This window comes from Collimonas sp. OK412, from assembly GCF_900112135.1.
Classification (GTDB): Bacteria; Pseudomonadota; Gammaproteobacteria; order Burkholderiales; family Burkholderiaceae_D; genus Collimonas; species Collimonas rhizosphaerae.
Genome location: NZ_FOLC01000017.1, coordinates 57672 through 111056, shown reverse-complemented (window position 1 = coordinate 111056; position 53385 = coordinate 57672). Strand labels below are relative to the sequence as shown.

General features: G+C 57.3%; 47 protein-coding genes. 33 read left to right on the top strand and 14 right to left on the bottom strand.

Annotated features, from left to right (window positions below; all coding sequences use genetic code 11):
- Positions 1-169: 169 nt before the first annotated feature.
- The 10 genes from BM062_RS25210 to sctU form a co-directional block, all read right to left on the bottom strand.
- Positions 170-478 carry a hypothetical protein gene (locus BM062_RS25210; protein ID WP_139220093.1) on the bottom strand — a complete coding sequence of 103 codons (309 nt, stop codon included), beginning with the start codon at positions 476-478 and terminating at the stop codon, positions 170-172.
- On the bottom strand, positions 478-723 hold the full coding sequence (locus BM062_RS17620) for a hypothetical protein (protein ID WP_092399200.1): 246 nt from the start codon (positions 721-723) through the stop codon (positions 478-480). Before BM062_RS17620 ends, BM062_RS25210 begins: the two co-directional genes overlap by 1 nt.
- 10 nt (positions 724-733) lie before the next feature.
- Complete coding sequence (hrpD5, locus tag BM062_RS17615; RefSeq protein ID WP_092399198.1) at positions 734-1747, bottom strand: HrpD5 family protein; 1014 nt, start codon at positions 1745-1747, stop codon at positions 734-736.
- Between the two features lie 164 nt (positions 1748-1911).
- Entirely contained in the window at positions 1912-2814 is a 903-nt protein-coding gene (locus BM062_RS17610; protein WP_092399196.1) for a hypothetical protein, read from the bottom strand.
- Complete coding sequence (gene sctS, locus BM062_RS17605; protein ID WP_092351180.1) at positions 2811-3071, bottom strand: type III secretion system export apparatus subunit SctS; 261 nt, start codon at positions 3069-3071, stop codon at positions 2811-2813. Before sctS ends, BM062_RS17610 begins: the two co-directional genes overlap by 4 nt.
- Positions 3072-3075: 4 nt before the next feature.
- Positions 3076-3723 carry a type III secretion system export apparatus subunit SctR gene (gene sctR, locus BM062_RS17600; protein WP_092351181.1) on the bottom strand — a complete coding sequence of 216 codons (648 nt, stop codon included), beginning with the start codon at positions 3721-3723 and terminating at the stop codon, positions 3076-3078.
- Positions 3707-4816: a type III secretion system cytoplasmic ring protein SctQ gene (sctQ, locus tag BM062_RS17595; protein ID WP_092399194.1), complete on the bottom strand. Its 1110-nt coding sequence runs from the start codon at positions 4814-4816 to the stop codon at positions 3707-3709. Before sctQ ends, sctR begins: the two co-directional genes overlap by 17 nt.
- A gap of 26 nt (positions 4817-4842) precedes the next feature.
- Positions 4843-5463, bottom strand: coding sequence for a type III secretion system protein SctP (gene sctP, locus BM062_RS17590; protein ID WP_092399192.1), 621 nt, complete (start codon positions 5461-5463; stop codon positions 4843-4845).
- Between the two features lie 2 nt (positions 5464-5465).
- Positions 5466-7388 (bottom strand): FHIPEP family type III secretion protein, encoded by a 1923-nt coding sequence (locus BM062_RS17585; RefSeq protein ID WP_092399190.1) that lies wholly within the window; start codon positions 7386-7388, stop codon positions 5466-5468.
- An 11-nt stretch (positions 7389-7399) separates the two neighbouring features.
- Positions 7400-8467, bottom strand: coding sequence for a type III secretion system export apparatus subunit SctU (sctU, locus tag BM062_RS17580; RefSeq protein ID WP_092399188.1), 1068 nt, complete (start codon positions 8465-8467; stop codon positions 7400-7402).
- A gap of 279 nt (positions 8468-8746) precedes the next feature.
- Here sctU and BM062_RS17575 point away from each other — a divergent pair, with 279 nt between their 5' ends.
- The 10 genes from BM062_RS17575 (at position 8747) to sctC (ending at position 18174) form a co-directional block, all read left to right on the top strand.
- Positions 8747-9211: an HrpB1 family type III secretion system apparatus protein gene (locus BM062_RS17575; RefSeq protein ID WP_175501061.1), complete on the top strand. Its 465-nt coding sequence runs from the start codon at positions 8747-8749 to the stop codon at positions 9209-9211.
- 16 nt (positions 9212-9227) lie between these two features.
- A complete protein-coding gene (locus BM062_RS17570; protein WP_175501060.1) occupies positions 9228-9641 on the top strand; it encodes a hypothetical protein in 414 nt (137 codons plus the stop codon).
- Between the two features lie 9 nt (positions 9642-9650).
- A complete protein-coding gene (gene sctJ / locus BM062_RS17565; protein ID WP_092399182.1) occupies positions 9651-10430 on the top strand; it encodes a type III secretion system inner membrane ring lipoprotein SctJ in 780 nt (259 codons plus the stop codon).
- The gene (locus BM062_RS17560; protein WP_092399180.1) at positions 10427-11149 is read left to right on the top strand and encodes a type III secretion protein HrpB4; all 723 of its coding nucleotides are present in this window, start codon (positions 10427-10429) and stop codon (positions 11147-11149) included. Before sctJ ends, BM062_RS17560 begins: the two co-directional genes overlap by 4 nt.
- Positions 11134-11910: a type III secretion system stator protein SctL gene (sctL, locus tag BM062_RS17555; RefSeq protein ID WP_092399178.1), complete on the top strand. Its 777-nt coding sequence runs from the start codon at positions 11134-11136 to the stop codon at positions 11908-11910. The genes BM062_RS17560 and sctL overlap by 16 nt, the downstream gene beginning before the upstream one ends.
- On the top strand, positions 11907-13229 hold the full coding sequence (sctN, locus tag BM062_RS17550) for a type III secretion system ATPase SctN (protein WP_092399176.1): 1323 nt from the start codon (positions 11907-11909) through the stop codon (positions 13227-13229). The genes sctL and sctN overlap by 4 nt, the downstream gene beginning before the upstream one ends.
- Positions 13230-13238: 9 nt before the next feature.
- Complete coding sequence (locus BM062_RS17545; protein WP_092399174.1) at positions 13239-13724, top strand: hypothetical protein; 486 nt, start codon at positions 13239-13241, stop codon at positions 13722-13724.
- Positions 13725-13787: 63 nt separating this feature from the next.
- The gene (gene sctT / locus BM062_RS17540; RefSeq protein WP_092399172.1) at positions 13788-14645 is read left to right on the top strand and encodes a type III secretion system export apparatus subunit SctT; all 858 of its coding nucleotides are present in this window, start codon (positions 13788-13790) and stop codon (positions 14643-14645) included.
- Between the two features lie 143 nt (positions 14646-14788).
- Positions 14789-16249 carry a helix-turn-helix transcriptional regulator gene (locus tag BM062_RS17535; RefSeq protein WP_092399170.1) on the top strand — a complete coding sequence of 487 codons (1461 nt, stop codon included), beginning with the start codon at positions 14789-14791 and terminating at the stop codon, positions 16247-16249.
- A gap of 47 nt (positions 16250-16296) precedes the next feature.
- Positions 16297-18174, top strand: coding sequence for a type III secretion system outer membrane ring subunit SctC (gene sctC, locus BM062_RS17530; RefSeq protein ID WP_254785127.1), 1878 nt, complete (start codon positions 16297-16299; stop codon positions 18172-18174).
- A gap of 367 nt (positions 18175-18541) precedes the next feature.
- On the opposite strand, the gene BM062_RS17525 is transcribed toward sctC, so the two are convergent.
- Entirely contained in the window at positions 18542-19384 is an 843-nt protein-coding gene (locus BM062_RS17525; RefSeq protein ID WP_092399168.1) for a hypothetical protein, read from the bottom strand.
- 550 nt (positions 19385-19934) lie between these two features.
- On the opposite strand from BM062_RS17525, the gene BM062_RS17520 reads away from it, so the two are divergent.
- The gene (locus BM062_RS17520; protein ID WP_139220092.1) at positions 19935-20759 is read left to right on the top strand and encodes a hypothetical protein; all 825 of its coding nucleotides are present in this window, start codon (positions 19935-19937) and stop codon (positions 20757-20759) included.
- A gap of 179 nt (positions 20760-20938) precedes the next feature.
- Here the strand turns inward: BM062_RS17520 and BM062_RS17515 are convergent, their stop codons facing one another.
- Complete coding sequence (locus tag BM062_RS17515; protein ID WP_092399210.1) at positions 20939-21688, bottom strand: GntR family transcriptional regulator; 750 nt, start codon at positions 21686-21688, stop codon at positions 20939-20941.
- A 100-nt stretch (positions 21689-21788) separates the two neighbouring features.
- On the opposite strand from BM062_RS17515, the gene BM062_RS17510 reads away from it, so the two are divergent.
- From BM062_RS17510 to BM062_RS25640, 12 genes are all read left to right on the top strand, one after another.
- Positions 21789-22970 carry an esterase-like activity of phytase family protein gene (locus tag BM062_RS17510; protein ID WP_092399164.1) on the top strand — a complete coding sequence of 394 codons (1182 nt, stop codon included), beginning with the start codon at positions 21789-21791 and terminating at the stop codon, positions 22968-22970.
- Positions 22971-23393: 423 nt separating this feature from the next.
- Positions 23394-24557, top strand: a complete 1164-nt coding sequence (locus BM062_RS17505) for a nucleoside hydrolase (RefSeq protein WP_254785126.1) — start codon at positions 23394-23396, stop codon at positions 24555-24557.
- Positions 24554-25507, top strand: coding sequence for a carbohydrate kinase family protein (locus BM062_RS17500; RefSeq protein ID WP_092399162.1), 954 nt, complete (start codon positions 24554-24556; stop codon positions 25505-25507). The genes BM062_RS17505 and BM062_RS17500 overlap by 4 nt, the downstream gene beginning before the upstream one ends.
- Before the next feature lie 102 nt (positions 25508-25609).
- Positions 25610-26266, top strand: a complete 657-nt coding sequence (locus tag BM062_RS17495; RefSeq protein ID WP_092399160.1) for a hypothetical protein — start codon at positions 25610-25612, stop codon at positions 26264-26266.
- A gap of 139 nt (positions 26267-26405) precedes the next feature.
- The gene (locus BM062_RS17490; protein WP_092399158.1) at positions 26406-27680 is read left to right on the top strand and encodes an NCS2 family permease; all 1275 of its coding nucleotides are present in this window, start codon (positions 26406-26408) and stop codon (positions 27678-27680) included.
- Between the two features lie 22 nt (positions 27681-27702).
- A complete protein-coding gene (locus BM062_RS17485) occupies positions 27703-28116 on the top strand; it encodes an ExbD/TolR family protein (protein ID WP_092399156.1) in 414 nt (137 codons plus the stop codon).
- Between the two features lie 3 nt (positions 28117-28119).
- Positions 28120-28827: an energy transducer TonB gene (locus tag BM062_RS26185; protein WP_092399154.1), complete on the top strand. Its 708-nt coding sequence runs from the start codon at positions 28120-28122 to the stop codon at positions 28825-28827.
- An 80-nt stretch (positions 28828-28907) separates the two neighbouring features.
- Positions 28908-31412, top strand: coding sequence for a TonB-dependent receptor (locus tag BM062_RS17475; protein WP_092399152.1), 2505 nt, complete (start codon positions 28908-28910; stop codon positions 31410-31412).
- A 71-nt stretch (positions 31413-31483) separates the two neighbouring features.
- The gene (locus BM062_RS17470) at positions 31484-32080 is read left to right on the top strand and encodes a MotA/TolQ/ExbB proton channel family protein (protein WP_092399150.1); all 597 of its coding nucleotides are present in this window, start codon (positions 31484-31486) and stop codon (positions 32078-32080) included.
- Positions 32081-32116: 36 nt separating this feature from the next.
- Positions 32117-32350 (top strand): hypothetical protein, encoded by a 234-nt coding sequence (locus BM062_RS17465; RefSeq protein WP_092399148.1) that lies wholly within the window; start codon positions 32117-32119, stop codon positions 32348-32350.
- Positions 32351-32434: 84 nt separating this feature from the next.
- Positions 32435-33025 carry an RNA polymerase sigma factor gene (locus BM062_RS17460; protein ID WP_092399206.1) on the top strand — a complete coding sequence of 197 codons (591 nt, stop codon included), beginning with the start codon at positions 32435-32437 and terminating at the stop codon, positions 33023-33025.
- Entirely contained in the window at positions 33022-33300 is a 279-nt protein-coding gene (locus BM062_RS25640) for an anti-sigma factor family protein (protein ID WP_175501059.1), read from the top strand. Before BM062_RS17460 ends, BM062_RS25640 begins: the two co-directional genes overlap by 4 nt.
- A 105-nt stretch (positions 33301-33405) precedes the next feature.
- On the opposite strand, the gene BM062_RS17450 is transcribed toward BM062_RS25640, so the two are convergent.
- Positions 33406-33657, bottom strand: a complete 252-nt coding sequence (locus tag BM062_RS17450; RefSeq protein WP_092399144.1) for a hypothetical protein — start codon at positions 33655-33657, stop codon at positions 33406-33408.
- 557 nt (positions 33658-34214) lie between these two features.
- Between BM062_RS17450 and BM062_RS17445 the strand changes: the two genes are divergently transcribed.
- The 7 genes from BM062_RS17445 to BM062_RS25200 all read left to right on the top strand — a co-directional run bounded on the left by BM062_RS17445 (position 34215) and on the right by BM062_RS25200 (position 47473).
- Positions 34215-38612 carry a coiled-coil domain-containing protein gene (locus BM062_RS17445; protein WP_139220090.1) on the top strand — a complete coding sequence of 1466 codons (4398 nt, stop codon included), beginning with the start codon at positions 34215-34217 and terminating at the stop codon, positions 38610-38612.
- Between the two features lie 204 nt (positions 38613-38816).
- Positions 38817-43535 carry a hypothetical protein gene (locus BM062_RS17440; RefSeq protein WP_092399140.1) on the top strand — a complete coding sequence of 1573 codons (4719 nt, stop codon included), beginning with the start codon at positions 38817-38819 and terminating at the stop codon, positions 43533-43535.
- 182 nt (positions 43536-43717) lie between these two features.
- Positions 43718-43960 carry a hypothetical protein gene (locus BM062_RS25205; protein ID WP_139220089.1) on the top strand — a complete coding sequence of 81 codons (243 nt, stop codon included), beginning with the start codon at positions 43718-43720 and terminating at the stop codon, positions 43958-43960.
- The gene (locus tag BM062_RS17435) at positions 43950-44144 is read left to right on the top strand and encodes a hypothetical protein (protein ID WP_139220088.1); all 195 of its coding nucleotides are present in this window, start codon (positions 43950-43952) and stop codon (positions 44142-44144) included. Before BM062_RS25205 ends, BM062_RS17435 begins: the two co-directional genes overlap by 11 nt.
- Positions 44145-44362: 218 nt before the next feature.
- The gene (locus tag BM062_RS17430; RefSeq protein WP_092399136.1) at positions 44363-44815 is read left to right on the top strand and encodes a lytic transglycosylase domain-containing protein; all 453 of its coding nucleotides are present in this window, start codon (positions 44363-44365) and stop codon (positions 44813-44815) included.
- 26 nt (positions 44816-44841) lie between these two features.
- Entirely contained in the window at positions 44842-45921 is a 1080-nt protein-coding gene (locus BM062_RS17425; protein WP_139220087.1) for an SET domain-containing protein, read from the top strand.
- Between the two features lie 310 nt (positions 45922-46231).
- Positions 46232-47473: a hypothetical protein gene (locus BM062_RS25200; protein WP_139220086.1), complete on the top strand. Its 1242-nt coding sequence runs from the start codon at positions 46232-46234 to the stop codon at positions 47471-47473.
- A gap of 120 nt (positions 47474-47593) precedes the next feature.
- On the opposite strand, the gene BM062_RS17415 is transcribed toward BM062_RS25200, so the two are convergent.
- On the bottom strand, positions 47594-48373 hold the full coding sequence (locus BM062_RS17415) for a response regulator transcription factor (RefSeq protein ID WP_092399130.1): 780 nt from the start codon (positions 48371-48373) through the stop codon (positions 47594-47596).
- A gap of 541 nt (positions 48374-48914) precedes the next feature.
- On the opposite strand from BM062_RS17415, the gene BM062_RS17410 reads away from it, so the two are divergent.
- The 3 genes from BM062_RS17410 to BM062_RS17400 all read left to right on the top strand — a co-directional run bounded on the left by BM062_RS17410 (position 48915) and on the right by BM062_RS17400 (position 53192).
- Positions 48915-51602 (top strand): hypothetical protein, encoded by a 2688-nt coding sequence (locus BM062_RS17410; RefSeq protein WP_139220085.1) that lies wholly within the window; start codon positions 48915-48917, stop codon positions 51600-51602.
- A gap of 45 nt (positions 51603-51647) precedes the next feature.
- Positions 51648-52058: a CesT family type III secretion system chaperone gene (locus BM062_RS17405; protein ID WP_092399126.1), complete on the top strand. Its 411-nt coding sequence runs from the start codon at positions 51648-51650 to the stop codon at positions 52056-52058.
- 180 nt (positions 52059-52238) lie between these two features.
- On the top strand, positions 52239-53192 hold the full coding sequence (locus tag BM062_RS17400) for an SAM-dependent methyltransferase (RefSeq protein WP_092399124.1): 954 nt from the start codon (positions 52239-52241) through the stop codon (positions 53190-53192).
- The last annotated feature ends 193 nt before the right edge of the window (positions 53193-53385 follow it).

The following is a 53385-nucleotide window of genomic DNA, read 5'->3' as shown; positions in this document are numbered from 1 at the left end:
GATGGCGTTTTCCGCTGCCGCTGCCGCTTCGATTTCAGCGATTTGTGCACCTGTATCCAGACCGGTAATTGCTCCTGCCATTTTGATTCTCCCTGATGAAAGTGGTAAAGATTAAAAAAAAGAGACTGGTCGACGCCTTGCAAGGCGCCGGCCGGTCGATTTACAACGATTAGCCGACGATATCTTTGGCTGCCTTCAGACCCATCGTGTGGACCTTGGCCAGGGTGTTAGCCAAGTTGATGGCGTTTTCCGCTGCCGCTGCCGCTTCGATTTCAGCGATTTGTGCACCTGTATCCAGACCGGTAATTGCTCCTGCCATTTTGATTCTCCTTGATGAAAAACATGCTTCGATTTCGAAGCGGGCTAGATGGACTCCGTGAGGAGCCCGGTTAAAATGTGCAATTCCCGTATGGGCACCACACAAAACTGAGTCGATGCCGTGAAAAGCGACCGCACGGCATTGAAAACTGATAAACATTACGCAGCTTGTTCTACTGCAGAGCGGCATATTTCGGCTGCCGCTCTCAATCCATCCACTATCACGCTGCCGGTCAGGCGGTCGCTCGGATCTGCGCTCGCCCGGTTGGCCTCGGCGGCGCTGACCGCCATCTGTTCCAGAGCCTGCGCAACCGCCTTCAACTCGGCGGAATGGGCTGGATCGCCGGCTAACTTAGGTAGCGCATTTAAAGTATTGATCAGCGGTTCTGTCATATATTCGTACATTGCAATCACCTCATTGGAAACGGAGCGAAGCGTGTTGCGGCGAAACGAAACTTTTCGTACCGTCGCTCGACGCGAAATATTGCAGGCCGTCGACTGCCAGCGCGGAACCGATATCCTTGGCGGTAGCGATCTCGTCGGCACGCATGACATTGACATCGACCTTTTTTACCAGCGGTCCCAGGTCGGCGCGGAATTGCTCTACGACTTTTTGGATGGCCTCGGGGTGCAGTACGGTTCCTGTGACGGCAAAGACGCCGTCGCCCCTGTATTGCACATTCACGTCGGGGGCACGCAATGATTCCTTGAGATCGCGCACCACTTCATCCGCCGCCCTGACGTTCCACTTCAAATGTCCTGCCGCGAAGGCGTGCGCCGCCTGATAGATCTTGGCCGCGGCATCTTCTCGTTTTACGATGCCGCTGACGTTGACCACGCCGTCTTGCTCGGTAATTGTCAGATCGTCTTGATTCAGGTGCGCCACAGCCAGTTTCAGTCTTTCCAGCGACGCCTGCGGTTGCGGCAGAACGCCGCTGCGCAGTGGATTCGTGCCGGGCACGATCATCGCGGTGGCGGTCACGGCCGCCAGCAGCGAGGAGGTAAGAACCAGCCAGCTGATGGTTGCGTGGCGCGCCCAGATGGGGACAGGTTTGACCGGATGCAGAGATGCCGATGCCTGGTCCGGTAAATTGTCCAATGCGGCTAGCTGAGCGGCTTGCGGAGAACAGACCATGCGCAGCAAGCTGATGTCGGACGGCCATGTTGCGTCTGCCGACCCTGCGCACAGCACAATATCGCTGAAGCTGCGAGGCTCGAAATCTTCCAGCCGGGCCTGCGGCTCGCTGTTATTTGAAGCACCTATCGCAACGTTGCCTTGCTCATCCAGGGTAAGCAACATGGCCGGCGCGTTCCAGTCAGAGATTTGAATTTCAGACCTGGCGTCGCAGCCGATCGTGGTATCGCCATTGGCCAGATTGATCACTGCTCCGGAGTGACGGCCAGTCAATACGCGAATCTGTTTTTTCATGGACTAACTCCCTTGTTCTGCTGTTGAATCAGGATCAATCAGGCTGCTGTCGTTGTTCACTTTGTTGTACTGCTTTGTGCTGTACTGCTTTGATATAAGTCTATCTTCGTGTCCTGCAGGCTGGCAGCCAAGGCCCGAATTTATTCGCTTGCGAACGAACTTGGCTACCATCCGCGGCCGCGCAGAATCAGTGCTGAAAGCATCGCCACACCGATCGCGCATTCCACATCCGTACGCTTGCGGGACAGGTTCAGCAGCAGCAACGGCAGCAGCAGGTTCATGGTTTCCTCAGCGGCAGTGCGTGTTCGCCGGGGTACGGGGCCGGACCGGAACAGCAGGGCGGCGGAAGGCGCATCGCCACTCGCATTGCCACCTCTGTTGACTGCCGGTACAGCTTGCTTGCCAGGTTCGATCAGTGCCACCAGGCTGTCGCGTACCGTATGTAAAGTTGTTGTCTGCGTGCGGTCAGCAACCGGCATTTGCAAAAATTCGCGCATGATCGCCAGGATCTTGTACGTCGTGCCTGATTGCTCCTTACCGGAAGCCAAGCTGTCGCGTGCTCCGAGCAATGCCGTTTCGGCGGCCGCGCGGCCGCGCAGCCGCAAATTGGTGTCGTGCGCCAATGGCCATGTGCCGAGTAACAGCGCCTCGTCTCGGATTGGACGCTTGGCGGCCCGCATGATGTTGATGGTGCGCGCCGAGCCCGCGGCATGAAATTGCATGCGCCCGGCATTGCCTGCGGCATCGCGGCGGCCTTCGCGCCGATCGCGGTCGGATGGCCGGCCATCGTCGCTGGATTGGCGAAGATTTATTGTATTGAATTCTGTGCGTTGCGACGAGGTGTGCTCTTCCAGCATCATCAGCAGATCATCGCTCAGGGCGCCTGATTCGACCTGTTCCGGGTCTCCGCCGGCGCCGCGCCGCGCCGTCTGCCGCCTGGCGCGCAGGGCGGCTGCCCGGTGGCGATGGTGACCGGGAACTGGCAGCTGGAGCGGCTGCTGGATCGGCTGTTCCTCATCGTCCGCCTGGTGCGGACTGTTCCAGCCGTTGATGCGCGAGATGTTCATGGGAATATCACCTGGAACACGGAACGCGCATAGTTCTGGATTGCTGCGGCAGCCCAAGGGGCGGCGATAACCACCACGACCGTCACGACTATCATTTTAATGCCCTGCGAGATGCTGGAATCCTGCAGCGAGGTAATCGCCTGCAGGAAAGCAATCACCAGGCCGGTGATTGCAGCAACGCCGACAACCGGCAGGGACACCAGCAGGGCCAGCGTCAATGCCTGCGTCGTCAGGTGGGTGATTGCGTCGTATTCCATGGCTTCACCGATAAGTGGATATGAGTCCGTGGACCAAGGTAGACCAGCCGTCCAGCGATATGAACAGCAGCAGCTTGAATGGAATCGCGACGTTGCTCGGATTGACCTGGGATAGTCCCAATGCCATCAGCACGTTGGCGATCACCAGGTCGATCACGATGAAACACAGGTAAAGCAGGAAACCGATCTTGAAAGCCGCAGTCAGCTCACTCAACGCGAACGCCGGCGCCAGCACGATCAGGTCGTCCGGCTTCAGCTCCGCGGCCCGTTCCGGCGGCCAGATCTGGCGCGCCGAGCGCATGAAAAATGCTTTCTCGCGTTCGGACGTATGCTTGCGCAGAAAGGCGCGGAACGGTTCGCGTGCCGCGTCGAACAATGGCATGATTTGCGATCCGGCGGTTTGCTCGCTCGATAGCTGCGCGTGCTTGACAGCTTCCATGCCTACCGGCGCCATCACGAAGCATGAAATGATGATGGCGACGCCGTTCAGCACCGAGGTCGGCGGCACTTGCTGCAGGCCGAGAGCGTTACGCAGCAAACCGAGCACGACGACGATTTTCGTATACGACGTGACGACCATCGCGGCGAAAGGCAAGATGCTAAGGGCGAGCGCTGCGATCAGCAGCGACGCGATATCAGGAGTTCCGCTCATTGCGCTCTGCCATGCGGTGGATTTGCAGGCCGAGCTGGCCGCCGACTGCCACCAGTTCGCCAAACGCAAGAACCTGGCCGTGCGAAACCAGCCGGATCTGGGCGTCGTCTACCGGTACTGGAAGTTCCAGGATGCAGCCGGGTTCGAGCGCGGCGATTTGCGCTATGGGCAAATTGAGCGTGACAATCTCAAGATGGACCGGGATCTCAAGCTGTCCGACATCGATCTGCGCCGCCGCTTCTGCCGCTTCCAGGTCCGCAGGCTGATCGTTGTCCAGATTGTAGGTGGTCGTCATAGGTTTGTTCTCCAGGGTAATGGTGTGTGCCGCGACGCTTGCCAGTGCACCGGCGCACCAGCCGTTGTTGACGCCCCAGCGCAGCGCCACGTTGTGGATAGGCGCGCCGCGCACATAATTTCCGCGCGGCTGCCAGCCGAGCAGGATGTCGCCACAGCGCAAAGAAGCGAGCAAGGCCTGGCTGCAATTGCGGCTGCGCAGCCGCAGATGGGTGGGCAGGGAAAGTGCGGGTAATGCTTGCGTGGTGTTGAAGACAGTCAGCGATTGCTGCTCGAGCAGCGTCGCCAGAGGCAGCGGCAGATCGACAATGACGGCAACATCAGCAACACCAGGGAAGGTGTCTGCCGATGCGTGCCGGAATTCAAACGCCAACCCCTGCGCCAGTGTCGATGCGCCAGCCAGCGTCAGTTCCGCAACGGTTGGCTGCGGATAGCCGTTCGCCGCCAATTTTTCAAGCAGCGGCGCCAGCCATAGATTGGCCAGTGCGATACGTCTTTGGCGGTCGCTGTCGAGCGCGATCATTTCAAGCGCCGGATGGCTGGCCAGATCGACCAGTGCGGTCAGGACGCCGTAGGCAGAATCCAGGCGCAGCGTAGCAGCGCGTTTGAAGCAGATCGACGCCGCCGGCAGCGCACGCAGTTCGATGCCGGCGGTGCGGGCTGCCATGCGCATCGTGCTGCGCGCATCGAACAAGCTTCGGGACAGGCTGGCCAGCGCTGCCGGATAGGAGCGCAAGCGGTTGCCGATGGGTGTTGCCTCGACTTGCTCTGTAACTTGTTCCGTAACTCGCTTATGCATAGGAATCCGTCTCTTTTCTGAAGGCTCTAGGCCGCCTCGATGTCAATCTCGAGGCTGGCGCCGAGCCGGGAACGCAGGCGCTGTTGCAATGCGTCCGTGTTCAAGCAGATTAGGGCATTTGCCCGTATATCACTGCAATTGAAGCGAAGCGACAGCCGGAATGGCGAAAGTTTCAGCTGCAGGCTGGTCTCAGGCAGGATGGCAGGATTAAGCACGATGGTTACTTCCCAGATCCCGCCTCCTTGAACCGCCGGCGACGAGCAGAAATTTGCGATGCGCTCAGCCAGGTGCTCGACTACCAGGTCAGCCTCCGCCGCCTGCGAGCATTGCCGGATCATGCGCGCGCGCAGGGCGGCGAGCGCATCCCGCTCGGCGTCGTTGCCATCAACGGCTGCCGCCGCAGCGGCCTGGCTGTCTTCGTCCGCCACGACTGGCGGAGCATCGTCCCGCTGCTCCGCATCTTCATCCGTCGATCGGTTTTCGGAGCCAGCGTAGGCACTGTCAGTCAGCGATTGCCGGGCGGCGCCGAGAAGTGTGTTGAAACGCGCCGTCCGCTGCCGTGCGGGCCGGCTAGGGGTCGTCTCGGAATGCGCTGCGGAAAGTCGCAAGACCCGCAATTCGCGCGCCTGCCGGAAGCGGTTATCCATGGCTACAGATTAACCACGCCGACCGGCTGCAGCTCGACATCCGCTCCCAGTTCCTGGAATGAATACACCTGCAGCGCCGGAAAGCCTTGCTCGATCATGCGCCGGAAGTAACGCCGGATATCCATTGCCGTAACAACCGCGACGCCGGCCGCAGGTTCGCTGCCGACGGCGTTTTGGACAGACTCCAGCAGGGCGTCGATTTGTTGCGGTTCAAGCGTCAGGAAATTGCCTGCCGGGGTGGGCTTGATAGCCTGGCGGATCGTCTGCTCGACGTCGGCGTCGAGCACGATCGCCTGCATTTTTCCGGTGCCTGACGTCGCCCGGTGTGCGATGAAGCGACCCAGGTCGCCACGTACGTATTCGGTCAGCATCAGAACGTCCTTTTCCTTGGCGCCCCATGCCACCAGGCTTTCCAGGATTGCCCGGATATTACGGATCGGTACGCGCTCTTCGAGAAGACGCCTGAATACTTCCGCAATCTTCGGCACGGTCGAGACTTTCTGCACCTCTGCCACCAGGCCCGGATACTCGGCGCCGACGCGATCCAGTATCCACTGTGTCTCTTGCAGCCCGATGAAAAGATGCGCTGCACGCCGCACCGAATCGCACACATCGTCTGCCAGCACCTTTTCGCGTTGACTGACTGACTCCGGCATTTCTACCGGCGGCAACGGCACCTCCTGCAGCAGGATCTGGTACGACAGGCCGGACAAATTGTCGGCGGTCCAAACGGCAGTGCGCGGAAAAGGCAGGCCAAGTTCTTCTACCAGCCGCAGCCGTATGTCGTTCAGGGCCTGGTTCAAGGCGGTCTCGTCGAGCCGGCCGGTCAGGTTCTTCGATAGGCGCAAGGACAGCGGCACGGCGAACGCGGGAGCGTGCTGGGCGATGCTGGGCGTGTTGCCTTTGACGCCGTCGGTGAGCAGCGCGGAGAGTTCGGTCCCGGCATCGGGCTGGGTTTGGCGCTGCTTGCGTCGCAAGTTGTAGCCGCCGGCGAAAATCGCGACCGCCAATACCAGGAACAAGGTGGTCGGGAAGCCTGGCACCAATGCGAAGCCGCATAGCATTGCGGAAGCACTAAACAAAGCATTCGCGTTGGTGGACAGCTGCGATGCGATATCCATGCCCAGCGAGCGAGGGCGGCTATGTTCGTCAGCCACGCGCGTAATCAGGATGCCGGCCGCGACCGAGATCAGCAACGATGGAATTTGCGAAACCATCGCATCGCCGATGGACAGCACGGAAAAGCGGTTGGCAGCTTCGCCGGCGCTCATGCCATGATAGCTGACGCCGATCACCATGCCTGCCAGGATGTTAACCATGGTGATGACCAGGCCGGCGATCGCATCGCCCTTGACGAACTTCATCGCGCCGTCCATGCCGCCATGCAGCTGGCTCTCGATGGCCAGCAGCGCACGCCGTTGCCTGGCGTCTTCGACCGAAAGATTGCCGGCCTTGACGTCGGCGTCAATACTCATCTGCTTGCCCGGCATTGCATCCAGGGTGAAACGTGCGCCTACCTCCGCCACCCGTTCCGAGCCTTTTGCGATGACGATGAACTGCACGGTTGCGATGATCAGGAACACTACCAGCCCAACCACCAGGTTGCCGCCGACCACCAGTTCGCCAAAGCTCTCGATGATATGGCCGGCTTCGGCGTTGAGCAAGATCGATTTGGTCGAGGCTATGTTAAGCGACAGACGGAACAGCGTGGTAAACAACAGCAGGGATGGAAAGGCCGACAGCGATGTGGCGCTGGGAATGTACATCGTCACCATCAGCAGCACGATGCTGATGGTGATATTCAGGCCCAGCAGCATATCGATCAGGAAAGTGGGCAAAGGCAGGATCATCAGAGCGATAACCGAGATCACCAGCGCTACGATGCCGACCTCGCCGCTGATATTGAAGAGGCGCGACGATTTCATGTAAATCTCCTTCAAGCTGGATTGACAGCTGTGGTGTGGCCTTTGCCCATATCGTCAACCCAGGCCAGCACTGCTGCTACCGCGTCGAAAAGGGGTTCGGGGATCGTTTCTTCCAGGGCAACCAGATACAGCGCGCGCGCCAATGGCGGGTTGCCGACAATCGGAACGCCATGCAGGGTTGCCAGTTCACGGATGACGCGCGCTTCTTCATCGGTTCCCTTGGCGATGACGCGCGGCAAGCCGCATTCTTCAGGCGCGTAGCGCAGGGCGACAGCGTAGTGGGTCGGATTGACCACCACCACATTGGCCTGCCCTACATGCGATTTCTGCGGCGCGTTGGCAAGTTCCTTGGACAGTTTGCGCAGCTCTTGCTTGATTTCCGGATTGCCGTTGCTTTCCTTGTTCTCCCGTTTGACTTCGTCCTTGCTCATGCGGTGGTCCCTGATGAACAACCAGCGCTGGATAGCAAAATCGGCCGTGCCTATCACCAGGAAAACGACAGCAGAGATGGCGAGCATCTTGCATAAAGCGCCCCAGGCGATGCTGTCCAATCCCAGGATCGGCTGGTACACGACCCCGATCAGCAATGGCATCAGTATCAGCACGGTTTTCCACAATACCGTGCCCAAAATGCAAGCTTTGACCACGGTTTTTGCCAGCTCTATCATCGAGCGCATCGAAAAGATCCGCTTCAGTCCCGACGCCGGATTGATTGAATTGAATTTCAGTTCCAGCGGCTTGAAAGCGAGTTGCAATCCGACTTGCGCCGCAATGACGGCAGCCGAAATCAGTGCGGCGAGCAGCGCTATGGGCAGGCAAATGGCCAAGCCGCGCGTGCCGGCAGTCACCAGCGCATCGGTATAGCTAAAATTTTCCGATTGTGCATTTGCGACGTCGAGTCCCATGCGCAGCAGCAAACGCAATTGTTCTGTCATGACAGGGCCGCCCAGCGAAAAGCCGATCGCCGCACTGAACAGAATTGCGGCAAACGGCAAATCCTGGCTTTTCGACGTTTCGCCGTCGCGCCGGGCGTCGGTCAGCTTCTTTTCGCTGGGTTCTTCGGTTTTTTCGTCGGACATGGATGTATACCGAAATAATGTGTGGAGCGATTATTGAGCCGGTGCGAGGTCGGCAAGAGCGTGAATGCGAACCGATGCGCGTTGTGGCGAAGCAGGAGGGTATTGCCGTCTTCGGGAAGTTATAGCGCAGCGCGATGTTTCGCTAGTTGCGATGCCGGTTCGTATCTGCAGCGGCAACGGCCGCGAAGTTCATTTACCTTCCGGTACTACCTACCGCGTAGTGCGTGCTGTTCTCAAGGCGGCGTGCGGGGGTTTTTCTTCGAGGAGCCGGATATGAAGATGGGAAATTGCAGTAACGAGCTGTTAACGGGGCTGATCGAACTATTGATGTTCGGCGCCAAGCACAACCATATCGAGCCAACCGAGCGCCTGCTGGCGGCGGTGCACCTGATGCGGCCGGGTTTTATCGAATTGCGCGCGTACGACGCCTGGATATTGATCCGTCAGAGGCGTTTCTCCGACGCCGTGCGTCTGTTGCGGGAGCTTGAACAGCAGCCTTTGCGAGGATCGTTCGGCCCTTACGTCAGTTCGCTGCTGGCGATCTGCCTGGCCAATCAGAACGATGAGTCCTGGCGTCACTATGCCAATGAAGTCATGTCGGGCAAGGAGGATGCCGACTCGATCGAGCTCATGACTACCCTGATGGGGCAGGCAGGCGACAAGACGGCGAAACGGCCGCCTGTGGCACAGATCGAGAAGAGTCAATTGCAATTTTTGCTGCAGCACCGGCATCTGCGCGCTTAAGGAGATCACTATGAGCATGACAATTCCACCACTGCCACCGATCTCAAGCACACCCGCAATGCAGGGTGGTGCGGGTGCGGCCAAGGAAACCGCGGCAATCTCTGCGGCGCCGGCGCCACGGACCGATCTGGTCGAACAATTCCGCGCCAAGTTCGAGCAAGCGCGTCTTTCGCCGCAAAGCGTGACGCACTTCCAGGGACCTTCTGCGGTATCGCAAATGATTACGCAACAAGACCAGGCCATGGGAACCTTGACCAGCAAGGTCGACGCCTTCGCGGCAGGCGCCGACAAGATGAGCATGCAAGAGGTGGTTGCGCAATCGGTCAAGGTGCAGCTTGACGTTGCCACCTTGACAGCCAAGCTTTATCTCGGGCAAACGCTTGCGCAAGGCAGCAAGGGCGCCATACAGACCTTGGTCAAGAATCAATAAGGGGGCCAGATGCCACACTTTCCATCGTTGGTCCGCAGGCTCCGCATCGCTCTGGTCGCTGTGCTTAGCGTCGTTCTTATCAGCGGTTGCAGCGAGCAGTTGTTTGCGCAATTATCCGAAGCCGACGCCAACGACATGCTGGCGGCGCTGCTCGACGCCGGCATTTCCGCATCCAAGCAGAAAGATGAAAGCGGAAAAAGCTGGTCGGTGAAAGCAGAAGAGCAAGATTTTGCGCGGGCCATCAATGTGCTGCGCTCGCACGGGATGCCGCATCAAAAGCATGAAAATCTCGGCGAAATGTTCAAGAAGGATGGTTTGATCTCCACCCCTACCGAAGAGCGGGTGCGTTTTATCTATGGGGTATCGCAGCAGCTGTCGGAGGTGCTTTCAAGGATCGACGGCGTCAGTTACGCCAGTGTCCAGATCGTCCTGCCGAATAACGATCCCTTGGCGAACGAAGTCAAGCCGTCGTCGGCAGCGGTGTTCGTCAAGTACTTGCCTGGAACGGATGTTGCCTCGCTGGTGCCGAGCATTAAGAACCTGGTGGTGCATGCGGTGGAAGGGCTGACCTACGACAACGTCAGCGTGACGATGGTTGCAGGCACCGACTTGCCGGCCGCGGGATCGGGGCGCCGCAATACCGGCGACGGCTGGCTGATCGGGGCCGGACTGCTGCTTGCGGGAATTCTGGCCGCAGCGCTGATGCTTGCCGCCAGACGCTACGGCCTGCTGCGCAAGCTGGCGCCGGCAGGGCTGCGTGCCTTGGTTTCTCGGAGCAAGCCGTCTTGAACGCTCGCAATGTCAGTGGCGCCGACGACGTCGGCGAGTCGAAGGAAAGCGAGCCAGCATCGCTTGCCCAGCTGCATGGTTGGGCCGCCAGATACGAAGCCAGGGTGCGCGAGGAGGCGGCGCGCCAGGCGCAACTTCATTGCCAACGCTGGCGCCAGGCTTGCACGCCTGCCGCTGTCCAGATATGGCTCGCCGCTCGCCATGCCTGGCTGCCAGGCGCGGTGTCGATCGACCAGTTAAGCGTGAGTGTCAACCGGCTTGCTTTGCTGGATGCCGACGGTTTGCGCAAGGTCTTGTCGGCTCGTGCGCTGTACCGGTCACGCGCCAGCCTGCGCCGGGTGGTGGCCCGCAGCCAGTGCGAGCAGCTGCGCGCCGCGGTCGGCGAGCATGCGCTGGAACGCCTGCAGCAGGCGGATGCGGTTGTTGCCGGTTCCGGGGCGCCGCTGCCTGAGTCTTTTACCGCGATGTCGCTGGCGGCCGATGGCTGGCAACTGATCCAGTCCGAGGATGCCGGCCTGGCCCCGGCTTCGGCTGCGCTGGTGGCCTATGCACTTGCGCTGGACGAGACTGCCGGCGCCGGCATGGCAGGCGTTCCAGGATCAAGCCGGGATAGACATTCGCCGATAACGTCCAGCCAAGTTTCCGGCGGCGACGAGTCGGCGTGTTTTTTTGCGAAATTAGGATCGTTCTTTCCGGAGATGCAATGGCTATTTGGCTAAGCTCGGAACAACCGTCCGTCGGACCCGACGTGGACGTGATACGCAACGCAGAATTTGCCAGCGTGGTGGCCCTCGATCAAGCGCATGGCGTACTTGAACGACGTTACTCCGGCCTGCTGGCTGACGCCGAAGCGACTGCCCAGGCTATCGTAGCCGAAGCCAGGAACCGAGCAGATGCGCTTGAAACGGCAGCGCAGCGCCGCTTCGACAATAGTGCGCGCCTGGGCTACGCGGCCGGCCGTCGGCGCGGGCTGGCAGAGGTGCATGACGCCATGCTGCGCCAGGCGGCTTCGCAGCGTCAGTTGCTCTGTGCCGCCCGCGAGCGGATCGCGCAGATTGTTACGCGTAGCGTCGAACGCGTGCTCGGCACCGCCGATCCCAAGGCGCTGTTCGCGCAGGTCGCGGGGACCGTCGACCGGCTCCTGGACGACTCATCGTTTTTGACTGTACGGGTTGCTCCCGAGGACCTGGACGCTGCACGAGACGCCTTCGGCGCGGCCTGCAGCGCCAACCAATGGGGCGTCAATCCGCAAGTCGTGGCACGCGCCGACCTGCTGCCGGGAAGCTGCGTCTGCGAGTGGGATTACGGCGTGATCGACGGCAGCCTTTCATTGCATGTCGAAGCGCTGCGGCGCGCTGTTGCCGGTTTGGTTACCGGCCTGGTTGCCGAGCCGCAGCCACAGCCACAGCTCCAGCAATTCCACGAAGACAATCCGCTGGACCAGGACGACGCGCTGGCCGAATATGAAAGCACGGAATGATGGACGGATTCGACAGTTTCCTCGACACGCTGGACGCCACGCTCGATGCGACGCCCATGCTCAAGCAGCACGGCAAGGTGGTCGAAGTCATAGGAACTTTGCTGAAAGTGGGCGGCCTGGACGCTACGCTAGGTGAATTATGCGAGCTGCGCGAAGCTGACGGGCGCTTGGTGCAGCGCGCCGAGGTGGTCGGCTTCACCCGCCAATTCGCGCTGCTGGCGCCGTTCGGCAGCGTAGTCGGCTTATCGCGTTCAACCCGGGTGGTCGGGCAGGGCCGGCCCTTGTCCGTGCCGGTAGGCCCGGCGCTCATGGGCCGCGTGCTCGATGGCCTGGGTGAGCCGCTGGACCAGCTGGGAGCAATCGAAACCAAAGAGTTCCGCTCAGTTATCGCGGCGGCTCCGGATCCGCTCACCCGCCGCATGATAGAAGAGCCGCTTGACACCGGCGTGCGCGTCATCGACGGCTTGATGACGATTGGAGAAGGCCAGCGGGTCGGCATCTTCGCTCCGGCCGGCGTCGGCAAGAGCACGCTGCTCGGCATGCTGGCCCGCGGCGCAGCCTGCGACGTGAATGTGGTGGTGTTGATCGGTGAACGCGGCCGCGAAGTGCGCGAGTTCATTGAACTGATTCTTGGCAAGGAAGGCATGGCCAAGAGCGTGGTGGTCTGCGCGACTTCTGATCGCTCATCGATCGAGCGCGCCAAGGCTGCCTATGTGGGCACTGCGATTGCCGAGTATTTTCGCGACCAAGGCATGCGTGTGCTGCTGATGATGGATTCGCTGACGCGCTTTGCGCGAGCCCAGCGTGAAATCGGCTTGTCGGCTGGCGAACCGCCGACACGGCGCGGCTTTCCGCCCTCCATTTTTGCCGAGCTGCCACGCTTGCTGGAACGCGCCGGCATGGGCAGCGTAGGCTCGATCACGGCGTTTTATACGGTGCTTGCCGAGGACGAAGAAGGGAACGATCCCGTCAGCGAAGAAGTACGCGGCATCCTTGACGGCCACATCGTCCTGTCGCGCGCTATCGCGGCGCGCAATCACTATCCTGCGATCGACGTTCTCAACAGCTTGAGCCGGGTGATGACGCTGGTAGCGAGCAGTGCGCATTGCAGCGGCGCCGGCCGGGTGCGCAAGCTGATGGCGAAATTCAACGAGATCGAGCTGCTGCTGCAGATCGGCGAGTATCAGCAGGGGACCGATCCGCTGGCCGACGAGGCTATCTCGCATCACGACGCAATCGAGCAATTCTTGATCCAGGGCACGGACGAAGAGGCGCCGGGAGCGCATACCCACGCGATCATTTCGCAGTTCTCCAACTGATGGCGCGCGATGAGCGTTGATGCTGCAAAAATATGGCGGGCAATTGTTGCCGCGCAGACGCGCCGCCAGCAGCGCGCAAAGGATGAACTCGAAGCCGCCAGGCAAGACATGCTGGCGGTCGAGGAGGCGCATGCCGCGGCGGTTGCTGAAACAGAGCAGGCTAGCGAACGCTGCCGGATTCACGAAGATGGCTTGAGAGAGCTGCTCTCCGCAAGCTTGTCGGCGGCACTGTATTTAAGCCATGACGCCTGGCGCAGCCATTTGCGCGGGGAGATCCAGGCCCTGCAAGTGCGCGAGCGCCAGGCAGCCGATGCGCTCGAAAAACAGGAGCGCAAAGTCGCGGGGTTGCGCAGCAAGCTGGCTCGCATAGATGCCGCGCTCGACAAGTGCCGGCACAAGCTGAAACAGATTGAAGACGAAACGCGCCGCCGCCGCGAGGAAAACGCTGACGAGGAAGCCATTGAAACGCTGCTGGCGCGGCGTGCCTTAAGGTGAACTGCGTCATTTCCGCGTTCACCGCAACGACGAAACTCTTGGCACCACCTAAGGCAGATAACAATGAATGAATTAGCGGTTCTGAGCAATACGCTGCTGTCCTTGTACACGGCGTATCACAATTTGATCGTCATGATGCTGCTCGCCGGCATGCGCATCATGATTGTATTTCTGGTATTCCCGCCTGCCAGCGATCAGGCGATTCCCGGCATAGCCCGCAACGGCGTCATCTATTTGCTCACCTATTTTGTGACAGCGGGACAGAATCCTGAAGCCTTTGAAAATTTGAATAGTGCGACGTTGCTGGTCCTGACGGCAAAGGAGGCTTTCCTTGGACTGGCGTTCGGCTATTCCGCAGCCACGGCCTTTTGGATCGCGCAGAGCGTTGGCACGCTAATCGACGATCTTGCCGGGTTCAATAACGTACAGATGAGCAACCCGCTGCGCGGCGATCAAAGCACGCCTGTATCGACCGTGCTGATGCAACTAGTGGTCACCTTGTTTTACGTTGGCGGCGGCATGATCTTTGTGCTTGGGGCTCTGTTCGAATCTTTCAAATGGTGGCCAGTGGAGCAGCTTATGCCATCGCTCTCAAGCACTGCCGAGGCATTCCTGATTCAGCGCACGGATTCTGTCTGGATCGGCATCGCCAAACTGGGTACGCCAATCATGCTGGTGCTGGTATTGATCGAAATAGGCATAGGCTTGATTTCCCGCGCGGCGGACAAACTTGAGCCGAACTCGCTGAGCCAGCCGCTGCGCGGCGCGGTAGGCCTGGTGATGGTAATCGCGCTGGCATCGGTGTTCGCGGGACAGGTCGTGAACGATATTAAATTCCTGGGTTTCGGCCGGGCGCTCAGCGCCGGCATGGTCGCTAATCCGCAAGATAAATCGACGCCGGAAAATGCATTGAAAAAGTGAAGATTGTTGTGGAATCAGATGTTGTTTGTTGAAATTTGCGGAGTTGCTTTCGCCTATGATGAACTTGTCGCTGGTGTCATTCATTCGGCAACCGGCAACGGATCGTCTGATTTTTTTTGACAACCTACACTGGAGTAACGTTCATGTTTTCCACCGTCTATTTTGCGCTCACTTCGGCGCTTTCCCTGCAAGATCAACTTCCCGCCTATTCAACCGCATTGCTCGACAGCGCTTTCGATCGCGCCTATTGCCAGGTCGACGACGTGCTTGAATGCAGCCGCCGCGACCTGACGGCAGACGATATTTCCCGCTTGATTGCGCTAGGCGATTCGTCGCTGCTGCTTGGCCATGACGAGGATGCCGAAGAGGCATATCGTCGCGCGCAAAAACTGCTCGGGGCCAATGGCGACCGGCTGCGCATCATGTCTTGCCGGAATACCGGCTGGCAGCTGATGCTGCGCGATCGTTACAGCGCCAGCGCCAAATGTTTTACGCGCATGTGCAACGACGAGGCTGCCACCGCCAGCGATGTGCTGGAAGGTTTGCTGGGGATCGCACTGGTCCAGCATCAGATCGGACACCAGACTGCCGCCGACGACGCGCTGTTGCGTGCCGCAGAACTGGCCGATGAACATCGTCAGGCTGGCTGGCGTTTATTGGTAGCGCTGCTGGCAAGAGAGTTCGACGTGCAGTTGCAGATACGCGGCGCCGCGACCCTGGGCGATCATGCGTTCTGGACTTCGGCGCGCAGCGCCAGCATGCAGTCAGCCGGCGAACGCACTGCGCGCATGCACCATGTGCATGAAGAGACTGCTGTCATGTCGCCAATGCCGTTGTTGCTGGTGCAGCGCCGGGAATATCTTAATTTGCTGGATCGCCTGGTGCAAGGCGACGCCAGCGCGGCGGACCGGCTTTTTTTCGCAATTGACGAGCCGCAGCGCTTCGGCGGCGCCGGCCAGGGTTTCCTTGCCAAGCTCGACGTCATACTCGCGGCGCTGGCGGGTGGACTCGACGACATTGCGGATCGCGTCCTGGTCAAGATCAATCGATCTGAAGGAGAAGCAGGCACGCGGCGCTGGAACGTCGAGTATCTGTATGCCTCGTCGAAAGTTGCAGTGCGGCGCGGCAATCCAGCCCAGGCGCTCCAGTTTTACTCGAAATATGCAAGCGAGGCGTTGCGATGCCTGCGGCTGGAGGTGGTCGAAGTGCGGCCGCTCGACAGGGCACACGGCGGGGCGCACAGCGGGACGACGGCTAGCGATGATGTTTCGGCTCGCCTGCCGGCAAAATACCGGCGCGCATATCGCTATATCGTCGATAACCTGAACCGGGCAAATCTGAGCACGCGCGAGGTTGCCGCGCATGTCGACGTCACCGAGCGCGCCTTGCAGCTGGCGTTCAAGAGATCGATCGGCGTATCTCCCAGCAACGTGATTCGCAGTCTGCGGCTGGATGGCGTCCGCAATGATCTGCTTGACGGCGACTGGGCCGGCGCGTCGATCTTCGATACCGCCAGCCGATGGGGCGTCAGCAGCCGGTCCGCGCTGGCCAAGGGCTATCGCCGGCAATTCAACGAGTCGCCATCCGAAACCATCTACGGCTGAACCCCGAGGCGGCTCTCTCGGGCCGCCCATCTCTCTCATACCTATTCATGAAAAACACTCCTCTGATGTGCGGGCTAGCGCGCAGCGCGGTTTCGTATCTGCGCAGATTGCGCAGCGCGCTGTATCAACAAATATCCTGGGTATTGCCGGTGATTCTATGCATGGCGGGAGCCAGTGCCGGCGCTCAGCCGCTGGTCTGGAAAAGCCAGAGATTCCAGTATGTGGCTGACCATAAAGACCTGAAGGATGTCTTGCGCGACTTTGGCGCCAGCGAAAATATCATGACCTCGATTTCCTCTCACGTAGACGGTTCCGTGTCGGGTCGTTTCGACAGTTCTCCAGAGCAGTTCCTGGACAAGATGGCCAACACATTCGGCTTCATCTGGTATTACGACGGCGCGGTGCTCAGTATTGCCGGCGCCAACGAGGCCCGTAACGCAACCATCAGTCTCAAGCACAGCAATGTGGCGGAACTGCGGCGCGTGCTGGGAAGCCTTGGCATAGCGGATCGGCGTTTTCCTATTCGCTATGACGGCGAGACAGGATTGGTGATCGCGTCCGGGCCGCCGCGATACGTAGAACTGGTATCCGATGTCGCCCGTTTGATTGATCAAACTTCGGCGCCGAGCGATAAAATTGTTGTGCAGCGTTTTCCTCTGAACTATGCCTGGGCAACGGACCGCACCGTCACAATCGACGGCCAGGGCGTGACGGTGCGCGGTGTCGCTTCGCTGCTGCGCGGCCTGTATGCGGCGAATGGCGGCGGTCAGGGAGCAGTTGGCGACGCCGCTCCGGCGCCGCGCGATACTTACCGCATGAAGAGCCTGCGCAGCACCGGCAACAACAGCGGCAATGGGCTTCCGTCCACCGCTAGCGCGCGGCCGCCGCTGCCGACCTTGCCTGGGCTCTCCATGGCGGATAATGCGCGCCAGCCTGCCGCAGATGTTCCGCCGCTTCCCGCCGGCGCCGTGGCTGGCCGTACAGACGGCAATACTGCCGAACCAGCCGCGGCGTCAGCCGGACCGGTGATCGAAGCCGATCCTCGCAGCAATGCGATTTTCGTACGCGACCGGGCCGAAAACATGCCGGCTTTTCAAGCGCTGATCGAATCGCTGGACCAGCGCCCCGGCGTGCTCGAAATAGATGCGACCATCATCGAGATCACCGACAATGCGCTGAAAGAACTGGGCGTCGATTGGCGGCTGCATTCCGGCCACATGGATGTGCAGACCGGGAACGGCGCCCTGGCCCAGACCGGCAACCCCGACTCCCTCAATCCGCAGGGTTTCGGCAACCCGGCGAATCAAACCAGCACCGGGCCGATACTCTCCACGCCGGCCGGCGGCGTCCTGACGGCGGTGATCGGCGGCGCCGGGCGTTATTTGCTGGGGCGGGTCAGCGCACTCCAGCAAAGCGATCAGGCGCGCGTCACTGCCAGTCCCAAAGTCGAGACGCTGGACAACGTCGAAGCAATCATGGACAACAAGCAAACCTTCTATGTACCGGTGTCCGGCTACCAGTCTGCGGACCTGTATAGCGTGTCGGCCGGCGTATCGCTCAGGGTATTGCCGATGATCGTTCCCACTTCAAGCACTGAGCAGATCCATCTTAATGTGCACATCGAGGATGGCCAGCTGAGCACGCAACAGGTTGGAACCTTGCCGATTGTCAGCAACAGCACCATAGACACGCAGGCGTTGATCAACAACGGCGAGAGTTTGCTGATTGCCGGTTACTCCGTCGACCAGGATGACCATGCAGAAACTGCTGTGCCAGGTTTGTCGAAAATCCCATTGATCGGCGGCCTGTTCCGTTTCAAGCACCACCAGGGCCAGCGTTTCCAACGGCTGTTCCTGTTGACGCCGCGGATCATTGCCGTGTCAGGTCCGTCCGCGGCGAACGTTTCGACCAGTTCAGTCCGCTAGTGTCCTGGGTGTTAACTTATTGAGAGTTTCATCATTCACGACATAGCCACGGCAAGAGTCATCTGGGGTCAGAGTCAACTTTCGCAGTGCTTCATCGCGAAACTTGACTCTGACCCCACATGACGGATTCGGAGAAAGAAAGAGCGCATAACGCAGTTTTGTTCTTTATAACGATGAGGCATGTACTCCGTGGCCCGCTAAGTGGGGTCAGAGTAAAGTTTCTGCAAAAACCGCGCAGAAAGTTCACTCTGACCCCAGTTAGCTCAGTCCGCTAAAAAAAACATCCTTCGTGCTTTCGCAGGAAGGATGCTTGGGCTTATTCGAGGCAATCTTGACGCAGCGTTGCCTGCATCAAATCAATTGCCGATTATGCGAATGCGTGCTTCTGATGCGAGGAGCGTTCGTTGTCGGCGTTTTTATGATTGCGGCTGACATCGGGCGCCAATAACAGAAACGGCAAGACATTCGAAGCCGCTTCTGCAGTTTTTGGATTCGACGCCAGTTTTGTTTCAGCGTAATCTTCAACCTTGGAAACCACTTCGCTTTTGGCGAATTTTTCGGCGCCCTTCACCATCTCGCCTACATTACCGTGCATTGCGCCGGCCACCAGGTCGTCGATCTTGGCGTTGCCAATATGAGCGGCGACCATCACCTGGCTCGCCATGTCTACCGCTAAACCTTCCGGCGTCAGGTCGGCCGCCACGGTTACCACATCTTCGCCTACTTTCATCACGTCGCCCATTGCCGCCTTCAGATCACCATGGGCCAGATCTTTCAGCATCTGAAGCGAGCCGGTGGCGATGCCGACTGTGGAATCGGCGAGAGTCTTGATCGTCGAGTCAACGCCTTTCTCGACATCGTCAGTAATTGTCTTGAGTTCTTTTTCAGCGCCGCTGACGAATTTGTCGAGTCCTTTGGATATATGCAAATCGCCCAGCATGCTCATTGCCATTTTGGCTTGCGACGTGGCCAGATCGGTGCCGGTCTTGACTACGTCATCCGTCACTTTCAGAAAGTCCTGCAAGCCTTCCTTGAAATGCCCCTCCATCAGCGCTTCTGTCATCTTCATCGTATCTTGCAAGATGTGCTCAACGTCTTTTTCCATCGTTTTGACGACGCCTTCGACGTCGTGGATGGCGGCCTTGGCTACATGTTCGATGTCATGCCCGACCTTCTCAAAGGCGTGTTTGATTTTTGAAAAAATGCTCATGATGTTTCCCCATTAGATTGATTACCGGAATGCGAGGCATTGCCCTGCATTTAACGACGCGATTGAATGATTTCCTGTCTTTTTTTCAAAGCGGCACTTACCTCCTTGGCTAGAAATTGAATAAATTGCGGTGATGTGTGCCGCCATGGCGTTGAACAGCTGCTGCTTCACGAGTTTCATCTCTGTCATTCTGGCGACGACGCATATCCGACAATAAGTAGCACATGCGGCAGTCGAAAATTCCGTCGCACGCCCGTGTGTTTCGGTGCACAGGTTAGGGGATTTGGGGTTGCGGAGCAGTCGGTAACCGCGAAGTTTGGGCCATGCATCCGAAGCGGCATTTACTCCGGATGTAGCGCGATGACGGCATCATGCTGTTCAGGCTGGGGTTTCTGTTTGCCGTTGTGAAAAATCATGCTCGATAGTGAAGCGCCGGGTTGCGCGTTGCATCACTTCGGAAACTGGCGCCAAGTTTCGCTGCGGCAGCACGCGTGGCTGGGTGCAACTGTCAAGCTGCGAGCCATAACCTCAACTTCTTATGGCGTTTGCTATGTCCTTACATTTTTCATCGCGCCACCGTTCCTCAGCAGACACGGCAACGACTGCCCCGATCGCGGCAATCGTTGCCGTGACAGCCGCCGAGGCAACGATCGCTGCACTGTTCAACCCGGGCGACGCCATTGCACGGCTCGGCAGCGTGCGCGAGATGACCGCTCTGTTGCAGGTGCGTCTCGAGAAATTGTCCAGCGCAGGTGTCGCCGAGGATCTTGCACCGCATCTGCACCTGGAGCTTGTCGCGCGCAAGTTGAATCTGCTTTTCGGCAGCAATTGTGCGGCGGCGCTGGAGGCTCTCCACAGCCTGATCATGGCGCGCAGGCCATTAGCCGCTACGGGAGATGCTTTTCACCTGGCGCGTGTGCTGGCAGGCAGCGTCACCGGCGCGGCAGCGCTAAGTGCGTTGCTTGAGGGGGCTGTCCGGGATGCCAGGCCAGGCTCATCCGATATGCGAAGCGAGGCCGAAAAGCAAGCGCTGCGCGCCGCCAACTATCTGATCGCAGTCGCTCCGCTCGATATGCTGGTGCCGCGCAATATCGGGGAGACTGCCGAACTCGCGCAACGCATGCTGCCTGCGCATGAACGCAGTGAAATTGCTGAACCATTGCCGGCTGGTGCATACCGGGCAACCATTCCGGCCAAAGCGCTGCTCGCTGCGGTGGAGTTGGCGCGTAATCCTGGCGCTGCACTGTTGCCGCACTTGAAACTGGCCTATTTCGCGTGGTGCAACGGCTTTCATGAAGAAGGCCCGGGTACGCCGCTGGATAGCGCGAAAGAGCATTTTTTTGCGTTGTCGGGTCATACCCGGCTGGCTAGCTAGGCAGAGATCTGTGGCATAGCGCAGAAAGAGTCATCTGGGGTCAGAGTGAAGTTTCTGCAAAAGGCGCGCAGAAAGTTCACTCTGACCCCACTTAGCTGCGTTTGTCAGGCGCGACCGGGCAAGGGCGTTGTCATGCTGTACAAAAGACAGTCAGGAATGTTTTACAAGCAAGCGAAAAATCAATCGCCGCTGCGTTTTGCGATGCGTGTTTTATAGCGATAGCTCGATAAATATTTCATCAAGCAATATTCAATAGGTTCCCGGCGATCCGACAAGGTGACTCTTTCGCAAATAAGCAATGGATCCGCTTTTTGAATGCCCAATAAACGCGCATCTTCCTGTTCGGCGGCGCCGGCACTGAGATTTTCGACCGCCTCGGCAGGAGTAAAGCCGAATTTTTCAGTCAACAGCTTGTATAAGGAGCCGGCTCGCTCGATCTGGGAGAGTGTCAATTTTGCTCCCGGCGGCAATACGAAATAGGCGTCGTGCAAACCAACCGGAACATTGTCCATCAGGCGGATCCGATGCACGCGGATCAAGGGATCGCCCGGCCTCACGTTCAGCAGGCCTGCAATCGCCATCGATGCAGCAACCGGCTCGACGTTCAGGACGCGCTGGCCTGGGACGCTGCCCCGGTTACTTGCATCTTGCGAAAAGCTGTCAATAAAGCGCGTGGTTCCGCGCACGATGGCCGGCGCCACAAAAGTGCCGCGGCCGTGTCCGCTATAAATTATGCCGCGCTCCTCCATATAGCGCACCGCTTTGCGGACGGTATCGCGACTGACCTCGTAGCGCTCCGCCAGTTCGCGCTCGGAAGGCAATGCCTGGTTGTCAGCGAGCAGGCCTTGGCTGATGGTGGTGCCGATAATATTGGCAAGCCATTTGTAGCGGGGCAGGGTTAGCGCTGTTGTATCGTCAATTTTCATCATATCATCCCATGGTATGATGGTACGTACCAATTGTCAACAATCGAAATTTCCTTTAAGCTGCCGGACATCTTCTCCCCCTCACATTCGGATTGCCATATTCATGCTGATCAAAAATATATCATCAAGCGCGTGCCTGTCCTTGGTGTTGCTTTGCGCAGCCTGTGCCAGCATCGATGGCGATCACCTGCAGCAGGCGTCTGCCGGCCGCAGTGTTGCCAGTCTGCGCTTCATTGGCGAGCAGCGCATCCCCTTGGACTATCCATTCAGGGGAAGCATTGTCGGCGGTTTGTCCGGAATTGACTATGATCCGCGAACGAATAGCTGGGTAATGGAAAGCGATGACCGTTCGGAAGTCAATCCGGCGCGCTTTTATAGCGCCAGCCTGGACTATGATAGCGAGGGCTTTCATGCTGTCAACCTGACCGGCGTTACCTATTTCAGGCAGGCCGACGGCAGCCTCTATCCCGGCGTGGCTGATTTTTCCCGGCGCGGCAGGGGGCTTGGCGGCGAGGTGCCGGACATCGAGTCGATCCGTTTCGATCCGCAAGACAGCAGCATCTGGTATTCCAGTGAAGGCTATCGCAAGCTGGGGATGGGACCTTTTGTCAAGCAGGCAAGCAGCGACGGAGCTTATCTGGCGTCGCTGCCGCTGGCGCCGATGTTTCGGATCGCGACGGATCAAGAACTCGGGCCGCGCGACAACCTCTCTTTTGAAGGATTGAGTTTTTCGCCGGACGGCAGCTACCTGTGGGTCGGAATGGAAGCTCCCTTGTACCAGGATGGTCCGCTGGCCAGCGTACAGGCTGGTGCGGTAGCGCGAATCACCAAATACACGCGCGGCGGCAAGCTGCTTGGACAATATGCTTATCCGGTCGATGCCATTCCTTTTGCCCCGGCCGGTAAATATGCCGACAACGGCGTATCCGAAATTCTGGCAATAAACGACCACCAATTGCTCATGCTGGAGCGCGCGGGCATTCAAAATAGCGAAGGCGTATTCAAATTCTATATTCGCATCTATGAAATGGATGTCAGCGAGGCAAGCGATATCAGCCGGATTGCGTCATTGCAAGGCGCAGCCTATCGGCCTGCAAAAAAGCATTTGATCTTGAATTTGAATGAAAGCAATCTTCCGTATGTAGATAATCTGGAAGGTATCGCATGGGGACCGCTGCTGGCCAACGGTCACAATAGCCTGGTGCTGGTTTCGGACAATAACTTCAACGCGACGCAGGTAACGCAGTTGCTTGCGTTTGAAGTGATACCGAAGCAGGCGCGCTGACAATTCCTTGCCGCGCCTGTCTGGCGCGGGTGCTGTAGTTTTACCCTCTTCTTCATATCCTTTCCAGGAAAATACGGCTGTGCAAGTCCACAAGTAAGTAAGCACAGCCGCAGCATTTTCCAGGTTCGACCCTCTCTTTCCTCCTGCTCTATCTTTTTCATAACGATGCCCGGCAATGGTGCGGTCATGATCGTCCATGCACAAATATTGTCACAAAACACCATGTGTGCTGACAATGGTTCGTACCAGTCATGATAATGTCATATTTGTCTTGTATGCTTTACCCGTGCCTATGATGTTCATATATATCGCTCTATTGGATTATTTAATATTTATCAGAGTAAGTGGTTCGTACCATCTTGGCATGGATATTGCTGATGTCGCTGATATGCGCCATGTGTCCATGCGTCGAAAAGTCGGCCTGTGCTTGCATCGGTGATCAACATTGAAAGTCTGGAAATGAAAACAACTTTAGATCGGGTATTGCTCTGGCTGATGGCGCCGCTTGCGATGGCGATATTGGCGTTGCCCGCGAACGCCGATGCTGGCAGGCGCAAGCTGATTATCAGCCAGGACGCGTATGGGCCAGGCGGCAGCAATATGCAATCGATACTGATGCTATTGCAGGCGTCAGACGTCGATGTGCTAGGCATCGTGGTCGGCAGCGGTGATGGCTGGCGCGACGAAAACATCCAGCACACATTGCGTTTATTGGAGATTGCCGGTCGTCCCGAGGTTCCGGTGTATGCCGGGACGGTATTTCCGTTGCTGAACAGTGCCGAGAAAACGCAGCGCTGGGAAAGCCTGTACGGGGAATTGTCATATAAGGGCGCATGGTCGAAACCTATCGACAAAAAACGTCATGCCGATCCTTATGTGGTTCCCGCACTGCCTGAAGGAATGGCTGCGATAAAGCCGGCGGCGGAACCCGGCGTCGATTTCATGATTCGCAAGGTGCATGAATTCCCGGGACAGGTGACGATTTGGGCGGCTGGTCCGCTAACCGACCTGGCCGTGGCGGCTCGCCTTGATTCCTCATTCTCCTCGCTCGCCAAGGAACTGGTTTTCATGGGAGGGAGTTTCCGCCCGGTTCCCGCGGCCAATGCATTCGCTGACGAATATCGGCATAACACCCGGCTTGAATTCAATCTGCGCTGGGATCCCGAAGCTGCCTCGATAGTGCTGCATGAGCCGTGGAAAAAGGTGCTGCAGGTTCCCGTTGATCCGACCACTGCAACAATGTTCCGGCCCGAGCTGCTGGCTCGGATTGCGAACGGAAAGACTCCCTTCGCAAGCTATATCGGACAGTATGGGCAGCCGTTTCCAATGTGGGATGAATTGGCGGCGATGGTGTGGATCGACCCCGGCATCGTGAAAGCAAGCTCGACCATGCTGGTCGACGTCGATACCAGTTTTACCGCCGGTTATGGCAACACCCTGAGCTGGGCCTTGGGAAAAGGTCCGCGACTCGGCGAACGGCCGGTACTGGTGATTCAAGAAATCGATGTGCCGCGTTTCGAACAATTGACTGTCGATCTCCTGACTCGCCCCCAAACCGTGAATAGCGAAAGAGCGCAAGCGCAATGATCCATATCCTGAGAAACAACGATGCGCGCCGATTTGGACTGCTGGCATTTGGCGATCCCAACCTGGATACGGTTATCGCGGTCGACACAGTGCCAAGAGCGGATCAGAAATGCCTTGGGCGGCGGCTCGATTCGTTTGCCGGCGGCACCGTCGCCAATGTTGCGTGCGCCGCCAGCCGCCTGCGCATACCCGCAGCAAGCTACGGCCGGACAGGCGACGATGCGGCAGGCGAGTTCTTGCGGTCGGAATTTCAGCGCGCCGGCGTATCGACGGCCTATCTGCGCAACATGCCCGGAAAAGTTTCGGCCAATGCACTGATCATGCTGGATAAATGCGGCGAAAAGGCGGTGGTGTATGAACCGATGCCTGGCCCGGTACTGGATCCGAAAACCATATCGCAAGCTCTGGTCGACAGCCGTGTGGTGCATGCGATGCCCTACGATCTCGAGGAATTTTTTGAACTGAGCAAACTGGCGCATGGCACAGGCACGGCGGTTTCGATTGACATTGAAGCGGCGATGGTGAATGGGCCGGCTCGTCTCGACGCGCTGCTGGCCTTGTCCGACCTGGTGTTCATGAACGAGCAGAGCTTCTCGGACATCGTGAAAAACCCCCTCACGGCCGCCAACGTTCGCACGCTGCTTGAGCGCGGCCCGGAGGTGATCGTGGTGACGCGCGGGGCCGCCGGCGCCATAGCGGTCAGTCGTCAGCAGACGGTCGAGCAATCCGCCTTTCGAGCGCAGGTCGTCGATACCACCGGCGCCGGCGATTGCTTCAACGGCGCGTTTATCGCAGCGCTGCTGGAGGGCCGCTCGCTGATGCAGGCGACGCGCTTTGCCTGTGCCGCTGCATGCATCTCGGTGACGGCAGTCGGGGCACGCTCCGGCCTGCCCGATCGCGAGGCGGTGTCAGCGTTGCTGGCCGCCGCTGATCAATCGTTCGATTATTGATATGGCTAATTCTCCTGCCTTATTCAACTCAATTAATTAACTCAGTTATTCAACCTAATTACTCAACCTAATTATTCAACTTAACCCACTAACGGAATTTTCATGACGCCTATAAAAAAATCTCCAGCTTTCATTACTTTCACAGGAGTGGATTGCGTCGACCTGATACCAGGCATGCAAGCGCTTGCCGCACGTTATCCGGTCGAATGGGGAGTCTTGTTTGATGAAACACGCGAAGGTCAGCCAAGATTTCCGGCCGGCGATGTACGGCAAGCTATCCGCTGTTCCGGTTTGCGCCTGTCGGCGCACGTATGTGGCCCGGCCGCGCGCGCGATCGTGGCGGGGCAATCGCCGGAACTCGATCTGGCAGGTTTTGCGCGGATTCAGATCAACCATGGTTTCCTCGGCAGCAGCGATATCGAAATACAGAACAGCCATACCTACGCCGCGCGTTACGGCATGCGTGCGGCGCTGCAGTGCCAGGGCGACTTCCCGTCGGATACGCGCGTGGATTGGCTGTACGACCTGTCCTTCGGCACCGGCGTTCAGCCAAAAATATGGCCGCCGCTGGACGCCGACCATCCGCTGTGCGGATATTCGGGCGGTTTTTCCTCCACCAACATTGCCGCGCTGCTGGATGCCTTCCCGGTAGCGTCGCAAGTTGCGTACTGGATCGACATGGAGTCTGGCGTGCGTACCGGCGATCAATTCGATCTTGAAAAGTGCACGGCGATTTGCCGGCAAGTCTTTGACCGATAAGCCGAGCCATCAGCCGAGTTGTTAGTCAACCTGTAAGCCATACATCAATCCTCACCCGTGCGAGAAACCTTTGAAAATTCACCGGCTCCTTGATCGATTTTTTCACCTGCATAGTCGCGGTACGACTGTCGGCCGTGAAATGATCGCCGGCATGACGACCTTTGCCGCGATGAGTTACATCGTTGTCGTCAACCCGATGATTTTATCCTCGACAGGCATGGATAAGCAGGGCTTGCTGCTGGCCACCGTCGTCTCGGCGGTGGCCGGCACCCTGATCATGGCTCTGTGGGCGAATTTGCCGATTGCGCTCGCGCCCGGCATGGGCACCAACATCGTGTTCGCTCAGATACTGGTAGGGCAGATGGGCGTGTCGTGGCAGACCGGGCTGACCATGGTGTTTTTGAATGCCATCATCTTCCTGGTGCTATCGCTGACGCGCTGGCGCGAACGCATCATCGCGGCGTTTCCGGAGCCGATAAAACTTGGCATGCAATGTTCTATCGGCGCCTTTGTCGCATATCTGGGACTGAAAAGCGCCGGCCTGGTGGTGGCGGTTCCCGGTTCTATCGCAGGGTTCGGGAATCTCGGCGACCCTGCTGCCTTGCTGGCGTTGGGCGGCATCGTGGCAACGCCGCTGCTGGCTGGACGGCGGGTTCCGGGCGCGCTGCTGATATCGATTATCGCCATCACGATAGCCGGCTCGTTCATACACGGCGCCGACGGTAAAGTGCTCACGGTGTGGCCAGACCATATGGTCGCCATGCCGGCATTCAAGACAGACCTGATTGGCGCGTTCGATTTCCACGAATTCCTGTCGAAGTTCCATTTGCTCTTGCCGGTCACGCTTTATTTCCTGCTGTCGGAATTTTTTGCCGGCACCGCAACCCTGTTTGGGGTAACCAGGCGCGCCAACTTGTTGACGGCATCCGGCAATCTCCCGGACGCGCGGGCGGCGTTTGCATCGGATGCGCTGGCCAGCGTGGTCGGCGCGGCGGTCGGCACCTCCACTGTCACCGCCTATGTCGAATCGGTCGCCGGCGTCGAGTCGGGCGGGCGCACCGGCTTGATGGGAGTGACGGTAGCGGTCCTGTTTGCACTGAGCATATTTTTAGCGCCGTTGATCACGATTGTTCCGGTGCAAGCCACGGCCCCGGTACTCGTGCTGGTTGGATTGCTGATGATGGAGGGATTCCGCGAAATCGATCTCTCGCGTCTCGAAGCCAGCCTGCCGCCGCTATTGATGACGCTGGTCACTGTTTTAACCACCGACCTGATGGCAGGCATGGCATTCGGCTGTTTTGCGTACACGCTGGTTGCCGCCGCACTACGTCGTCCGCAAAAGGTGACGCTGGCCGTGCTGGCGCTGGACGCCGTGTTGGTGCTGTACCTGGTTTTACGACATTCAATTAATTAAACAAATAAAGAGAGTTGCCGCTATGCGTAAATGGGAAGAGCCTGAAAACCGCAAGGCCCGCATCGAGATCATCCCAATGATCGACGTCATGATGTTCCTGCTGGTTTTTTTCGTGCTGTTGAGCTTAAACGTGATTCCGGCCTTGGGCGTGAAGACAGCGTTGCCGTCGTCGTCCACCGCCAAGGATCTGCAGACCCAGAATCTGGCCCGCATCACCCTGACCGCATCCGCCGAAATGCAGCTGGAAGGGCAGGCGGTTACTGCCGAAAGCCTGGTTTCACGCCTGAAATTGCTCGAGGCGAAAGAACCAAAAAAGAAGCTGGTGCTGCTCGTCAATGCCGATCAAAAGGTTGAGTTTCAGCATGTCATAGACCTGATGGATACCCTCAAGGGCAAGGGTTTTGAAGCGATCTCATTTGTGACAAAACGGAAGTAAGCCATGTCCATGTTTTATGTCAACAGGAATATGATCGCAGCCTTGCCATCGGCCTCGCTGCTGGTCTTTCTGCTGTTCGGGATGATCAGCACCGTGCGTCCGCTTAAACCGAAATACGACGAGCCGATCAAGCTGGAGCTGGTCGAAATGCCTGCACCGGTACCGGCGCCGGTATCGCCGAAAACGGAAGCAAGGCAGGAAGCGGCGGCGCCGCAACGGCCGCAGCCACCCCTGCCGCCGCAGCCGCCAAAGCAAGTCCAGCCGGAACCAGCGCATGCCCTGCAGCCGCCAACGCCAGCGAGTCCGATAGCGACGCCTGCGCCAGCGCTGCAAGCGCCGGCGGCGGCAGCCGAGCCGGCCTCGCCTTTGAAGCCGCCTGAGCCGGCGCCGGTTGTTGCCGCCAAGCCGAACGTCGATGGCGAATACATCGCACGGATCCGAAGCTACCTGAATTCGATAAAACGTTATCCGAGCGGTCGTGAAGCGAGCCAGCTGCGGCCCGAAGGCACGGTGAAGATCTGGTTCGTGTTACGGCGCGACGGATCTCTGGTGGATTGCGGCATTGAACAATCATCGAACTCGACATTACTCGACGAAGCAGCACGCAAGACTGTCAGCCGGGCGTCGTTTCCCGGCTTTCCGGAGCAGTTCACAGCAGATCAAGAGACGCATCGCTTTAGCGTGGACTTGCAGTTCAGGCCGGCTAATTGACGATGCAAATTCAAGCATGCAAATGCGATGCATGACCGAAATATCAACGCAGTCTATCGAACGCAATCAAGGGGAATTAAATGAAATTCAAAATCAACCGGCTGGCGCTGATCGTGTCTGGCCTTTTCTTGAGCAACATGCCGGCGGTCCAGGCCGCCGACACCACCGATCTGGGACAAATCAATGTGCAGGGCCTTCCCGGCGGTACCAGCACTGGCTTGATACAGCAAGAGGAGTCGCCGAAAGCGCGCAGTTCGGTGACAGCGGCTGCGATTGAAAAAAAGACGCCGACCTCGACCGCATTTCAGATGATCGAAGCCCTGCCGGGTGTGTCGACCTTCGACCAGGATGGCACCGGCCTGTTCGGCGGCACATTGCGGGTGCGCGGATTCAACAGCAACCAGATGGGCCTGACGCTGGATGGCGTGCCGTTGAACGATTCGCTCAACTATACGATCAACATCCAGGAATTTGCCGATCCGGAAAACACCTGCGAAGTTTTCCTGACCCAAGGCAGCACCGACATTGACGCGCCGCATGTCGGCGCCAGCGGTGGAAATATCGGCATTTCAACCTGCGATCCGAAAGACAAGCTTGGCGGCAAGGTTGCCTATGCTGTGGGCAGCAATAGCTATCACAAGGAGTTTGTCCGTTTCGATTCCGGACGCTTCATGAACGATCGGGCCAAATTCTTTGTTTCGCTGTCGCAAGCCGGCGCCGATAAATTCAAGGGCGACGGCAAGGCCGACCGCGAGCATCTTGACGCCAAGGCCGTGTTTAATTTCGATGGCGGCAGCTTTTCGAAGCTCACAGGTCTCTACAACAAGATGAACAACGCGAACTATCGTACCGTCAGCAAAAACGATATTGCCAACGGCGGTTACGACCTCGATTTCGGCACACGTGCGCCGGTACACCAGCCTGCGGTGGCCGGAACCGCCCAAAACGACACGACCTATGCGCCGAATGCGGGTATCTTCGGTGCATCCGGCGCGCAGTACGCCGGTTTCAATAACAACCCGTTCGAGAATTACCAGGTAGCTTTGCAGAATCACTGGCAAATTTCTCCCAAGGCGAGCATCGATGTGAATCCTTATTACAGTTACGGCTACGGCACTGGCGGCAACCAGTTGACCACCGTGACGGAGTCCAAGGCAAGCACCGCATTGCATGGCGGCATCCGCGACGCCAATGGCGATGGTGACACCCGCGACACGGTTGCGATGTATGGCAGCAATATCAGCGAAACCAACCGCTGGGGCATTACCGCCAAGGCCAACTACCAGGCCGGCATCCACAATGTGAGCGGCGGCATCTGGTTTGACAGGGGTACTTCCAAGCAATACAGCCCGGTGGTAGCGATTGGCAACAATGGCAACTCCGCCGACTACTGGCTCAGGAACAGTTCCGCTTATTTGCAATATCAGGACGGCACGCCATATAACGCCGCAAGAAACTGGAAGACCAATGTCGATGCGCATACCTTGTTCCTTCAGGATAGCTTCGGCCTGCTCAACGATAAATTGAATGTATTGCTAGGCTTGAAACGTCAGACCGTGGCGCGCGACTTCAACAACTATGCCAGCGGTTCGGGCGTCAATGCCAATGGCGTGAACTACAGCGAGCATCAGGATTTCTCGGACAACCTGGCTAACCTCGGCCTGCGCTATCAGTTCACGGATAAGCAATCGGCGTTTTTTAATGCCGGCCAGAACGCTCGCGCACCCGAAAACAGTGCGAACACGGGATTGGCTCAATTGACTGGCAAGAACTATTCAACCTCGATCGTCAACGGCGTCATGGTGGCCAAAGATGCTGCGGGTAATGTCATACCTGTCAACATTTTGGCGGTCAACGTTAAACCTGAAAAGTCCAACAACTTTGATTTAGGCTATCGCTTCGCCGGGGAGCAACTGACATTCTCCGGTTCCGCGTTCTATGTCGATTTTAAAGACCGTCTTTCCAGCCAATACGATCCGACGACCAATCTGACCACCCAATTCAACGTCGGAAAATCCAGAACCGTCGGTCTTGAACTGGAAGCAGGCTACAAGGTAAACAGCCAGTGGAACGTATACAGTTCGCTGACGCGCACGGAGTCGACGATGCTGGAAGACAGGGTCTTCGCCAAAACCACCAACGGCGGTTCGGCCGCATTGCCGACCTCGGGAAAACAAATGCCGGACACGCCGAAATGGCTGGCGTCGCTCTCCCTGCAGTACACCTACGGGTCGTTTTATTCGTCGATCCAGGGGCGCTATGTCGGCGCCCGCTATACCTCGCTGGTCAATGACGATCAGGTCGGCGGCTATACCTTATACGATGTCGGCGCCGGCTATCGCTTCGCACCAACTGCTTTCATGAAGACGCCGACGATTCGCCTGACGGTATCGAATCTGTTCAGCAAGCAATATCTGAGCATGACCGGCACCAGCGGCTCGTCGTTTACAAGCAACGTGAATCCGGTAGTGACAGCGCAAGGCACCGTCGCCGGGAATATATCAGCATCCGGCAACGCGACTTCACCGTCGTTTTATGTCGGCGCGCCACGCACCTTGCAAATATCTTTAAGCACGGACTTTTAATCCAGGAATGCAATCTTGCTTCAACCAGGCGCCGCACCCAATGCGGCATATCATCTCGACCAGGTACCCATATGAACTACATTGAACTATTTCATAATCTGACGTTTTATGCGATGTACGCAGCCGCTGCGCTTGCCGTATTCGTCATCATTGAACGGCAAATTTTTTACATGACCGGCAGACGCGACGCCAGCGCCATCCTGCGTCTTATGGCCGGCTCTGCCAACGATGCAACGCGGATCCCGGCTGCGTTTCTGGAGCGTAAATCGACTCCTGTGCAGCTGCTGCGTGAAGCACTGCAGTCGCGCGACGCGAAGCTTGCCCCAGCGCGTGTGGAAGATCTTTCGGAAGCCATTTATCTGTCCAGCAGATCGCGTGTAATCGCCCGCTTATGGATATTGGATACGATTGTGACTGCAGCGCCGCTGCTGGGACTGGTCGGCACTATCCTCGGGATTATCGATACGTTTGCGGTGTTGGCTTCATCCGGCATTTCGGATCCATCCGGCGTATCCAAGGGAATCGGTACTGCGCTTTACGCTACCGCCTTGGGGATATCGATAGCGCTGTTCGGATTGCTTTTTTATAATTTCCTGCGCGAATGCTCGGACCGCTTGAACGATCAACTGAAAGAACTGTTGTTGAGAATTACCGATCCTTCGCACTGAAATCCGGCGTTCATTGCCACCAGTCTGCACTTGGGGATGTCGCTCGTAGCGGGCGACACGGTGCAGCGTTTTTACCAAAATAAAAATCAAATCAATGACGGTAAGAGCGACAAAACTGCCGTCAGTTCCGGCACCGAACTTTTCCTTCGATCATCCGCCATTAAGAAGTTCGCCAACATGGGCCCGGTCGCCCATGCAGTTGGTCGCAGCCGGCGTCCCGGATTGATCGTAGCCATTTATCGGATCGCTGATGTCGGATCGCTGATCTGATCTTACCAAAGGGCCGAAACATTCTTTGAGAGAGCCGGGTTTTTTTCTCATATCCGTAATCCAGTCTAACTACATTCGATGGCCATGACACTAATCTCTAATAATTTGACGCGCCAGCCGGAGCAAGCAGATAATGACGACGTTGGCTCCCTTCGCTGCATCGCTGCCGGGGACCGGCAATCCCTATCGGCCCTGTACCTGAAGTATCACCGCAGGTTAAGTCGTTTCCTCGGACGGGTGACATATTGTGAAGAGGCGATTGAGGAGGCCATTAACGACACATTCCTGGTCGTCTGGCAAAAAGCCCGTGAATTTCGCGGGGAGGCGCTAGTGTCGACCTGGATCATGGGAATCGCTTACCGCACTGCGCTCAAGTCGTTGCGCGGGACGAGGCAGGCCCTGTGGGAAAATTCAGCGCCAGGCGGCGATTTGTCGGTCACCTGTCCTTTCGACGACCACGAAGTGCTCGACTGGGTCGCCAAAGGGCTGGTCCTGTTGCCGTTCGATCAGCGGCTGACGTTGGAGCTGGCGTACTGGATGGGGTACTCGCTGGAAGAAATCGCCGAGATCATGGAGTGTCCCGTCAGCACAATAAAAGCAAGGATGTTTCGCGCTCGCGTCACGCTGCGCGGCACCTTGCCAAAACTGGGAGGTCTTTTGGAGAAGAAACATTGAGCAATTCGACCGATGTCAATGCTTGTCACGGGAAAGTGCTGGAGCTATTGCCTTGGGTAATCAACGGACGCGCATCCGCTGAGGAGCGCAGCATGGTCGAAATGCATTTGCGAGAGTGCGAAGATTGCCGGACAGAATACCAATTTCAGCGTGCGCTGTTCACGAAAATGCGTAATGGCCGGGTTCCGGAGCCTGACGCAGCACGGGGCCTTGAACGTCTGTGGGAGCGGATCGACCAGGCTGCACGCGATGCTGTTCCGGGACTTCCGAGGTAATGCTCTCGAATAGCCGCGTTCGCATTCGCGAAAACTTATGAAATGAGTTCTAAACAAGTTTTAAATAAGCCCCGTGCAAAACAAGGCGGTGCACGGGGCAATCCTTCAATGACGAACAATGTCGATCAGCTCCAGGTTGGGTTCCCTGACGCCTAAATGACGCAGCAACGTCAGTTGGTCGCAGGTCAGCGGCCCGATCTGAAAATACGGTCCGCCGTGCAGATGGACGCCGCTCAATTTGGTATGAATCGCGCAGTCGTTGATCGGTATTTCAATTGCGCCGGCGCCGGGCTTGGATACCTTCAAAATGTCGCCCGACAGCGTCGCGAAAAGAGCATTGGTGTGATTTGCGTGCATGATTATCCTCTGGTTACGTTATGTCTCGGTTGCCAAGCCAACCTGGCTATCGCTCCAGGATTTCGAAGAGCTTTCCGGCTTTCCAACAACCTCGCACGGCAGATATTCACTCCGTTTTCTTCCCGCGGCCTCAATTCTGCCGAATCTTTATTGCGGGATACGAAGCCTTCCCATGTCAATCTCCTTGCCCGGTTTGGGCTTAACAATCGCAGCTAACTGGGGTCAGAGTGAACTTTCTGCGCGCCTTTTGCAGAAACTTCACTCTGACCCCACTTAGCGGGTCACGGAGTACCTGCCTCATCGTCAAAAAAAACCGCGTAGTGCGGCCTGTCTTTCTCCGAATCCGTCATGTGAGGTCAGAGTCAAGTTTCGCGAAGAAGCACTGCGAGAGTTGACTCTGACCCCAGATGACTCTTTCAGCGCATGCCAATTGCTTCGCGCGCTGAGCATATTTTTCGCTCATCAGAAGATAGGTCGACTACACGAAGGTATGTTTTCCAGAAGGAGTTGGGGAGGAGCGCTGCGCGGGCTCATGAGTTTCATACATCGGAGGGGGGATGCCTGGATTCACTTTTATTACACGGAAATCAATCTCCACAACGGCCGAATCTCCCGCCTCGCCGGATAAAGCAGCGAGCGAGAGAAACTCCAGCACCAGGAGAAAATCATCGGATTCTTTCTTCGCGCCGCTAAAAAGCATCCGTAGCGGTTATCGTGCGGGGGTCAAGAAAATCATGGAGCGGCCGGTTGGCGTTGGCGGCCCTTTACCTGGCACCTCTGTGGCATTCGAACGCCCGTCCAGAACTCACCTCAATAAGAAATCCGAGCAAACTTCTTCACCTGTACCTCAGGATATTCCAAGCAAGTTTGATGACATTGCCCAGCAAGCGAAGTCCTTGCAGAAACGCCTGGCGCAACCATCCCGCAGCCTGTCGGATAGGCCCGGCGGCCCGACTACCGCCTGGGAAAAACTGGTCGAATGCTTCCCTGTACTCCAGCCGCATGCAGTGCCGAAAATGCAGACGCTCCAGGCAAAGCCCCTGAAGCAATCCAAATCGTCAAATGTGTTGACGACTGCGGAAGCCGAATCCATCAAAACCCGTTTAGTCCAGAACTTGCAGGGACTTGGGCAGGAATACCAAGAGGCACGCCAGGATTGGCAAACGCTGGTAAATGAGCATCAGCAATTGACGGCGCAGCGTGAAGCGCTCGAAGAGAAGATTGCCATGCTGACTCCTTTGAGTGAAAAAGCAGGGCAGGACATAGACAACATCCAGAACCGGGTATCGGCCGCGCAGCACGCGCCAAGCTTTTCCCCGCAACGGCTGGAGGCGGTAAGCCTGAGACATGAAGCCGAGCGCCTGGAAGCGCAGCTTCAGCAATGCCGATTGCAACAATCATCCCACAGCAGACGCTTGGCGCCGTTGCTGCAGAGAGAACAAATTGCAGCAGGCGCAAGCTTGCAAGCTGAAAAAAGAATGCTGCATGCAGCCTCGCGCCTGCATGCACTGGTGACGCCGAGTGAAGTAAATGACATAGCCGGAGCCGTGCTGGCGTCAGACATCGCTGTCAAGCACCTGGACTTTACCCAGGCGGAGCTGAGCAGGCTAAGTGATATTTCTCAGGAACTGCTTAAGCAATGCGAGACGGACAAGGCCAGCCTGGAACCCGCGCTTGGAGCGCTGGTAGAGGCTCATCAGCAGATATGTGAAAACCTGCAATTGGTGCAAACCGAATGTACCGTGCAACAGCATACCCACGCCTCCCTCAAGAACGACCTAAGCTTGGTGGTTGGACACAAAAACGCTTTGCAACAACGTTTGACGGCCATTGCCGGGCAGCCTGAGGCGAATGCCGAGGTCAATGTCGATGAGCTGAGTTCTATCCAGGCCGAGTGCACCCATTTCGGGCAGCTGGAAGAGACCCTTAACGGCTTGATTGCAGAAATCGGAGCGCTTGCCACCTCCGCGGAAGAGCGTGTTGAGCACATGGTTGGCGAGGCTGAACGAGTTCTTGGGCAACTGGATGTGGTGATGCGCGGCCTTCACACTGCACAGACTGGCATCCAGGGAGCTGAAAAAGCACGGGAAGCGCTGGCGTCAGCTAAGGCTGTTGTTGGGGAACGGCTTGGCGTCACGACCACCGAGAACCAGAAAATCCATGCAATATCGGATGATCTGAGCGCAGAGTCAGTCGTCACAATGCTGCTGCATCCGCCAGGCTTCGGAGCCTCGGAATCGCTTCGGGCTTTAAGCCGGGAATTGAATAGCGCAACGAATGCGATGCCGACGAATCCGGCAGCCGACGCGCTGCCGAAGACGGATATTGCCGAAAGCCTTTCGTATGCCTTGGCGATAGTGAGCGGCGGTGACGCCCAACGCGCCACCGTGCTGTTGCGGGAATTGAGGGCACGCTCCACCTTGTCCATGGTCATGCGAGAAGATAGCGCAGGAGCGTCCAGTTCATCGTCGGGGCAAACCCCGGCCGACATCAAGGCCTTATTCCACCTGATGGCCGCCATGCCGCGCGGGATCGAAGTATTGCAATCGCTAGGCAATAACGCTGGTGAAGTCCTTGCCAGCAAACAGCTGGTTGCGTTGCGGGTGTATTGGCAAGCCGACATGGCAATCTCCCAGTCAAAATCGGCGCCGGTCAAGGCGTGGCTGAACGACGCCAAACTGGTAGCTGCGGAAAGATTGCAGCTGGATCCCGGCGCCGACCTGGACCAGCATTTGTCTGAGCGGTTCGGCGAGCGCCAGCTAGGCGCTTACAATGCAGTTCGAAACGGCTACGTCACCAATGAGCCTGGCTCGCCTTACGGTGCTCGCGACAAGGAGTTGCGCAAAGTCGGCGAAGAATGGATGCAACGCAGGCTGGGCCGCTATGGCGAAGGCTTGTTGCGGGGACTCGCCCCGTCCCGCGCAAAAACACCGTTTACATCTCACGCTCTGGCAAACACGGCAGCAATGGGCGAGCGTTTCGGTATCACGACTCATGCGAGCAAGGTCGCCGCGGCGATCTCGGCGGCAGCTTCGTCATTAGGCGAAACTGCCAAAGGCTTGCCGATGAGCGCTCTCAACAGCGATGAACAGATGCATTGTCTGGCGGTGACGGTTTTGTGCGATCACATAAGGGAAAACTTCACCGAGCTGCGCGCGTTGACGCCGGCGGATTTCGACGCGATCAGAAAGCGCTTCAATCAAGCGCTGCCGACACCCGCCGCCGGCGCAAGCGCGAAGAAGCAAGCTCTACCTGAACCATTCGAGGAATATGCCGCCGAAGCCAATGCCATGGCACGCAGCAGCAGATCCTTTCCCTTGGGCCGTAAAGCCAATATCGGAGTGAGCGCGGAGTCTGTCTTGCGCGATGTGTCAGAGCAAATTCTGCAAAGGCATGCCGAACACTTGAGCCCGCAACAGATTGATTCCATCGTTGGCGGACTTGGTTTGGACACATCAGAGGTTCAGGATAATTTCCGCCTCTCACATATTTCGCGTTACGGTCAAGGCCAGAAATTGCGCCTCGACGATAACCAGGACCTGGTCGAGTTTTACAGGCCGATGTTCGCGGAATGGGGGCTGCGCAATAAATTAAAGACATCGAACGGCGGGGCGCTGGGACTAGGCCTGCCTTTTCTGCCTTATATATCGCCCAATATTGTCGGCCCTGTGCTAACCGCCGGCTATTCTGAGAAACAGGAAGCGTTTGTTCAATTCTTCCAGCCTATTCTTGGATTCGAGATGATGGTGGGGGAGAGCAAGAGCAAAACCACGGAAGGCAGCGTGGGTGTTACAGTCGGCAAGACGCATGGCAAGCACCTCTACGGCGGGGGAACGGCGACGATTCCCGCGACTCACGAGCGCATGAAGATGAATGGCACTGTTGTACGTTTTCTGCGCGCGCGGGGACAGGATGAGGCGCAGCGCCGGAATATGCTAAAGGCATGGGAATCCACTGTGTTGTGGAAGGACCTGAAACCCACGAATAGCGACGCAGGTTTCTCTGGGCCGATGGAGGCCATCCTTTCCCGGCTGCCTGACGCGGTAGTTACCGGATTTGAAGCAGGATCTGTCGCTACCCAGGTAGAGGTCAGAGGAAGTGCCGGACTCCGGCTGCAAACCAAACCGGACAGCCGTAAGGCTGAATTTGGCCTGGGCGCGATATTGACCGGCAAGGCGAAAGCACAAAGGGCGTTTGAATACCGGACGGAAGACAAGGCAGCGGTATATGTGGTGTCCGACAAGTCAAGTACAGGCAAGCAAACCGCCGCAGCTTCACTGGACGTGCAGTTGCCGCTGCCGCGCAATGCAAGAGCCCTTCCCCTATCGCACGATAAGCACGATAAGGACGGCACATTGGGTGGCGGCAGCGTACCCATTGATTTTTCGTTTGAAAGGGAGTTTGCCCAGCACCTGCAGAAACATGGATTGTCGCCGTTCCGCATCAATGACAAGCAGGATGGCGACCTTGACCGGCACTACTTTGGCGCCAAGGAGATGCTGGCGGAAATTTCTGCAAACCGTGACCAGTGGTGCGCTCGTGCCTTGGAGACGATGCCGGAAGTGAGTGGAACCAAGGACACGCCGGAGAATCGTGCCGAGGCCCGGCGGCTGCTCGCCCAGTTTGAAAAGGATATCGTGGCCTTGGAAAAAGAGGGCAAGTATTGCCAGTTCAACGTCAATTACTCAATGCGGCCGCAGGCATCCGGACGCATCGATGGCGCTCGGCTGGTCGGTGGGCTGGCTGAAACTCTTGGCGATGCGAGCCGGGTGAATGAAAAGGTAAAACTGGCTGACGCCGTCTTGCAGCAACCGGCCACGTGGCGCCCGCTAATGCTGATCGTCCGGGAAAAGGGCAAGGAGGCAACAAATCTTGGCCTCAACTATGGATTGCGCGTGCAAAGCGTTGCTACGGTTGACGGACAACGCACGGCGGCTCAATTTCCTTTAGCGTAGTTGAATTCGTCGTCCATCGTCCATGGTGCAGCGCTCAGCGCCCGGACGGCGCGGACAAGACGCTCACCGGCAGCATGTAGTTTCGCTGACAGATAACTGCCTTCGTTGCGATCATCGTGCGTGCGCGGCGCGTAAAGCTAGAGTTCCTCAATCCGATTAACTATGTCTGGGGTCGTGACCAAAAGCCACGTCTTCACTTTACTCATGACCATCGATCGAATCAATTCCCCATCGCCGTTGCTTACCGAAGCTGCTACTCCCAGCCATGCCGATGTGCAATCCGGAAGCGGCGCCGGCAGGACCCGAGAGCGTTCATCGGAATCAGCGGCAGGCGCAACCGGTTTGCCGCCCAGCTATCTCCAGCGAGGTGTCACGGCAATCTCTTCCTTTGCGCCGCGCAACCACCTGAGGGCGCTTTCCAACGGCGGCTGGAACGCAGTCGCGCAGGGTGGCCAGACGCTTGACGCCACCTACCATGCGATCGCCAATTTCGCCGGCGCCATCTTCACCAGGTCTGCGGCCGCTACTGATCCCGCTGCCGCTGTCCTGGATGCAGCGCCGACCGCACTGGACCAGGAGAAAAACGATCACGGCGTCACGCAGACCCAGTTTGATCAATTCACGCGCAAGCATCAGGCAGTGTTCTCGCCATCCGCCTCTGCCGGACGGAATTTGCGCAGCCTCAATGACGCCGCCGGCGTGCTGATGATTCCGGCAAGGGATGGCAGGTTCACCGTGATGGAAAGGCTGAAAGTGGTGGCTGACACCGTGCGCGTCAGCAATACCGGGACCGAGCGGCGTTTATTCGTAGTGGGCTATGGCGGCCGGCCCGTGAAACTGGAAGAGCTGGATCTCGCGCTGGAAGAAATCAACGCAGCGCCGGGCGCCGCGGTCAAGGACAAGGGAAAAGCAAAGGCTGCGGCCACTGAAATGGAAACACCCTTGCGCAGCGCAATCATGGCTTTGTCCGAGCGTTCGCCGCTGTCGGCTCGCAGGGACGCCAAGGAATCCGACGGCAAGTTCATGCTGCTGCCGCCGAATCCTTCGCCGCTGCCGCGCAGAAGCACCTGGGCCAATGCCGAGCATGCCATGCCGCACGGCGTCGGGACGCGCGATGGGGACGGGTTTTTCCCCATCTATATGGACCATAACAAGATTGAAAACCATTTGCTGATCTTCAAGAAAGAAAAGCAGGTAACACCCGGCAAAAACGAAGCAGGCCATCCGACTTCGGTCAATATGGATGGCGCGGTGCTGGCCGACATCCAAGGTATCAAAAGCATCGAAGTGATGGGGCCGGCCGGGCAGGAAATGGGTGTCAAGGGCGCCAAGCTGCGCAGCTGGGCCGATCTGGAACGCGGCCCCGCGCCGCGCGCGGATGTCACGCTGCATATCACCACCGAAGATGAGGCCGTGCATCGGCTTGTGCTTGGCGACAACGGCATTAAGATGTCGCTCATCAACCCGCAGCCGGCGCTGTCAGGCCATGCCTCCGGCAGGGCGTTTGGCGCGGACGAGACGGTTCATGCACGAGTCGATGTCGACGTCTATTCGTATCAAGGCCGCGATACCGGCAAGACCGGCAGCAAGGATGGTTTTCCCGATTCGGAATTGATCCTGTCGACCGGCGACAAGCTCAAGGCCGGGCCTTTGCTGAAAGGCCCTCCTGCCGCCGCATTGGCATCTGCCGCGGGCGGCATCAGGCGGTTTACCGGCGACACCGTCGCCGACGCTGCGACCTCTGCCACCGAGGTGCTGGCGGGACATGGGCAATCGTTGGCCAAGCTGATGCTAGGAGCGGCAACCATGGCGCCGACGCTGGCCGGCGGCAGGGGAGCAATCACTTATACCTTGAACCTGGCGACCAAATCCTTTGTCACCGCCGCCGTCGTGGTCGGGCTCAACGACGCGCTGAAATTCTACAAGCACGCGCCGAACGGCGCCATCGCAGGCGGTTCGCACGGTTTCAGCGCGGCTGGCGGACAAAGCGTCAGCCCCGAAGTGTTGTTTTGTGCGATCACGTCGATGGTGGTGGTGCAGGAAGCGTTAACCCATGTTTTCTCTTTCGTCGGCAAATTTGTTCCGGCGCAAACCAAGGACCGCGAAACCAAGGCCTCCGTCCTGCTGAATGATTTGCTGGTGCCTGCCATTCCAGAGTTCACCCGCCTGGTCAGCAATCTCTTGGTGCAGAAGGGCTTCGGCTTCAACCGCGGCAGCAAGGCAGATGTCGCCGGACTGCTGGCCGCCTCGCTGGTCAATGCCGGTATAGACCAGTTATGGAAAAATCGTATCGGCGAAGAGGAAAACCATCCGGCCGCACACAGTGCACGGGCGATTGTGCGCTTCTTCAACGACGTGACGTTCCGTTCTTTGGGCAATACTTACAATTCGACGAAATTCAATCCGGATACGGTTGTTGCCGACTATCGCGAAGCTATCGTGACGCGCCTGGCAACCCGCAGCCTGGACAAGCTGGTGTTGCCCATCGTGGCAACGGTGCTCAATGGCTTGGGCATCGTGGGACGCAATGCCGGCGCCTATGACGGCCAGATTGAGCGTGAACGCGGTTTCAACAACGCCATTTCAGTGCTGCTTGGCTTTGCCAACGACGTCGCCGCCATCGGCGACCGGATGGGAGCCCATTTTGGCGACATCAAGAAGATTCGCGACGCTGTTTTTTCCGTCACCGACAGCCTGGAACAGGTCAAGCAGTGGAGCAATCGCATCATGCTCAAGCCAAAAGGACGGATAGACGGCGAAATCATGGCGGTGCAGGACGCCATCGCGTTTCACCAGATGGCGCCGGAGCAGCAACAGGAATACCTGGGGCAGCTGGAACAGACGATGACGGAGATGGTCGCCAACCTGACCGCGCAGGGAGCTTCCAGCAGCAGCCAGCCAGGACCCGGCAATATGCCAACGGCGCAACCGGTGCAAAACAATCGAAGTCAATTGCCGCCGAAGTCGGCAGCCTACATGGCCAGGCTGGACCAGGACCACACGCTGTACATGCAACAGGCAACCAAGGATACGCCGGGTTACAGCGCCTATCCGGTTAACGTCAGTTTCGACGGCAAGGCGCATCCGGCGGGCGCGACCGCAGCGCCGTTCGGCCTGAGCGACTCGGCAAAGATTCCCAAGACGCTCACCACCTGGAGCTGGAACGCGCAAGCCTATGCGCTGCCGACTCACGAAGCGATGTTGAAAGGCCCAGGACTTGATTCCATGCGCATGTCCAAGCCGGACTTGTCCCGCGAGCTGCAGAAAAACATCATGCAGGCGGTACGCGACTACACCATCGAGTCACAATATTTTCATTATCCGCTGCGCTGGGAAAACACCGGGCAGGCCAAGCATCAGCCGGTAGTGCCGGGCATCGACTTTGTCTACAACATCATGAACAAGCCGGGCAATACCGAGGGGCCGTCAGAGAGCCATCGCATGGGCGGGGAAGAGCATTTCGACCCGATCGAGGCGATCCATATCAATCTGGGCGCATTGCATTCAAAGAAATTTCCCGCCATCGTGCAGCGTGCCGTGGTGACCGAAGCTCCCTACGTAGAACGTAAAACCGCAGATACCCCTGATTGGCATGTTGCGACCGGCGACGTCGCCACGCTGACCGAAATATTGTCGGCCTCAATGTCGAGCCGGCTGGCAGCGGCATTCGGGCAAGCGCTTGGTTTTGGCGCTGCGCCAAAAGCACAAAATCAACGCCTGGTGATGCGCCAGCAGACGGCCCTGAATATTTCCGCCGAATCCGATCTGGGACAAGCCGAAGTGATTGTCTTGCCAGGCGCCCTGTACAGCATCCGGCATGTCGACAAATCACCGCCTAAGCCGCAACTCCAGCCGGGCGAATCGCAGGATCTGAAAAAAGACATCGGCCAGGTGGTGTACATGGACAGCATCGATACCGGGAAACTGGAAAAAAGATATTGTGATTTTCTTGAGGGAAAATTAACCGAAGCCGATGATGGCGCCTCAATGGTTCATCCTGAATCCGGGCATTTCCACACTTACGATGCCCAAAGCAGGCAAGCCATCTATGTCGCACCGACCAAGAATTATTTTCTTGGCAAACCTCTCGAAACTTCTTCACCGAGCACCCAGCATGCACGCTGGCGCCATCCATATACATCGGATTTCTCGCCGCGCACCACCAAGGACGCGATCCATGCCGCGATCTTGCGCGGCGATCCCATCGTGGCGCATCTGGATGACGCCACCAAGAATATCCACCATGAGCATTTCCGTCTGCTGAACGGCTACTACGAAACGCCAACCGGCGTCCGTGAAGCGGAGCAAAAGGCTGCCGTCCGCAAACAGGCAGCCGATATTTCTGCGGCCTTTCCCGATCATTCCGACCAGGCCCTGACGGCCGTCGACGGCATGCCAGGCGAATTGCTTGCCTGGACCGCCGCCAGCATGTTGCGCAAGCCGATCAGCATGGTCAGGATCAAGGACGGGGCCGGACATGAAATCGACATGGAGAGCCGGATCGACATAAACAAGACTTACGACAAAGTGTCGCTGCATGCAGAGCCGGCCGTAATGATAGGTGTCGGGGACGACGGGTTTTACGCGATTCGCAACCAGGACGGCAAGCATACGGCGCTTAAAATGAATGTCAGCGGGGAGGGACACAGCGCCGGCAATCTATTGCATGTGTTTCACCGTGCCGCCTATGCCGACGACCGCCAATACAAGTTGGCGACCAAGGCAGACGGCAGCAGCCACCTGTCGGCCGGCAAGGCGGAGAAAAACACGGTTGACCAGTTGTTGGGCAAACTCAAGGGTTTTGCGCAAACCTCTTCCTACATGGTGTGGGAACAAGCCTTGGTGGATAAATTCACTGCACTAGGCGGCAATCCCGCTGCGCCGGTGGACGATATGACAGCGCCAGGAAAGCAAAAAGCATGATGCGGCCATGTGCATGTGTGTGTGCAAGTTCGGGTTTTTTCTCCTTAAGAGAAATGTCGAATATCCAGGCAGCGCCGGGCGGCATTTTCAATTTCGTTTTGCAATCCCTGCATTCGTGCTTGCATGCCGGTCGCGGCGCCGATCTGCGATCGTTGAGTTCCTTCTAACTCTTGGAGATTTAAATGGGCCACCATTCCGTAAATAATCATTCGTCACCTACCACGCACGCACCTGACACTACGCACAAACCTGACGAAACGAACAATTCTAAAAAAAATAAAAAAAAGGATGATTCCAATACCCAGAATCAGGACCAGCTGAATGCTTTGATAGTTAACTTCGCTATCTCTATCATGCAGAAATCGATAGCGCAAGCGAAAGAAGTCAATGCGGATCTTAAGGCCGAGGATCCAGATGCGTTTTGACAGCATCCACCTGAGACCGTATCGCCAGCTTGAGTTCACTTCGATCTTCGGCGGGATGACGCGCTTCGATTCAGAGCAGCCGAAATGCCGTAGCGGCGATGATCGCGTGCTGTTGATTGAACATAGCCGTCGGCTGAGTGATCGGCTGAGAAGCAAGAACGTCGATAGCAAGTTCGCCATCTGAGCTGGACCAGCAGGTGACCGGGCGCGATAGCGATCGCGTCAATCTTCGGAATCCGCACATCGACCGTGTCGTGATGCCGAAGAACGCGTCACCTGTTTTTTTATGCCCCCCATTTCAGTTTTCATTGAAGTACATGACAGCGTAGATTAATAGTGAAAACAAAAAAAAATTGTGCTGCTTGCCGCATCGGCTGGATCGTCTTGTCCGGTCTGGCGTCGATGCTGCTGCCGACTGACGTCGCTCGCGCTGATTGTTTCGACGACGCGGCGCTTTACCAAAACGTGAATCCGACCATACTGCGGGCAATTGCCTGGCAAGAATCCCATAACAGAGCCGATGCGATTCATGTCAACGCGAACGGCTCTACCGACTATGGCGTCATGCAGATCAACTCGGTTCATCTTGCCGAACTCGCCAAGTACGGCGTTCACCGGCAGACCTTGCTGCAACCTTGCCAGAATGTTTACATCGCGGCCTGGCATCTGCGACGGATGGTAAGCAAATACGGCAACAGCTGGAAGGCGGTCGGCGCCTATCATTCGGAGACGCTGCCGGAACGTGACGCATATGCGCAGCGTATCCAGCGCATCGTCGCCGCCTGGGGCGAAATCCCGCCAGCTGCCGGGGATCAACGCCGTGCAGCCGCTCAAAAATTAAACGTGAAACCGTAGTTCAAAAAGAGGCAAGGAGAATTGTTATGAGTGCTGTAATTTCAATTAGTGAAAACAGCGTGCGCGCATCACGGATCGCGACGGAATGCAGAAGATTGCGCGAATACATCCATCTGCGCCTGAATGATGTTGATGAATTTCCTAACGTGGCGGAACAGCATGAGTTTCTGTTCGAAATGGTGCCAGCTCTGCGCGGCGAAATTCAGGGGATACTCACGCCGGCAATGCGCGCGGCGCTGCAAGCTGCCGGTGTAGACGTCAGCTGGGAGGCGGGCGCCCAGGTTGAAGGAGAATTGACTGACGACGAGAACAGCATCCGCTGCGACATCATGGACAATTTCCGCGGCAACGCCGAACTTGAAAGAGCTTGCGAAATGTGGTTGCTGGTCCGATACGGGGCATACTGGCTGCTCAAGGAATTCCATGGTTTGCAAGTACACTGCGCAATCGAGCGCCTGCCGTATTCCCCCGAGCTGGACGGCAGATATCCTTTCCGCGACGCCGAATCCCGGCCTGTGATGATCCGGAAAATATGGCAGTCGCAGCCCACCGCATCGGGGGAAGTCGTTTCGGCCGATGCAGTCTGGCCGTTGATTGACCCGCTGGCAACTGCGCAGGCGAGAATGGCGCATTATCATTCGATGCTTCAATGCCGGCTCATCGAAGCCGGCGACCTGCAGGACCCGAGGGAATCGAGCCTGCTCGGCGAAAGAGGCGTTTTCACCGTCCGTCCGGTGCAGAAAGGGGAGTGCGTCGGGGTCTACGGCGGCCGCCTGATGACACCCGCGATGTATTTCATGTTGCGTTCCGACTCGTTTGCGATTTCGTCGATCAGCGGTGCTGCAGTCTCGTTCCTGGATGGCGAAAATATCCTGGCGATGATGAACACTTCGCTCGAATATGACGAATCCGGCCGTTGCGCCCGGCAATCGCCTGACGCTTACAATGTCGAGCCGGTTGCTTTTGACGTCGAGTCGGATATCGGCGGAAAATTTTCGATCCGCGCTTTTTTTGCCACCCGCGATATTCCCGCCGGCGTTGAACTCAGATGGAACTATAGATATTCCGACGACATGGTTCGTCAGGTTTTTGGAAGGCGGTTGTAACTGTAAACCAGCCGCGTCTTCGTTCAGTGCAGCTTGCCTGCAAACCAGGATGTGCAGGATGATGAAATGGTTTGCCGGCGCCAGCAGGCGCACAAGAAAAGGGCAAGATCGTGAGCTTGACCTGGGCGCTGGGCGCCGGCCTGAATCTCTATCGGCAATAACCCTGCCCAGCATCAGTCTGGAAGTTGATCCGGCAACGGTAACTTCCGGCAAACGAGAACTTCGCTATCCATGCCGGAATTTCGCGTAACGGATCGGATGCGCCCGGACAGCTTCTACAATGGCATCAAACATTTCCAAGGTGCCCATCATGAAATTTCCGAAATTCGGTCTCCCCGGATTCCTGTCACCCGGTGTCGCGCAGCATGTAAAACCGCAAGCTCTGCCTACCGGCGAGAAAACGGCTCGGAAAAGTAACTCCTTATTGGATGTCCTGGCGAGGCGGGTGAATGGACAAAAAAGCGACAGCACGAGCACCGCAAGGCATGCAATTTATCGCGCCGGCCGCTCCGTTCAGTCGCGGCCGGCTCGGCCTGACGCTGGCGCTGGGCGTGCCGGGCTGGCTGAGAGTAGTGGGCTGAGCCCCGAGATACTTACCCGGTTTCAGGCATTGAAAGGCGGCCCTGTACCCCCCCAGGCAGAATTGTTTGCACGGTTTGAAGCGTTGAAACGCCCGCCGGTTCGGTCAAAACCGGAGTCCGTCGCCGTTCAGTCGCGGCCGGCTCGGCCTGATGCTGGTGCCGGGCGTGCCGGGCTGGCGGGGCTGGCCGAGAGTAGCGGACTGAACCCCGAGATACTTACCCGGTTTCAGGCATTGAAAGGTGGCCCTGTACCCTCCCAGGCGGAATTGTTTGCACGGTTTGAAGCGTTGAAACACTCTCCGGTTCAGTCAAAACCGGAGCCTGTCGCCGATTTGCATACGCTTTTGCAAGAACTGAAAAAATCTCCAGGCCCCACGCATGCGGCAGCCGCACCGGCTCGCCGCGCCGCCGTGCCGAAACTGTCGGTGCAACAGGCACGTGCTCAAGGGCTGGCAACACCGTCGCGGCCAGCGCCTCCGATACCTTTTGACGGTACGCCAGCCAAATTCAAGCAACTGCATTTGCAGTACCGGGATGCGCCAATCATGTTCCGGCGTACGAATAGCGGTGTAGCGCAAAAGCTGTCGATGCCTGAGTTGGGGTTTTTCACCAGCAAAAAAAACAATCTTCAGACACTGCTTGATAAACGCGCCAGCCTGACAACCAATCTGCAATCGCTGCATGGCTTGATCGAGAACAATCGATCCGCGCCGCATGATTTAGGGAAAATACAGCAATTCATGCAGGTAACCCGCAGTGAAATCAAGAATCTGCGCGATAGCGATAGAGCGGCCCCTGGCGCAGCAACCCGACAGCAGATTCTTGCACTGGCAACTCAACTCAAGCAAGCTAGCGCGATTGCGCAAGATCTGGAAAGCATCATCAAGCAAGCCCAGCTGAGCATGTCGCTCTTCAATGACGCGCAAGCGCTGCTCGGCAAGGTCAATCAGCGGATCGGCAGCTATGGATAAAGGGCCCACCTGGTTTTCCCAAGGGCGCCAGAATAAGCTGCAACGATTCAGTCGCACACTATCGACTGTGGGAGAAATGAATAAATATACGGGATCGCGCGCGGATTTGATGCAATCTGATCAGGTTGTCAGAGAGTTACAGGCATCGCTATCGTCGCTCTCTGCCCGAACCAGCGCCGGAAGTTGTCCTGGAACGGATTGTTCAGTTTGCCGCAGGTCCGGTGAAATCTCAAGTTTGTAGCCTAGCGCGTACACCGTCTTCAAGCTGGCTCCGGTAGCTGTAGACGATAGGCCCAATTTCTTGCGCAGCTTATAAATATGCTGTTCCAGCGAGCGGGCTGCCACCTCTTCGGAATTGCCCCAGACGCTTGTGGTGATCTGTGATCGGCTCAGGAATTTTCCCGGATTGGAGAAAAGCAGCCATGCGATAGAGAATTCGCGCGGAGTGAGACTGACGTCAATGCCGCCGCAGGCGACCATGTCGCTTCCGCGATTCAGTACATAGTCGCCAATCTGTATCCTGTCGATGCGGGTGCAATGCGCCAGGCGCCGCAGGGCAACGCATACCCGCAGCCCGATCTGATCAACGTCCATGCGGCTTACGACGTCGTGCGCGCCGGCTTCGATCCAATCCTGCATCACGTTCCATGTCAGGAGCGAGGTCAATATGATCGCCGGGGTATAAAAGTCAGCGTTGCAGTTGCGCCATGACAGCAAGCTGCTGGCCAGTCCGACGGTGCTCTTGGCGTCAAGCAGCACCAGGTCATAGGTGATGGTACGCATCGCGCGCAGTGTCAGCAGCTCAGTACAGTAAGCGTCTATGGTGATCGAATACTTCTCGAAATATTTCGCCAGTTTCTGCGCTAAAACTGAATCGTCAGTCAAAATTGCAAATCGCATGCCTAATCCTCTATCGGAATCACCCTGAAAGGGTGATTGAGCATTTCTGAAATTTTCCGATGCAAGCAAACCGGCATCGGACGCTGGATGATCTATCGAACATCTGTTCCTTTTCTTCCCGCGCCACGACCGTTTATTGTGAAAGCCGTGTTCTGGAACAAAGTTGTTTTCTCTCAGTGAGTACCATTTCGTGCGAAAGATGATGCATGCAGTGCAAATTTTTTTGCGCCGGTTATTCAAGCGCCGACTCCCATTCGTATTAATGCGTATTGAATACACTTACTGTTTTTGCATAATTGCCAGATTCGAATGCAATTTCAATCAGACCTTCCTGAATTGCAGGTAGGCATTTCCTTCATTGTTGTGTGAATGATTACGGCAAGCGGGCGGTTGCCTCTATAACGCAAGGAGCGACGGTATCTCAACCGTTCGTCGGCGATTTGCGAAAAATTTCGTAAGAACGAACGGTGTTTCGCGGCGCAATTACAAAGATTATGTCAAACCGGTAATCTGCAATCGTCGAAAAAAAACGAAAGCCCTTATGCACATTCCTTCATCCACGAGCAAATCGGCGGCTGCCGATGATGCGGTAATACATGAGCGATCTGGCGCAGTTGACGAAGCAGATCCCCGTTCCGTGCGACGCTCATCGAGCGAGCCGAGCGCTGCGTTGAGAGTTCTGGCGCCATTGCGCAATTCGACCACAGACGTTGCCGGCAGTTCAGGCATGGGGGAATCGGATAACGCGACGACGTCGCAACGACCGAGGTTGCCTGCGAACAGATTAAAGCCGCCTGTCGCGATTCACACTGCAAAAGTGCTGCCGCAACACATACAGGATATCGCTTCAAGTTCTCATTCAATCGGTTCGCATACCGCTATTCACCATGAAGAAATCACCGTGGAAAACGCGCCATCGCGCATAAACCCGCTTGGTGAAGCCGGGAATGCTGCCGTGATCGATATGCCGACCGAGCACGAGCTGCATCGAGACTTGATGGCGCATAGCAAGGCCTTTATCGAGGAAGATCGGATTGTACTGAATCCGGAACATGTCCAGGCGTTCGTGGAAACTCGGGCGCAGGCGCTTAAAACAGGTGACTGGACTCAGGCAAAACAGTGCTTTCACACGATGCTGAATCTAGACCAGCATGAGATGGACGCAGGGTTCAGGGAGGGCGGGAAAGCGTATTCCTGGCGCAATGCTCCTGCCTCGATACTGTCCCTGCTGCCTACAATTTTTACCTTCAAGGCGCATGGCAAGGCGCCGGTTCCTGCGCGGAACCTGGCAGTGGGCTACTTCGGCAGCGTGATGGCGGCTTCCACTGTCAGCAGCCTGGTAAATACCTATACCTTGCTGCATGTCACACCCTATCAGGATATGGCGTTTCGAAACGCGGCCGATATTGCTCCGGAATTGAATACCCCGACATTCGACAAGATCGAAACGGAATTGAAACAGGTGCTGCAACACGTGCAGGATGAATCTCCCAGGCTGCAGGAACTGCTAACACGTTCCGTCGCAGATCCGGACAATCAAGCGCTCAGGGATGCGGCGAATCACGCCGTCGATGAAGTCGCAAAGACACTTGATCACGCCATCAATCATTACACCACGCGCTGCCAGCTCAATCGTGTCTATTTCGAAGGACTGCATCGGCAGTCATGTTTGCAGACACTGAAATTCTACGGCAATCTTTTGGCTGGATGGGGCGGGTATATTGCGAAGGATCCCCGCGTCGCGGCCGGGATCCAGATAGCGACGTCCATCTCGCAACTTGTGTTGCAGCGGCTGGTCGCGCCATCCGACGAGGTAGACAAGCAGAATCTGATGATCGACCTGAAAATGCTGACGGCGGATGATCCGGGCAAATTCAAGGAACTCATGCGAAGCCCGTTGCAAATACGGGTAAAGACACTGGATCAGATATTCACGGGGCAGGTCCGGGAACTGGAACAACAGATTGCAGACACATTGAATTTGGGCGCCAACGGACCGAACGAATGGCGGACTCACGTGACGCTTAAGGACCGCGCTGAATACCCGGCACGGCTCGCCGCAGTGAGCGACATCAGGAGCGCCGCTTTCGAATCCTTGGGCGGCGCCGGGAAGGCCGAGGTGCAAGCTCTCGAGATCGAGTTGGCGTCCGCGATGGTTGTTCGGAATTATGAACGTGCGGACGAATTGCATGCAGTCATCGCCGGCAGGTTAAAGATCGACGCGGGGGCTTTCAAGAAGTACGCCAGCCTTCAGGCGCAGGCGAACAAATTTCCGCCATTGAGCGATGCCGAGCAAGAACAGCTGGAGCAACTGAGCAACAAGATCGAGACGGCCTGCGGCGGTTTGCCGGATGGCCAGAAGAGCAAATTCGATACGCTTATCTCTGCCTGGGAGTCAACCCGCCATGATCCTCAGCACGTACGCGAGGGATGGTTTACAGAGGTTTCTGACTACAACGACAACAAACGCACCGTCCATGATGGCATGCAAGTCACGGAACACACGAATTTGTTCGAACTGTCACCGGAATTCAAGGTGGGATTCGTCAAGGCCGGCAACACACGCAGCGGGTTGCCGGATGAGGTCTCGGCGACTTACGGTGCGGCGTCCTGGCGCGCATTCCAGTTAGGGGTCGCAGGCATAAACGGGTCACTGATGATCAATTCCTTGCTGGGCATGGTCAGCGCGCAAAAAAAGACCTACGACCATACCTACCATGAACCCCTTTGGGAACGATATCTCTCCTTGGGCGTCACCATGAGCGCGGTGCTGGTCAATGTTGCTGCCGCATATCAGGTTGCGAACGCCAAAACCAAGCCACTGGGTAAATTGTGGGGGCAGGTCGCCTCTGGACCGACATCGTCCATATCGGAAACCGTTTATCAAAACAATAAACTGGACGAGCGACGCAAAATTCGTGAAGCGACAGCACAGGGAGCGTATCCCTATGTCGGTGTCAGCATTAAATCGCTCTCCACTTATTGCCTGGATGCGCTGAAGCTGGGTTTCAAGGGAATGGCCTTTATGCCGCGGGACGGAATCGCTGCCTCAAAGGCGAGGGCGGCGTTCGAGAAAGCCGAGGGGAAGCAGAAAGAGCTGGAGCAAATGAAAAATGGACGGCTGCAGCCTGATCGGGCTTTAAATATCTCCGACGATACGGCTGGGCAATACGTTGCGCCTGATACCCGCGAGTCTCCGCTGCCGCTGCTGATTCCAAAGCGCGGTTGAAGCCGGAACCGTCGATAACTTCCTACAAAAGAACTGGAGAAATATATGGCGTCAGAAAATTATCGGAAACTGATAGATGAAATATGTGCGATCTCAAAAATCGAGAATCCGAAGTTGTTTTATACGACGGCCGATCTGACCATCGATGGCGTCAATTTCACTTTGATCGATGGCAGCACTGCGCAAGAAGAAGGCCTGGCCATGTATTGCGATTTCGGTGCGCTGCCGGTAAAAAATCGTGCCGAGGTGCTGGAACGGCTATTGGAAATAAATTTGACGATGCATGGCGTAAATACGCCGGTATTTACGGTTAACTTCGAAACCCGGCATGTTCTGTTGGCGCGGCGTATTCCTATTGGACAGATATCGGCACTTGATCTGATAAATACCCTGTCAGAGCATGCGGCGCATTGCAAGGATTGGCGCAAGACTTACTATCTGAATGAAGCCAGGTAATCAATGCCGGAAAATGGCAACACCTGACTTAAGCCAGTCACTTGAATTCACCGCCTTGGCGCCGGCGTTCGCGGAGCCTGGCGATGCGAAAGAAGCAAAGGCTTGTGTGGAAACGGCAATGCGGGTTGACAGTACTCTTCTATAATTTTTTTCGGTGGCAATCGTGTCAATGAGGGAAGAATGAAGAATGCAAATGCACCCGTGGCCGGCGCCACAAGCCGCCATCAGCTGATTTCTCACGGCGTTGACCCACAGAATGGCTACGGCGATCTGCTGGATTCCATCAGGTCAAGGCTAAGCTTGGCGGGGGACCTTCCCGGCGTCACGGTTGAGCAGCAAATTCGCTTGCTTGATGCATTGTCCGCTTGCGAACTCGGCCGTTTTTTGCTGGAGAATCGCGGCCTGAACGCCTACTGGACGCATCAATTGGTGACCTACCGTCAAGGACAGGCGTCAACAGACTCGGTGTCCGATATGGAGTACCGGATATTTGAGAAGTTGCCGGCAGTACTGGCAACCCGAGAACGTTTTGGAATTTTCCGGCAGCAACTGCAAGCTTTGCTCAAGCCAGGGCTTGTCCTGGCGTCAATCCCCTGCGGCTTGATGGGAGAATTGCTGTTGCTCGACTATGACCAGCAGCCGGATATCACGCTGGTGGGCATAGATCTGGATCAACATGCTTTGAACGGCGCCCTGGAACTGGCGCGAGAACGCGGGTTGGCCGACCGTCTGTCGCTTCGTTGCGAGGACGCATGGACCTCGAGTCTGCAAGGCGAGATCGACGTGCTGACAAGTAACGGCCTCAACATCTATGAACCGGACAATAACCGTGTAACGGCACTGTATCGTTCATTCTTCGACATTCTGAAACCGGGTGGCACGCTGGTCACCAGCTTCCTGACGCCGCCGCCCAGCCTGTCGGCGGAATCTCCTTGGAATATGGCGGAAATCGACCAGGAGTCGTTATCGCTTCAGCAGCTTCTGTTTGTGCGCATCATCGAGGCGAAATGGAGCGCGTTTCGTACCCATGCACAGACCATGGCGCAACTCGTTGACGCCGGTTTTGCCGATATTCGGTTCATCAATGACCGCGGTTGCCTGTTTCCGACTGTCGTCGCGCGGAAGCCGTCCTGACGAATGCTGAGAGGACCGGCTGAGATCATGGCGCGGTCCGCAATGAGGCCCAGGGAAATCCCTACGCAAAAACAGGAATATCCTGATTTGCATCACAGGAAATTTGATCGACCATTCTCGTCAATGCAGCCGTTGCTGGTGGATAAGCCGATGGGATAGCAACTCGCCACGGCAACCTGGCTTGACGTTTCCG

What these genes read in the sequence shown, in the direction of transcription:
- BM062_RS25210 (WP_139220093.1), bottom strand. Translation starts at nt 478, where the DNA reads ATGTTTATCAGTTTTCAATGCCGTGCGGTCGCTTTTCACGGCATCGAC.
- BM062_RS17620 (WP_092399200.1), bottom strand. Translation starts at nt 723, where the DNA reads ATGTACGAATATATGACAGAACCGCTGATCAATACTTTAAATGCGCTA.
- hrpD5 (WP_092399198.1), bottom strand. Translation starts at nt 1,747, where the DNA reads ATGAAAAAACAGATTCGCGTATTGACTGGCCGTCACTCCGGAGCAGTG.
- BM062_RS17610 (WP_092399196.1), bottom strand. Translation starts at nt 2,814, where the DNA reads ATGAACATCTCGCGCATCAACGGCTGGAACAGTCCGCACCAGGCGGAC.
- sctS (WP_092351180.1), bottom strand. Translation starts at nt 3,071, where the DNA reads ATGGAATACGACGCAATCACCCACCTGACGACGCAGGCATTGACGCTG.
- sctR (WP_092351181.1), bottom strand. Translation starts at nt 3,723, where the DNA reads ATGAGCGGAACTCCTGATATCGCGTCGCTGCTGATCGCAGCGCTCGCC.
- sctQ (WP_092399194.1), bottom strand. Translation starts at nt 4,816, where the DNA reads ATGCATAAGCGAGTTACGGAACAAGTTACAGAGCAAGTCGAGGCAACA.
- sctP (WP_092399192.1), bottom strand. Translation starts at nt 5,463, where the DNA reads ATGGATAACCGCTTCCGGCAGGCGCGCGAATTGCGGGTCTTGCGACTT.
- BM062_RS17585 (WP_092399190.1), bottom strand. Translation starts at nt 7,388, where the DNA reads ATGAAATCGTCGCGCCTCTTCAATATCAGCGGCGAGGTCGGCATCGTA.
- sctU (WP_092399188.1), bottom strand. Translation starts at nt 8,467, where the DNA reads ATGTCCGACGAAAAAACCGAAGAACCCAGCGAAAAGAAGCTGACCGAC.
- BM062_RS17575 (WP_175501061.1), top strand. Translation starts at nt 8,747, where the DNA reads ATGGGAAATTGCAGTAACGAGCTGTTAACGGGGCTGATCGAACTATTG.
- BM062_RS17570 (WP_175501060.1), top strand. Translation starts at nt 9,228, where the DNA reads ATGACAATTCCACCACTGCCACCGATCTCAAGCACACCCGCAATGCAG.
- sctJ (WP_092399182.1), top strand. Translation starts at nt 9,651, where the DNA reads ATGCCACACTTTCCATCGTTGGTCCGCAGGCTCCGCATCGCTCTGGTC.
- sctL (WP_092399178.1), top strand. Translation starts at nt 11,134, where the DNA reads ATGGCTATTTGGCTAAGCTCGGAACAACCGTCCGTCGGACCCGACGTG.
- sctN (WP_092399176.1), top strand. Translation starts at nt 11,907, where the DNA reads ATGATGGACGGATTCGACAGTTTCCTCGACACGCTGGACGCCACGCTC.
- BM062_RS17545 (WP_092399174.1), top strand. Translation starts at nt 13,239, where the DNA reads ATGAGCGTTGATGCTGCAAAAATATGGCGGGCAATTGTTGCCGCGCAG.
- sctT (WP_092399172.1), top strand. Translation starts at nt 13,788, where the DNA reads ATGAATGAATTAGCGGTTCTGAGCAATACGCTGCTGTCCTTGTACACG.
- BM062_RS17535 (WP_092399170.1), top strand. Translation starts at nt 14,789, where the DNA reads ATGTTTTCCACCGTCTATTTTGCGCTCACTTCGGCGCTTTCCCTGCAA.
- sctC (WP_254785127.1), top strand. Translation starts at nt 16,297, where the DNA reads ATGAAAAACACTCCTCTGATGTGCGGGCTAGCGCGCAGCGCGGTTTCG.
- BM062_RS17525 (WP_092399168.1), bottom strand. Translation starts at nt 19,384, where the DNA reads ATGAGCATTTTTTCAAAAATCAAACACGCCTTTGAGAAGGTCGGGCAT.
- BM062_RS17520 (WP_139220092.1), top strand. Translation starts at nt 19,935, where the DNA reads ATGTCCTTACATTTTTCATCGCGCCACCGTTCCTCAGCAGACACGGCA.
- BM062_RS17515 (WP_092399210.1), bottom strand. Translation starts at nt 21,688, where the DNA reads ATGATGAAAATTGACGATACAACAGCGCTAACCCTGCCCCGCTACAAA.
- BM062_RS17510 (WP_092399164.1), top strand. Translation starts at nt 21,789, where the DNA reads ATGCTGATCAAAAATATATCATCAAGCGCGTGCCTGTCCTTGGTGTTG.
- BM062_RS17500 (WP_092399162.1), top strand. Translation starts at nt 24,554, where the DNA reads ATGATCCATATCCTGAGAAACAACGATGCGCGCCGATTTGGACTGCTG.
- BM062_RS17495 (WP_092399160.1), top strand. Translation starts at nt 25,610, where the DNA reads ATGACGCCTATAAAAAAATCTCCAGCTTTCATTACTTTCACAGGAGTG.
- BM062_RS17490 (WP_092399158.1), top strand. Translation starts at nt 26,406, where the DNA reads ATGATCGCCGGCATGACGACCTTTGCCGCGATGAGTTACATCGTTGTC.
- BM062_RS17485 (WP_092399156.1), top strand. Translation starts at nt 27,703, where the DNA reads ATGCGTAAATGGGAAGAGCCTGAAAACCGCAAGGCCCGCATCGAGATC.
- BM062_RS26185 (WP_092399154.1), top strand. Translation starts at nt 28,120, where the DNA reads ATGTCCATGTTTTATGTCAACAGGAATATGATCGCAGCCTTGCCATCG.
- BM062_RS17475 (WP_092399152.1), top strand. Translation starts at nt 28,908, where the DNA reads ATGAAATTCAAAATCAACCGGCTGGCGCTGATCGTGTCTGGCCTTTTC.
- BM062_RS17470 (WP_092399150.1), top strand. Translation starts at nt 31,484, where the DNA reads ATGAACTACATTGAACTATTTCATAATCTGACGTTTTATGCGATGTAC.
- BM062_RS17465 (WP_092399148.1), top strand. Translation starts at nt 32,117, where the DNA reads ATGTCGCTCGTAGCGGGCGACACGGTGCAGCGTTTTTACCAAAATAAA.
- BM062_RS17460 (WP_092399206.1), top strand. Translation starts at nt 32,435, where the DNA reads ATGACACTAATCTCTAATAATTTGACGCGCCAGCCGGAGCAAGCAGAT.
- BM062_RS17450 (WP_092399144.1), bottom strand. Translation starts at nt 33,657, where the DNA reads ATGCACGCAAATCACACCAATGCTCTTTTCGCGACGCTGTCGGGCGAC.
- BM062_RS17445 (WP_139220090.1), top strand. Translation starts at nt 34,215, where the DNA reads ATGCCTGGATTCACTTTTATTACACGGAAATCAATCTCCACAACGGCC.
- BM062_RS17440 (WP_092399140.1), top strand. Translation starts at nt 38,817, where the DNA reads ATGACCATCGATCGAATCAATTCCCCATCGCCGTTGCTTACCGAAGCT.
- BM062_RS25205 (WP_139220089.1), top strand. Translation starts at nt 43,718, where the DNA reads ATGGGCCACCATTCCGTAAATAATCATTCGTCACCTACCACGCACGCA.
- BM062_RS17435 (WP_139220088.1), top strand. Translation starts at nt 43,950, where the DNA reads ATGCGTTTTGACAGCATCCACCTGAGACCGTATCGCCAGCTTGAGTTC.
- BM062_RS17430 (WP_092399136.1), top strand. Translation starts at nt 44,363, where the DNA reads ATGCTGCTGCCGACTGACGTCGCTCGCGCTGATTGTTTCGACGACGCG.
- BM062_RS17425 (WP_139220087.1), top strand. Translation starts at nt 44,842, where the DNA reads ATGAGTGCTGTAATTTCAATTAGTGAAAACAGCGTGCGCGCATCACGG.
- BM062_RS25200 (WP_139220086.1), top strand. Translation starts at nt 46,232, where the DNA reads ATGAAATTTCCGAAATTCGGTCTCCCCGGATTCCTGTCACCCGGTGTC.
- BM062_RS17415 (WP_092399130.1), bottom strand. Translation starts at nt 48,373, where the DNA reads ATGCGATTTGCAATTTTGACTGACGATTCAGTTTTAGCGCAGAAACTG.
- BM062_RS17410 (WP_139220085.1), top strand. Translation starts at nt 48,915, where the DNA reads ATGCACATTCCTTCATCCACGAGCAAATCGGCGGCTGCCGATGATGCG.
- BM062_RS17405 (WP_092399126.1), top strand. Translation starts at nt 51,648, where the DNA reads ATGGCGTCAGAAAATTATCGGAAACTGATAGATGAAATATGTGCGATC.
- BM062_RS17400 (WP_092399124.1), top strand. Translation starts at nt 52,239, where the DNA reads ATGAAGAATGCAAATGCACCCGTGGCCGGCGCCACAAGCCGCCATCAG.